This is a genomic window from Streptomyces sp. NPDC001606 (genome assembly GCF_053596835.1).
The window spans coordinates 1-56126 of record NZ_JBSFHC010000028.1 but is presented as its reverse complement, the minus strand read 5'-3'; the positions used below and the strand labels follow the sequence as shown (position 1 = coordinate 56126).

The 56126-nt window shown below is 69.2% G+C and carries 58 protein-coding genes and 5 pseudogenes (1 of these 63 running past the window's edge); 35 read left to right on the top strand and 28 right to left on the bottom strand.

The window, feature by feature from the left end; genetic code table 11:
• Together ACWCV9_RS34890 and ACWCV9_RS34885 are read left to right on the top strand one after the other, a co-directional pair.
• A protein-coding gene (locus tag ACWCV9_RS34890; RefSeq protein ID WP_450792674.1) for a hypothetical protein crosses the window boundary here: on the top strand, positions 1-438 show its 3' portion. It extends 267 nt beyond the left edge of the window; the window shows 438 of its 705 coding nt (coding positions 268-705); its start codon lies off the left edge, out of view; it ends in the stop codon at positions 436-438.
• A gap of 383 nt (positions 439-821) precedes the next feature.
• Entirely contained in the window at positions 822-1763 is a 942-nt protein-coding gene (locus tag ACWCV9_RS34885; protein ID WP_450792673.1) for a replication-relaxation family protein, read from the top strand.
• Between the two features lie 356 nt (positions 1764-2119).
• On the opposite strand, the gene ACWCV9_RS34880 is transcribed toward ACWCV9_RS34885, so the two are convergent.
• Positions 2120-3559: a hypothetical protein gene (locus ACWCV9_RS34880; protein ID WP_450792671.1), complete on the bottom strand. Its 1440-nt coding sequence runs from the start codon at positions 3557-3559 to the stop codon at positions 2120-2122.
• Positions 3556-4995, bottom strand: a complete 1440-nt coding sequence (locus tag ACWCV9_RS34875) for a hypothetical protein (RefSeq protein WP_450792669.1) — start codon at positions 4993-4995, stop codon at positions 3556-3558. Before ACWCV9_RS34875 ends, ACWCV9_RS34880 begins: the two co-directional genes overlap by 4 nt.
• Positions 4996-5512: 517 nt before the next feature.
• Here ACWCV9_RS34875 and ACWCV9_RS34870 point away from each other — a divergent pair.
• Together ACWCV9_RS34870 and ACWCV9_RS34865 are read left to right on the top strand one after the other, a co-directional pair.
• Complete coding sequence (locus ACWCV9_RS34870) at positions 5513-5965, top strand: hypothetical protein (RefSeq protein WP_385848235.1); 453 nt, start codon at positions 5513-5515, stop codon at positions 5963-5965.
• Between the two features lie 70 nt (positions 5966-6035).
• Complete coding sequence (locus ACWCV9_RS34865) at positions 6036-6869, top strand: transposase family protein (RefSeq protein WP_385848234.1); 834 nt, start codon at positions 6036-6038, stop codon at positions 6867-6869.
• Between the two features lie 120 nt (positions 6870-6989).
• Here the strand turns inward: ACWCV9_RS34865 and ACWCV9_RS34860 are convergent, their stop codons facing one another.
• Complete coding sequence (locus ACWCV9_RS34860; protein WP_450792668.1) at positions 6990-7871, bottom strand: SDR family oxidoreductase; 882 nt, start codon at positions 7869-7871, stop codon at positions 6990-6992.
• A gap of 88 nt (positions 7872-7959) precedes the next feature.
• Here ACWCV9_RS34860 and ACWCV9_RS34855 point away from each other — a divergent pair, with 88 nt between their 5' ends.
• From ACWCV9_RS34855 to ACWCV9_RS34825, 7 genes are all read left to right on the top strand, one after another.
• Entirely contained in the window at positions 7960-8538 is a 579-nt protein-coding gene (locus tag ACWCV9_RS34855) for a TetR/AcrR family transcriptional regulator (RefSeq protein ID WP_387517061.1), read from the top strand.
• A gap of 653 nt (positions 8539-9191) precedes the next feature.
• A complete protein-coding gene (locus ACWCV9_RS34850) occupies positions 9192-10124 on the top strand; it encodes a conjugal transfer protein (protein ID WP_450792666.1) in 933 nt (310 codons plus the stop codon).
• Positions 10121-10462 (top strand): hypothetical protein, encoded by a 342-nt coding sequence (locus tag ACWCV9_RS34845; protein WP_159664948.1) that lies wholly within the window; start codon positions 10121-10123, stop codon positions 10460-10462. The genes ACWCV9_RS34850 and ACWCV9_RS34845 overlap by 4 nt, the downstream gene beginning before the upstream one ends.
• Positions 10459-11040, top strand: coding sequence for a hypothetical protein (locus ACWCV9_RS34840; RefSeq protein ID WP_450792664.1), 582 nt, complete (start codon positions 10459-10461; stop codon positions 11038-11040). The genes ACWCV9_RS34845 and ACWCV9_RS34840 overlap by 4 nt, the downstream gene beginning before the upstream one ends.
• Positions 11037-13730, top strand: a complete 2694-nt coding sequence (locus tag ACWCV9_RS34835) for an ATP-binding protein (protein WP_450792662.1) — start codon at positions 11037-11039, stop codon at positions 13728-13730. Before ACWCV9_RS34840 ends, ACWCV9_RS34835 begins: the two co-directional genes overlap by 4 nt.
• Positions 13727-14077 carry a hypothetical protein gene (locus ACWCV9_RS34830; RefSeq protein WP_450792660.1) on the top strand — a complete coding sequence of 117 codons (351 nt, stop codon included), beginning with the start codon at positions 13727-13729 and terminating at the stop codon, positions 14075-14077. Before ACWCV9_RS34835 ends, ACWCV9_RS34830 begins: the two co-directional genes overlap by 4 nt.
• Positions 14078-14079: 2 nt before the next feature.
• On the top strand, positions 14080-14544 hold the full coding sequence (locus tag ACWCV9_RS34825; RefSeq protein ID WP_450792658.1) for a hypothetical protein: 465 nt from the start codon (positions 14080-14082) through the stop codon (positions 14542-14544).
• Positions 14545-15037: 493 nt separating this feature from the next.
• Here ACWCV9_RS34825 and ACWCV9_RS34820 read toward each other — a convergent pair whose 3' ends face one another.
• The 3 genes from ACWCV9_RS34820 to ACWCV9_RS34810 all read right to left on the bottom strand — a co-directional run bounded on the left by ACWCV9_RS34820 (position 15038) and on the right by ACWCV9_RS34810 (position 16735).
• Complete coding sequence (locus ACWCV9_RS34820; protein ID WP_450792656.1) at positions 15038-15628, bottom strand: hypothetical protein; 591 nt, start codon at positions 15626-15628, stop codon at positions 15038-15040.
• A 226-nt stretch (positions 15629-15854) separates the two neighbouring features.
• Positions 15855-16205: a DUF6415 family natural product biosynthesis protein gene (locus ACWCV9_RS34815; RefSeq protein ID WP_450792654.1), complete on the bottom strand. Its 351-nt coding sequence runs from the start codon at positions 16203-16205 to the stop codon at positions 15855-15857.
• Entirely contained in the window at positions 16202-16735 is a 534-nt protein-coding gene (locus ACWCV9_RS34810; RefSeq protein ID WP_450792652.1) for a hypothetical protein, read from the bottom strand. Before ACWCV9_RS34810 ends, ACWCV9_RS34815 begins: the two co-directional genes overlap by 4 nt.
• 459 nt (positions 16736-17194) lie before the next feature.
• Between ACWCV9_RS34810 and ACWCV9_RS34805 the strand changes: the two genes are divergently transcribed.
• Positions 17195-17512, top strand: a complete 318-nt coding sequence (locus ACWCV9_RS34805; protein WP_450792650.1) for an Imm51 family immunity protein — start codon at positions 17195-17197, stop codon at positions 17510-17512.
• A gap of 25 nt (positions 17513-17537) precedes the next feature.
• Here the strand turns inward: ACWCV9_RS34805 and ACWCV9_RS34800 are convergent.
• From ACWCV9_RS34800 to ACWCV9_RS34790, 3 genes and pseudogenes are all read right to left on the bottom strand, one after another.
• Positions 17538-18654: pseudogene (locus ACWCV9_RS34800) on the bottom strand (IS630 family transposase).
• A 91-nt stretch (positions 18655-18745) separates the two neighbouring features.
• A complete protein-coding gene (locus tag ACWCV9_RS34795) occupies positions 18746-19933 on the bottom strand; it encodes a helix-turn-helix domain-containing protein (RefSeq protein ID WP_450792648.1) in 1188 nt (395 codons plus the stop codon).
• Between the two features lie 93 nt (positions 19934-20026).
• A complete protein-coding gene (locus tag ACWCV9_RS34790) occupies positions 20027-20665 on the bottom strand; it encodes an HAD family hydrolase (RefSeq protein WP_385848396.1) in 639 nt (212 codons plus the stop codon).
• Between the two features lie 248 nt (positions 20666-20913).
• On the opposite strand from ACWCV9_RS34790, the gene ACWCV9_RS34785 reads away from it, so the two are divergent.
• Positions 20914-21321, top strand: a complete 408-nt coding sequence (locus tag ACWCV9_RS34785) for a DUF6233 domain-containing protein (RefSeq protein WP_450792645.1) — start codon at positions 20914-20916, stop codon at positions 21319-21321.
• 481 nt (positions 21322-21802) lie between these two features.
• On the opposite strand, the gene ACWCV9_RS34780 is transcribed toward ACWCV9_RS34785, so the two are convergent.
• The 4 genes from ACWCV9_RS34780 to ACWCV9_RS34765 all read right to left on the bottom strand — a co-directional run bounded on the left by ACWCV9_RS34780 (position 21803) and on the right by ACWCV9_RS34765 (position 23962).
• Positions 21803-22282: a hypothetical protein gene (locus ACWCV9_RS34780; RefSeq protein ID WP_450792643.1), complete on the bottom strand. Its 480-nt coding sequence runs from the start codon at positions 22280-22282 to the stop codon at positions 21803-21805.
• Positions 22283-22573: 291 nt separating this feature from the next.
• Positions 22574-23008, bottom strand: coding sequence for a hypothetical protein (locus tag ACWCV9_RS34775; protein WP_450792642.1), 435 nt, complete (start codon positions 23006-23008; stop codon positions 22574-22576).
• Between the two features lie 324 nt (positions 23009-23332).
• Positions 23333-23725, bottom strand: a complete 393-nt coding sequence (locus ACWCV9_RS34770) for a peptidase inhibitor family I36 protein (RefSeq protein ID WP_450792640.1) — start codon at positions 23723-23725, stop codon at positions 23333-23335.
• A gap of 33 nt (positions 23726-23758) precedes the next feature.
• Positions 23759-23962 carry a hypothetical protein gene (locus tag ACWCV9_RS34765; protein ID WP_450792638.1) on the bottom strand — a complete coding sequence of 68 codons (204 nt, stop codon included), beginning with the start codon at positions 23960-23962 and terminating at the stop codon, positions 23759-23761.
• Between the two features lie 124 nt (positions 23963-24086).
• Here ACWCV9_RS34765 and ACWCV9_RS34760 point away from each other — a divergent pair, with 124 nt between their 5' ends.
• From ACWCV9_RS34760 to ACWCV9_RS34750, 3 genes are all read left to right on the top strand, one after another.
• Positions 24087-24257 carry a hypothetical protein gene (locus ACWCV9_RS34760; RefSeq protein WP_450792636.1) on the top strand — a complete coding sequence of 57 codons (171 nt, stop codon included), beginning with the start codon at positions 24087-24089 and terminating at the stop codon, positions 24255-24257.
• 150 nt (positions 24258-24407) lie between these two features.
• Complete coding sequence (locus ACWCV9_RS34755; protein WP_450792635.1) at positions 24408-24677, top strand: DUF3761 domain-containing protein; 270 nt, start codon at positions 24408-24410, stop codon at positions 24675-24677.
• A gap of 564 nt (positions 24678-25241) precedes the next feature.
• A complete protein-coding gene (locus ACWCV9_RS34750) occupies positions 25242-25862 on the top strand; it encodes a hypothetical protein (protein ID WP_450792634.1) in 621 nt (206 codons plus the stop codon).
• A 366-nt stretch (positions 25863-26228) separates the two neighbouring features.
• Here ACWCV9_RS34750 and ACWCV9_RS34745 read toward each other — a convergent pair whose 3' ends face one another.
• The 3 genes from ACWCV9_RS34745 to ACWCV9_RS34735 form a co-directional block, all read right to left on the bottom strand.
• The gene (locus ACWCV9_RS34745; RefSeq protein ID WP_450792632.1) at positions 26229-26792 is read right to left on the bottom strand and encodes a DUF6417 family protein; all 564 of its coding nucleotides are present in this window, start codon (positions 26790-26792) and stop codon (positions 26229-26231) included.
• A gap of 337 nt (positions 26793-27129) precedes the next feature.
• Positions 27130-28182: a threonine/serine dehydratase gene (locus ACWCV9_RS34740; RefSeq protein WP_450792630.1), complete on the bottom strand. Its 1053-nt coding sequence runs from the start codon at positions 28180-28182 to the stop codon at positions 27130-27132.
• Between the two features lie 24 nt (positions 28183-28206).
• Positions 28207-29010 (bottom strand): L-gamma-glutamyl-L-propargylglycine hydroxylase BesE, encoded by an 804-nt coding sequence (locus tag ACWCV9_RS34735; RefSeq protein ID WP_450792629.1) that lies wholly within the window; start codon positions 29008-29010, stop codon positions 28207-28209.
• A 62-nt stretch (positions 29011-29072) separates the two neighbouring features.
• Between ACWCV9_RS34735 and ACWCV9_RS34730 the strand changes: the two genes are divergently transcribed.
• The 4 genes from ACWCV9_RS34730 (at position 29073) to ACWCV9_RS34715 (ending at position 31438) form a co-directional block, all read left to right on the top strand.
• Positions 29073-29732, top strand: coding sequence for a TetR/AcrR family transcriptional regulator C-terminal domain-containing protein (locus tag ACWCV9_RS34730; RefSeq protein WP_450792628.1), 660 nt, complete (start codon positions 29073-29075; stop codon positions 29730-29732).
• Between the two features lie 82 nt (positions 29733-29814).
• On the top strand, positions 29815-30306 hold the full coding sequence (locus ACWCV9_RS34725; RefSeq protein WP_450792626.1) for a hypothetical protein: 492 nt from the start codon (positions 29815-29817) through the stop codon (positions 30304-30306).
• 11 nt (positions 30307-30317) lie between these two features.
• The gene (locus ACWCV9_RS34720) at positions 30318-30569 is read left to right on the top strand and encodes a hypothetical protein (RefSeq protein ID WP_450792624.1); all 252 of its coding nucleotides are present in this window, start codon (positions 30318-30320) and stop codon (positions 30567-30569) included.
• A gap of 419 nt (positions 30570-30988) precedes the next feature.
• On the top strand, positions 30989-31438 hold the full coding sequence (locus ACWCV9_RS34715) for a hypothetical protein (protein ID WP_450792622.1): 450 nt from the start codon (positions 30989-30991) through the stop codon (positions 31436-31438).
• Between the two features lie 55 nt (positions 31439-31493).
• Here the strand turns inward: ACWCV9_RS34715 and ACWCV9_RS34710 are convergent, their stop codons facing one another.
• Positions 31494-32429, bottom strand: coding sequence for a transposase family protein (locus ACWCV9_RS34710; RefSeq protein ID WP_450792620.1), 936 nt, complete (start codon positions 32427-32429; stop codon positions 31494-31496).
• A gap of 198 nt (positions 32430-32627) precedes the next feature.
• On the bottom strand, positions 32628-33203 hold the full coding sequence (locus tag ACWCV9_RS34705) for a hypothetical protein (RefSeq protein ID WP_450792618.1): 576 nt from the start codon (positions 33201-33203) through the stop codon (positions 32628-32630).
• 1111 nt (positions 33204-34314) lie between these two features.
• Here ACWCV9_RS34705 and ACWCV9_RS34700 point away from each other — a divergent pair.
• The 3 genes from ACWCV9_RS34700 to ACWCV9_RS34690 all read left to right on the top strand — a co-directional run bounded on the left by ACWCV9_RS34700 (position 34315) and on the right by ACWCV9_RS34690 (position 36573).
• Positions 34315-35184: a helix-turn-helix domain-containing protein gene (locus ACWCV9_RS34700; RefSeq protein WP_450792616.1), complete on the top strand. Its 870-nt coding sequence runs from the start codon at positions 34315-34317 to the stop codon at positions 35182-35184.
• Between the two features lie 107 nt (positions 35185-35291).
• On the top strand, positions 35292-35702 hold the full coding sequence (locus tag ACWCV9_RS34695; protein ID WP_450792614.1) for a hypothetical protein: 411 nt from the start codon (positions 35292-35294) through the stop codon (positions 35700-35702).
• A 67-nt stretch (positions 35703-35769) separates the two neighbouring features.
• Complete coding sequence (locus ACWCV9_RS34690) at positions 35770-36573, top strand: SAM-dependent methyltransferase (protein ID WP_450792738.1); 804 nt, start codon at positions 35770-35772, stop codon at positions 36571-36573.
• A gap of 38 nt (positions 36574-36611) precedes the next feature.
• Here ACWCV9_RS34690 and ACWCV9_RS34685 read toward each other — a convergent pair whose 3' ends face one another.
• Together ACWCV9_RS34685 and ACWCV9_RS34680 are read right to left on the bottom strand one after the other, a co-directional pair.
• Positions 36612-37526 carry a helix-turn-helix domain-containing protein gene (locus tag ACWCV9_RS34685; protein ID WP_450792612.1) on the bottom strand — a complete coding sequence of 305 codons (915 nt, stop codon included), beginning with the start codon at positions 37524-37526 and terminating at the stop codon, positions 36612-36614.
• An 89-nt stretch (positions 37527-37615) separates the two neighbouring features.
• Positions 37616-37852, bottom strand: coding sequence for a DUF397 domain-containing protein (locus tag ACWCV9_RS34680; protein ID WP_450792610.1), 237 nt, complete (start codon positions 37850-37852; stop codon positions 37616-37618).
• Positions 37853-38044: 192 nt separating this feature from the next.
• On the opposite strand from ACWCV9_RS34680, the gene ACWCV9_RS34675 reads away from it, so the two are divergent.
• The 4 genes and pseudogenes from ACWCV9_RS34675 to ACWCV9_RS34660 all read left to right on the top strand — a co-directional run.
• Positions 38045-38593: an ATP-binding protein gene (locus ACWCV9_RS34675; RefSeq protein WP_450792608.1), complete on the top strand. Its 549-nt coding sequence runs from the start codon at positions 38045-38047 to the stop codon at positions 38591-38593.
• 281 nt (positions 38594-38874) lie between these two features.
• Positions 38875-39819: a TIGR03619 family F420-dependent LLM class oxidoreductase gene (locus tag ACWCV9_RS34670; RefSeq protein ID WP_450792606.1), complete on the top strand. Its 945-nt coding sequence runs from the start codon at positions 38875-38877 to the stop codon at positions 39817-39819.
• Positions 39820-40241: 422 nt separating this feature from the next.
• Positions 40242-41654, top strand: a complete 1413-nt coding sequence (locus tag ACWCV9_RS34665; RefSeq protein ID WP_450792604.1) for a M1 family metallopeptidase — start codon at positions 40242-40244, stop codon at positions 41652-41654.
• Positions 41655-42916: 1262 nt separating this feature from the next.
• Positions 42917-43737: pseudogene (locus ACWCV9_RS34660) on the top strand (IS5 family transposase); the annotation flags it as partial.
• A 16-nt stretch (positions 43738-43753) separates the two neighbouring features.
• Here the strand turns inward: ACWCV9_RS34660 and ACWCV9_RS34655 are convergent.
• Complete coding sequence (locus ACWCV9_RS34655) at positions 43754-44053, bottom strand: hypothetical protein (protein ID WP_450792742.1); 300 nt, start codon at positions 44051-44053, stop codon at positions 43754-43756.
• 55 nt (positions 44054-44108) lie between these two features.
• Positions 44109-44570: a 4'-phosphopantetheinyl transferase family protein gene (locus ACWCV9_RS34650; RefSeq protein WP_450792603.1), complete on the bottom strand. Its 462-nt coding sequence runs from the start codon at positions 44568-44570 to the stop codon at positions 44109-44111.
• Positions 44571-44804: 234 nt separating this feature from the next.
• Between ACWCV9_RS34650 and ACWCV9_RS34645 the strand changes: the two genes are divergently transcribed.
• The 7 genes and pseudogenes from ACWCV9_RS34645 to ACWCV9_RS34615 all read left to right on the top strand — a co-directional run.
• Entirely contained in the window at positions 44805-44984 is a 180-nt protein-coding gene (locus ACWCV9_RS34645) for an MbtH family protein (RefSeq protein WP_450792736.1), read from the top strand.
• A gap of 104 nt (positions 44985-45088) precedes the next feature.
• Positions 45089-47074: pseudogene (locus tag ACWCV9_RS34640) on the top strand (condensation domain-containing protein); the annotation flags it as partial.
• A 55-nt stretch (positions 47075-47129) separates the two neighbouring features.
• A complete protein-coding gene (locus tag ACWCV9_RS34635) occupies positions 47130-48029 on the top strand; it encodes an aminotransferase class IV (protein ID WP_450792601.1) in 900 nt (299 codons plus the stop codon).
• Positions 48030-48592: 563 nt separating this feature from the next.
• On the top strand, positions 48593-50551 hold the full coding sequence (locus ACWCV9_RS34630) for an FAD/NAD(P)-binding protein (RefSeq protein WP_450792599.1): 1959 nt from the start codon (positions 48593-48595) through the stop codon (positions 50549-50551).
• On the top strand, positions 50548-51948 hold the full coding sequence (locus ACWCV9_RS34625; RefSeq protein WP_450792597.1) for a lyase family protein: 1401 nt from the start codon (positions 50548-50550) through the stop codon (positions 51946-51948). The genes ACWCV9_RS34630 and ACWCV9_RS34625 overlap by 4 nt, the downstream gene beginning before the upstream one ends.
• A 137-nt stretch (positions 51949-52085) precedes the next feature.
• Positions 52086-52490: an IS5 family transposase gene (locus tag ACWCV9_RS34620; protein WP_450792595.1), complete on the top strand. Its 405-nt coding sequence runs from the start codon at positions 52086-52088 to the stop codon at positions 52488-52490.
• Positions 52487-52690, top strand: a pseudogene (locus ACWCV9_RS34615) (transposase); the annotation flags it as partial. The gene ACWCV9_RS34620 and the pseudogene ACWCV9_RS34615, both read left to right, overlap by 4 nt.
• Before the next feature lie 74 nt (positions 52691-52764).
• Here ACWCV9_RS34615 and ACWCV9_RS34610 read toward each other — a convergent pair.
• The 4 genes from ACWCV9_RS34610 to ACWCV9_RS34595 all read right to left on the bottom strand — a co-directional run bounded on the left by ACWCV9_RS34610 (position 52765) and on the right by ACWCV9_RS34595 (position 54413).
• Positions 52765-53073 (bottom strand): hypothetical protein, encoded by a 309-nt coding sequence (locus ACWCV9_RS34610; RefSeq protein ID WP_450792593.1) that lies wholly within the window; start codon positions 53071-53073, stop codon positions 52765-52767.
• Between the two features lie 264 nt (positions 53074-53337).
• On the bottom strand, positions 53338-53712 hold the full coding sequence (locus ACWCV9_RS34605) for a PIN domain-containing protein (RefSeq protein ID WP_450792591.1): 375 nt from the start codon (positions 53710-53712) through the stop codon (positions 53338-53340).
• A complete protein-coding gene (locus ACWCV9_RS34600) occupies positions 53709-53963 on the bottom strand; it encodes a hypothetical protein (RefSeq protein WP_450792589.1) in 255 nt (84 codons plus the stop codon). The genes ACWCV9_RS34605 and ACWCV9_RS34600 overlap by 4 nt, the downstream gene beginning before the upstream one ends.
• 180 nt (positions 53964-54143) lie before the next feature.
• On the bottom strand, positions 54144-54413 hold the full coding sequence (locus ACWCV9_RS34595; RefSeq protein ID WP_450792587.1) for a hypothetical protein: 270 nt from the start codon (positions 54411-54413) through the stop codon (positions 54144-54146).
• A 728-nt stretch (positions 54414-55141) separates the two neighbouring features.
• Here ACWCV9_RS34595 and ACWCV9_RS34590 point away from each other — a divergent pair.
• The gene (locus tag ACWCV9_RS34590; protein WP_450792585.1) at positions 55142-55456 is read left to right on the top strand and encodes a hypothetical protein; all 315 of its coding nucleotides are present in this window, start codon (positions 55142-55144) and stop codon (positions 55454-55456) included.
• A 200-nt stretch (positions 55457-55656) separates the two neighbouring features.
• On the opposite strand, the gene ACWCV9_RS34585 is transcribed toward ACWCV9_RS34590, so the two are convergent.
• Positions 55657-55971, bottom strand: a complete 315-nt coding sequence (locus tag ACWCV9_RS34585; RefSeq protein WP_450792583.1) for a hypothetical protein — start codon at positions 55969-55971, stop codon at positions 55657-55659.
• Between the two features lie 12 nt (positions 55972-55983).
• Positions 55984-56126: pseudogene (locus ACWCV9_RS34580) on the bottom strand (IS5/IS1182 family transposase); the annotation flags it as partial.

The window sequence follows — 56126 nt, the reverse complement described above, 5'->3', positions numbered from 1 at the left end:
TTCCTGGGTTACAAGAACGCCAACCAGGTCACGACCTTCGTCCGTGATCACCCCGGCTACTTCCCCGACCCGGACGTCGTCGAAGAGCTCGGCACCGCCGAAAACCCCTACCGTCGGCAGCTGTGGCGTGTACAGACCCTGCTGGACTGGATGGCCAGCCGCCCTGGCCGCGGCAGGCACGCCGGCGCGAAACGCACGGCCCCCGCGCTGCCCGACGTGCCCGTCGACGGCGACCCCGACGAGCTATTGGGCGCCACTCAGGCCGCGGCACTGCTGGGGTTCAAGAGCCTCAACTCCTTCTCCAGCAGCCTCTCCCAGGGCAACCTGCCCATCCTGGAAACCCCCGACGCTATCACAGAGAAGGGCGGACGCCGGCGGTGGACGCGTCGGCGGATCCTCGAGCAGGCCGCCCAACGGCGGCACATAAACCGGCGGTGAGCCCCCTTTGCCCCGCCCCATAGATGTGGCATCCGGTTACGGGTCGTTGGTCCCTTGCGGGCCGGATGTCGCCTGATGGCCGGTATGGCGTGGCTCGCCACCACGCCCCGCAGCAGCCCCGGCTGCTGCGGGCCGGCCATCGCCGAACTTCTCCGCCACAGCCGTTTCCCTGCACTCCCATGCCAGAGGCAGTGAGCTCTCCCCAGGCACAGCCCTTGGTCGGGCCCGTGGACGCACGTGTTGGCGCCCACCACGAGGCTGTTTCGCCTTCGTGACCATGGTCGGGGCCTCGTGGTGGGGAGCCTGGTCGGGGCCCACAGGTTTCCTGAGCAGCAACCGACGGTCTCAGAGGAGACCGCGACGGCCGCGGAAGGGAACGTCTCATGAGCAGCTCCGTAGGGAGCAATCTGGCGACGACGCCGGCCCGGAGCCACGCTGAGCCCTTGGCTTACCAAGTGCTGGCCGGGCTCGCCCAGCACCGCCTCGCCACGACCAGCCAGTTGCGTCAGATGCTGCGCCCGGACGGCACACGGCAGCTGATGTCCCGTGTCCTGAACAGGTTGCGTTCCGACGGCTTGGTCGACTGCACAGTGCTGCCGGGCGCGAGCCGCACGCGTGCCAACGTCTGGTACCTCACGCAGGAAGGCGCGCGGCTGACCCGCGACCTGCCCGCATTGCGGGGCCGGCCGCCCTACCCCATCTCCTCCACCACGGCAGCGTCGCTGAAGACCCCGCACACGCTCGCCGTCGTACGCACCCACCTTGCCTTCGCCGCAGACGCCCGTCGGCTGGGACACGAGCACGGCCCCTGGGACTGGACACCCGAGGTGTCCCACTCCATCGGCGAGGGCGAGCGGATTGTGGCTGACGCGGTGATGTACTACACCGTCGTCGAGAGCGAACACCGTCGAAAGCTGCGCGCATTCGTCGAAGTCGATCGCAGCACCATGAGCAGTGAGCGTCTGGCCGTGAAGCTGATCGAGTATGCCCGCCTCTTCCAGTACGAGGCTCAGCCCGTCGGCCGGCGTAAACAGGCCACCACGGGCCCTGTCTGGCTGCGCTGGTATCCGGCCTTTCCCCGTGTGCTTTTCGTACTCACTGGTGCTTCCCGCGCCAGGCTGGATAGTCGGATGAGCGATCTACAGGCGATGGTGGCTCAGCACCCGCTCGTAGCGGCCCTCGCCCGGAAAGTCGGGCTGGGAGCCGCCGTGCTGGAAGACCTGGAGCAGCACGGTCCAACCCACAGTGTCTGGAGGCCGTTGGCCGGCGGCAAGCCTCGCTCGTGGACGGATCTAGGAGTCGCCAGCGTGAGCCATAGCAGTTGATCAGCCTCCCCTTGGCCGCTTGTCAGCGTGCCGCTTCCAGGTTCCTGTCAGGGAAGGCGCCTGCGGCCGCCGCTGTGTGGGACGACTTCGACGGTGCCTCCGTCGATGGGTGATGAACCCCGATGGGTCGCCTACCGGAGGAGCATTTGCTCCAGTGGCAGGCCCCCATCCGCTTGGGCACCGTGTCGCCCAGCGGCATCAAAACCACTCACGCCCAGCTTCGGGGAATGAACGTCAACAAGGACACCTGCCCGGGTAACAGGCCAAACGCCCCCTGGCTCACTACGTGCTCACCACCACGGCAGTGAGCACGTAGGCACCCGGGCTGCTCTGCGGCAGGGGTCCGGGCTCGGACCTCAGGACCATCGTGCGTTCGCCGAAGGGTGGCGGGCCCATCCACCGCCCCCTTCGGTCACGAGGCTGGTGAGGACCATGTCGACCTCGGTCAGGACCGCGGCACGCTCAGCAGGCCCGTAGACGATGAACTCGTTGGCTGCGACGTCGTAGACGCGCACCTGGTTGTGTGGACCGGTACACACGAGGGCGCGCGCAATCTCTGGCAGGCCGAGGCTGAGGGCATCGCAGTGCCCGGAGCGGACGAGCTGCACCAGGTCGGTGGTGACGCGCTCCCAGTCGCCGACGGTCGGCCAGTCGGCGCCACCGTTCAGTTCGTGGGTGAGGGTGGCCAGCGGGATGATCTCGCCCGGCCGGCGTCCTTGGGTAAGCAGGTCGTGGATCCGGGCGCCGTCGGGCTGGAGCACCTGCGGGTGGAGCAGTGAGCCGGCGGCGACGACGGTGGTGTTGATCTCCTGGGTTCCGGGGCCGGGGTAGTACGGCTCGTGCGCGAACAGCAGATAGACGTTCGTGGTGCGAACAGCCGGGGTGGGTTCGGTCTGGGGCATCAGGAGGGCTCCCTTCAGCGGGCCTGTACTGGACTTGAGCTCATGTGTCAGCGGACGGACGCCTAGCGGGTGCGGGCCCAGTGGCCGCACGGGTCCGCAGTGCTGGCCCGCGTCGGCCGTGCCGTGCTCGGCGGCGGCGCGTTTCATGACCTGGGTGACCTGACCGGCGAGTTGGAGCATCAGCCGCTCGCGGCCGCTGAGCCAGGCTGAGGCCGAGTGGGTGCCACGGGTCTGGAGCAGGTCCGCGGCGTCCCACAGCAGGTTGTGGCCGATCTCGGCGGAGCGGCGCAGTTCGTAGCGGTCGCTGCCCGCAGAGGCCTGGACGAGGTAGGTCTGCAGGGCTGCGAAGCGCTCCAGGTAGCGGACGGCATCGTCGCCTTCGACGCTGCGAACGTGTTCGCGGGCCCGGGCGTCGAGTCGGCCTGGCAGGTGCTCCGCGAGGAGGGGGGCGAGCAGCATCGCCGGGAGGACGACGTCTACGGGGATGCCCTGGGCGATGGCGGACAGGCCGACGGCCAGGCTGATGAGGGCGATGGCGGCGCCGGAGAGCCGCAAGGACCCGGGAACGGATGCCAGGGCGATGCGCTGGGCGGGACGCCTGGTCAGCCAGAGCAGGGCCAGGCGCTGTGCGCGGGTCGCGGCAGGGGTGAGCACCCCGATCTGATGGGGGGTCTCGGGCGCGCTGCCGTCGCCGGGAATGGTCCAGGCGAACCAGCCCCAGCCGGTGCGCTCGTAGACGAGGACGAGTTCGCAGGCGTCCGAGCAGGTGTGGTCGCGGATGTGGCCGGTGCGCAGGGCGCGGGAGTGTTCCTTCTTCCAGCGCCCTGGATCTTGGGGGAAGGGACGCTCGTGGTGCGCGCCGATGGTGGGTGGGGTGCGGGGGGTGTCGGTCACGGGCTGCTTCCTTCCGGATGTGTCAAGGCGGAGGCGCACGTGGTGCAGCGGCCGTCGCCGTCGGGGTGGGCACGCCGGGGAGTGGGGCCCGGGCAGGTGCGGCACAGCGGCCAGCCGAGGCAGGCCGGGCACAGGTCTTCGCCGGGAGCGGTACCGGGCACGCCGCAGCCGGCGCATTCGACAAGGGCCCGGTAGGTGAGGGCCTCACTCACCGTGCGCGCGGCGGCAGACTCGGCGGACCGCCGCGGCGGTGGGTCGTCCCAGTCGGGTGCATCGTGGTGATCAGCCACGATCGCGGGCGGCGGGTAGGCCTGAGCGGCACGCAGTCGGGCAGCGATGATCGCGCCGACCGTGGTCCGTACCGGGTGGGGCAAGGGCCGGTCGGCGATGACGTGCAGCAGCTGCTCACGGCTCCAGCCGGCTTCCAGCATCACGGTCACGACGCGGCCTTGATCGGTGAGGGCCTTGCCGGTCAGCAGCAGCTCTGGGCGTTGTGCCCCGAGGTCGAGCAGCAGCCGGATGCCCGGGTGCATCTCATCCGCAGCAGGCGGCATGGGCAGAAGCTTCGGTGCCCCCGTCTGGTCCTTCCGTCCAGATTCCGGCACGGCGCCGCTGCGACCGCACGGACGGAGGGGACTGGTCTTCTGCTTCTTGGTCTTCTTTCTGTTGGTGTTCTTAGTGCCGGGATCAGCCAACGTAGGCTCATCCAATCCTGGAAAACCCGACTCTGGCTGCGACCTGGGGTTTTGCAGGGCGGGCAGATCGGTGATGAAGTACAGCGCCTGGCCGAGCGTTCCGTCGGTGTTCCTCTCGCGGGTGCGGTAGAGGAATCCGTGCCGCTCCAGCTGCTTGAGGCCTGTGGTGACCGCGTCGACCCCTTCGCGGCCGCGGCGTACCAGTTCGGCGACGGTGACCTGCCAGCCGTCCCGGTGGGTGCTGACGTACCCGAAGATCCCCTTCGCCTTGTAGGACAACCGGCTGTCGCGGAACAGGCCGTTGGCGATCTGGGTGAACTGATCGCCCGCCATCACCCCGCGCCGGATGCCAGCTGCGAAGCCGGCATCGTGTTCGTCTGCGATGGCGAGGGTGGAGGTGGCTTCCAGCAGGGCGACGTCGAGGGTGGCGGCGGGGCGGTCGGTGATCGCGTAGACGACCTCGCCGAGTGTCCCGTTCGCACGACGCAGGCGTTCACGGATGAGGTAGCCGTACCGCTCGAGTTCTTTGAGGCCGGCGCGGACCGCCTCTCGCCCATCCGGGCCTACGGAGACCAGGTCTGCGACGGTGACCTGCCAGCCGTCCCGGTGGGTGCTGACGTACCCGAAGATCCCCTTCGCCTTGTAGGACAACCGGCTGTCGCGGAACAGGCCGTTGGCGATCTGGGTGAACTGATCGCCCGCCATGACGCCTCGGCGGACCCCTGCCCCGAGTCGGCTCACTGGCGTGCTCCGGAACCGGGCCGCACGGGGTGGCCAGGGCAGCGCGCCAGGCCCGTGAGGATGGGGCGGCCCTCGGGCCTGGGGGCGCGGGCGTACGCGTCATCCATGCAGACAGCTCACCCGCCGGCCCCGACCAGGCTGACGGCCATGAGCCCCGACCATCGATCACGATCCGGCAACAGAAAGCATCTAGCTGCCGTGGTCAGGCTCATGGTCGGGCCGACCAGCTCCCTCCACTGCGCTCACTCACTGACTGCGCAGGGGCTTCGCCTGGACCGCTGATGCCCCGGCCGCCGTCGCGGGCCGGGGCATCAGCGCGCATTGCTCGGGTCAGAAGCGAGTCGTGCACTCGACTGAGCCTCCGCCAACTTGAAGCCGCAGGTCAAAGGGCTGGTGTGACCGATTCTCAGGGCGCTCACGCTGGTCGTGGGCGACTGCCAGAGGAGTAGATCGTCCGTCAGGGGGCGACTTGCCGATTCCTGCTCTCTGGGCCAGGGTGCCTTCTACGATCCGGTGTATGGGCCCCGAGTTGCTGGAACGGATCACCGCGCGGCGTGCGGAGCTGGACGAACTCGAAGAACGGCTGGCCAAGGAGTTGGCGGAGGTGCGGGCTGAGCGGGACGAACTCGCTGTCGCCGAACGGGTCCTTGAACGGGTGAGTGAACAGCTTGCCGACGAACGTGCCTCGGCCGCGCCGGTGCCTGGGCAGGTGGGTGGTCGCGCGGTGATGCTGATTCCGCACCACGCGCCGGACGTCGAGGAGACCGTGCTCCCGCCGGAGTACCAGCGCATTCTCGCCATCGTGCGGCAGGCGGCCGGACCGGTCATGGCCCGGCAGGTCGGCGAGACGCTGGGGGTGGACATCAGCGTGCGGTCCAAGCTGGAACCGCTGCGAGGGAAACTGGTCAGGCTGACCGACCGCGGCTGGCTACGGAAAACGCCCGACGGCCGGTTCACCACCCGCCTGTAACCAGGCACGCCACCACTTGGCGGTGCGGTGAGGGCGTAACCGGGGTGCCTCCGGCGGTCGTTGGGACTGTGTGACGAGAACCCATGAGCGCGCCGAGGACACCTGCCCGCTTGTCTACCAGTGCCGTCTGCCGCTGTCTACGAGCACCGTCAACCACCTCGCCGATCTGCTGCGACGCCACTTGAAGGCGATACGGTCCAGGTGGCGGGCCCTACCGCCCGGAAGGATCGCAGTGATCGTCCTGGCCGTACTGCGTCACGACCAGCGCCTGGCCGACCTGGCCGGCGGCAACAACGTGTCCGAGTCCACCGTCCGTCGCTGGCGCGACGAGGTGATCGAGCTGCTCGCCGCGCAGGCGCCCCGCCTGGACCGTGCCCTGAAGAAAATCGCCAAACGGGGCGGGGATGTGGTCCTGATCGACGGCACCCTCATCCGCACCCAGCGCCGCACTGGGAGAGCCGACCGGCGGAACTACTCCGGCAAGCACCGCAGTCATGGCCTGCACTTCCTCGCCCTGACCGACGAGAGAGGCCGCCTGATCTGGATATCCGCAGCCCGGCCCGGCTCCACCCACGACAACACCGCCGCCCGCCATGACCACATCCTGGCCCACCTGCGTGCCGCCGGCCTCGGGGCGTTGGCCGACCTCGGCTTCCGCGGCCTGGACAACGACATCCGCGACCCCGTGATCGTCACCGGCTTCGCCGCCACCCGCACCCACAAGCTCACCCCCGGCCAGAAGGCCGCCAACCGCGTCCTCACCATCGGACGCGCCCCCGTCGAACACGGCTTCGCCCACCTCAAGAACTGGCGGATCCTCACCAAACTCCGCACCGACCCCGCCCGCGCCACCCACCTCCTGCGCGCCCTGCTCGTCCTGACGAACCTCGAAGTCAACCGCTGAGAGATCTACACAGCAGACAGTCACCCACGACGAATTCGGGTCTCCCGGCACCGGGCATACCGGCCCTTTGCCAGTGCCCCATTGAGCCGACCCAGGACGGTCCCTTGGAACCGGCGTGCGTCAGGGCTGAATGTTCTCCAGGTCCTCAAGGAGGCTGGGGTGGGTCGGCTGCCACCCGAGGGCCTCGCGGGTGTGGGCGCTGGACGCCGGCTGGTCCATGGCGAAGATCGAACCGAACGGGCCGAAGTTCTCCTGCGGAACTTCCTCAACCGGCAGGTCCAGTCGTCGGCCGATGACCGTCGCGATGTCCAGCACCGCGTCGCCCTCGTCGGCGACGGCGTGCCAGGCCGTCCCGGCCGGTGCGGACTCGAGGGCCAGACGGAACAGGACCGCTGCGTCGAGCGCGTGCACGGCCGGCCAGCGCTGGGTGCCGTCCCCCGGGTAGCCGGCCACCCCGGTGCGGCGCGCTTGATCGGTCAACAGGCCGGCGAATCCGCCCTTGCCCTCGTTGTGGACCGTGCGCGGCATGCGGACGGCCGTGCTGCGCACACCGCGCGAGGCGAGGTCCAGCAGCGCGTTGACCGAACGGCCCCGACCGCCCACCGGTCCGTCGGTCGGCAGCGGATCGGCCTCGACAGAGGCACGTCCCGGCACCCAGGGCGTGCCGGAGACCGTGACGATCGGGCGGTCGCTTCCGATCAGTTCCTGCCCCAGCACGGTGAGAGCGGCGCTCTCCTCGGCGATGGCCTGCGCGAGAGCGTCCGGACTGCCGTAGTCGCGCCCGAATGCCAGACTGATCACGCCGTCGCACTGCGCTGCGCCGGACCGCAGGAGGTCGAGGTCCGCCAGTTCCCCTCGCAGCGCCTTGGCACCGGCTGTCTCGAGAGCCTGCGCGGAGCCGTCCGAGCGAGCCAGTGCGAGAACGGTGTGGCCGTTGCCGAGTAGTTCGGCGACGACGGCGGAGCCGATGGTGCCGGTACCGCCCGTGACGAAGACATGCATGAGCTCTCCCTGAAAGTGATGGGACTCTTGTCCCATCACTGACCCTACACGGTGATGGGACAGGTGTCCCATCACCTATCCTGGTCTCATGGCTAGATGGCAACCGGGAGCGGCCCAGCGACTCGTCGTCGCGGCCGTCGACCTGTTCACCGAGCAGGGGTACGACGCCACCACGGTGACGCAGATCGCCGAGCGCGCCGGCGTCACCAAGAGCACCTTCTTCCGGCACTTCTCCGACAAGCGCGAGCTGCTGGTCGCCGGCCAGGAAACGCTCAGCAGGCTGCTCGCCGACGGCATCACCGAGGCCCCTGCGAGTGCCGGCCCGCTCCAGGCGGTAGCAGCCGGTCTCGAGCGCGCATCGAGCGCCATGGGACCAGCGAACCGCGAACTCGGCCCCCGCCTCAAAGCAGCCGTGGCAGCCAGCACCGAACTACAAGAGCGCGATGCCCTCAAGAGCGTCGGTCTCGCGGCAGCCATGACAGCCGCGCTCATCGCCCGCGGCGTCCCCGAAGCGACTGCGCAACTCGCGGGCGAGCTGGGCGTCCTCGCGTTCAAGCGAGGCTACGCCCAGTGGTCCGAAAGCGATCGTGATGACACAGAAGGGCTCGCGCCGCATGCACTGGCAGCCCTGGAAGAGCTGCGTGCGGCAACCGCATCGCTGGGTTGATCGACGCCGCTCGGCTGTCTTCGGCCGGAACCTGTCGGCGCCATGGGCACTTCGCCCGTCGACCGCCTCCGAGACTCCATGCTCTTCCTGACAGACCTCGAAGCCAATCGCTGACAGATGATCTACCGCGCAGACAGTCACCCACGGCCAGCGTGAGCACTCCGAGAGCCGGTCATGCCAGCCCTTTGACCTGTGATTTCAAGTTGGCGGAGGATCACTGCGCAGCGGCCCACGGGCCGTGCGCATCCGGCCCTGCGCAACCGGCCGAGGATCCTGCGCAGTCGCATGCGTGGTCAGGCTGCGCAATCGATCCCGTGGTTCCTGTGCTTCCGCTGCGCAGATCCCGGATGGGGCACTGCGCAGGCGCCTGACAGGGTCCTGGGAGCTGCCGTCTGCGCATCACCGGGGGGGGAGGGCGAGCTTCACGTGGGCATCCACGGTCGCCTGGTCCGACGACCGTGCGGGTCGCGATGTCCCGTCGTCCGCTTACGGCCAGCCATGGTTGGGCCTGTGGTCGGACCGACCATGACCCCGACCACGGACTTCGTATCCCCATCGTGACTTTGGTCGGGGTCTGGTGGTCGGTGGTCGGGTCGGGGCCGGCGGGTTTTCTCAAGGTCTGCAACATCCGGTTCTGACCTGGGAGTTTGACCATGTCCCCTGGCAAGCAGGCCTCGGACAGCGAGGCAGCTACTCCGATGGCGGCAGGCGCCCAACTGGAGTCGATGCGGCGCCGGGTACGCCTGTCGCGGGTAGCAGTGCTGACCGCCATCGCCGCCGGCCCCATCGCCCTGTACGTCGCCGTCGCCTCCACCCCGACCACGGTCCAGGCGGCTACGCCGAACAAGACCGCGGCGGTGCGCACCGCCGCGGCCACCGCCGATCCGAGCGGCTATGCGCAGCTGTTCCTCAACGCCTGGTTGCACAGCAGCGCCGGCGACGAGACGAGTGCGCAGGCGCGGCTTGCGCAGTCGATGGCGCCGGGCGTCGACCTGCCCAACCTCGCCTCCGATGCGCACCCGGCGCCGCAGTCCGTGACGGCGGTGCGCACTGCGCAGCGCGGTGGCGATGCGTGGTCGGTGACGGTGGCTGCGCAGTACGCCGACGGCTCGGTGCGGTACTACGCGGTGCCGGTGGTCGCCGACGGCGCGGGTGTCTCGTTCACGGTGACCGGTGCGCCCGGCGTGGTGGCGGGTCCGGCCCGCGCCTCGGTGCCGAAGTCGCGTTACGGCGTGGCGGTCCCTGAGGGGGGTCTGTCCTCCGCCGTCGGGGAGTTCCTCGCCGCCTACCTGACGGGTGCCGGGGAGGTCGACCGCTACCTCGCGCCTGGCGTGACGTTGGCGCGGGTCTCCCCTGCCCCGTACACGGCGGTCACCGTCCAGCAGGTATCGGCCACCGAGGAGGCCGCGGCCGCCGAGAAGGTTCCGGCCGACGGCATGGCGGTGCACGTCCTGGCCTCGGTGGAAGCCCGGGACGCCGGCGGTCGCTGGCCGCTGTCCTACGAGCTCACGCTCAAGGCCCGTTCTGGCCGGTGGGAAGTCGCGGCGCTTCAGTCCGGGACTGCCCACGAGGGGGGTGCGCGGTGAACACGGTGCACAGCTTCATGCTCGCCGGGCAGCTGGACGACCTCGGCACCTCGTGGATCAACATGTTCAAGGACTGGGCCACCAAGGGGCTGCAGGCGGGTCTGATCTGCCTGGTCGTCGTCATCATGGTTCAGAAGTTCAGCCTCAAGGCCGGGATCGGCGCCTTGCTGCTGATGATCATCGCGCTCGGGCTGTACAACTCCCGGGACAGTCTCGCGAACATGTTCGTGGATGAGGTGAAGAACCCGGCCAAGGGCGCCCCCGCCGTCCCTGGCATCGTCCAGTCCGAACTCCCCGCCTCCCGTGACCACTCCCCGGGCGTCGGAGGCCGGCTGTGAGCGCGGCAGACGCGGCGCGGATGGGCCGCTTCTACACCGCAGCCCGCCGCCACCCCTGGGTGCTGGGCAAGGTCGCCGACTGGAAGATCCCCCTCGGCCCCTACACGCCCGCGCAGATCGCTCTCGCCGTCGGCGGCGGCTTCCTGCTGATCAAGACCATCAGCTGGTGGTCGTGGATGTTCCCGCTGCCCATCGTGGCGTGGGTGCTGGCCATCTGGGCGGTGCGCCGGCCGAAGATCCGTGGCCGTGCGCCGCTGCAGGCCGCGTTGGGCTGGGTCCTGCTTCTCTGGCAGCCCCGGGGAGGGCGGATCGGTGGCCGGGCCGCCCGCGATCGCGCTGCCCACCCGCTGCTCGGCGGCTTCACCATCGAGGACGCCCACACGCCCGGCCTCGCTGCGCAGGCCGCTCCCTCGCGCGCGGTTCAGCGACGTCCAGCCCGGGCGCCGCAACCGAATCCGGCCCCAGCCCGCTCGTCCGTGCCCGGCCGCCCGCAGCCGGTCGCTGCTGCCGTGGCCGAGGATCCGGTGTCGGGTGTGCAGCAGCTCCTCGCGCTCGCCCGGCACGGGGGTGCGCGATGAGGGTTCCGATCCGTCACATCGCCGGGCACCTGGTGTGGTCGACGCACGGCAGCGTGTGGGCCGTATACCGCCTGCACCCCGGCCCCGACGCGCAGGGACAGCGTGAGGAGACCGTTCAGGGCACGTACGTGCCGACGGCAGTCCGCGACGAACAGCTCGCCAAGATCACACATCTGGTGCGGTCGCTGTCCGGGGCACCGCGGCTGTTCGGTCTGTGCGCACAGATCGACCCGGGCGAGATCGCCCTCAAGATGATCGAGGGCCTCGAGCCGGCCGAGCACGCACCCGGTGCGGGCCGGCACCCGTGGGTGGAGAACGTCGAGGCCACCCTGGAACTTTTGGACGACCAGGAGATGCACCGCCGCACCCTGTGGCTGGCCGTGCCTCTGCAGCCCGAGGCAGGCGGCATGCAGGTGTCGGCCACACTCGGTGCGGCGTGGGCCGAGATTGCGCCGATGCTGGGCATGCGCCCGGCACCGGTGGCACGGCGCGAGGTGAGCGCCTACCGCGAGCAGGCCTCCAGGGTGGAGGCCGCGCTCGCGGGCGGGATCGCCTTCCGCCCGGCCCGCCCGGCGGAAATCGTGTGGATGATCCAGCACGCTCTCCACCGCGGCCTGGCGGAGCCGCTGCTGACCGAGGCCGAGACCAGCGAGCTGTATGGCGGGCAGGTCCAGGAGGGTGTGCTGCGCTCCCCCAGCTACGCCGACCTGGGCCAGGTCCGTCTCCAGGAAGGCGGCATCGATCCCGACCTCGACGATGTCGACGAGCTCAAGGGCGCGGGCAGCATCACGCGGTCGGGCCGCACGGCCTGGTGGCGAGCGAATACCGGCTCGCCGCTCGGCCGGCGCTGGCTGCAGATCGAGTCCGACGCAGGAGTGGGCTACCAGGCGCAGCTGGCGCTGGCCGAGTGCCCGCCTGCCGTCAGCCAGGACGCCGCTGATCTGTTCGCCCAGCTGGAAACGCTCGACTTTCCCGTCGACTACACCGTCGACCTCACCCTCGTGCCCGCGGAGAAGGCCCGCGACCAGGTGCGCCGCAAGAAGACGGAGTTGATCGACCAGGCCGACCAGTACGACGCCCGTCCGACCGGCATGCCCGCCTCGCTCACTGAGGCCGCCCGGGACCTGGGTGAGTTGGATGCCCGCCTGTCCCGCACATCCGTGGAGGTCGAGGTGCAGTCGGTGACTGTGCTGACGGTGTGGGGACCGACGGCCGCCGTCTGCGACGCGAGAGCGCGGGCGCTGGCCGCGCTGCTGGCGGGTGCCGACTACCGCGCCGTACGCCCGGCCGGCCTGCAGGAGGCCCTGTTCACCCTGGGCCTGCCTGGCACGGTAAGGCCCGGCATCGTACGCGAGTTCACCCAGCACCAGATCAGCGAGGACTGGGCCCTGTCCGGTGCCTTCACCGCGGCCGAAGTCGGCGACCCGAACGGAATGTTCCTCGGCATCGACCTGGACTGCGGCACTACCCGGCCCGTGATGATCAACGTGGCTGATGCACCCAAGGTCGACGCATCGGCATCCATGGGAATCGTGGGGGATCTGGGCGCGGGCAAGAGCGTGCTGCAGAAGCTGATCGCGGAAGCGGTGTGGGCGCGCGGCGGCTGCGCGATCTGCATCGACCGCACCCCCGTACGCGAATGGGCCACCTTCGCCCGCACCGCCGCGAAAGGCCGTGTCCAGATCATCGACGCCGCCCAGGCCGAGGTGTCCATCGACCCACTTCGGATGTTCGCCGGACCCGAGGGACGGCACTACGCCCTGTCCTACCTCACCCTGCAACTCGGCATCGGCCCGATGAGCACGAGCGGCGAAGTCCTCCACCACGCTGTCGAGCAGGCCGCCCTCAACAACGCCCCCTCCATGCACCGCGTCCTACAGGTCCTCGAGAAGATGGCCATCCGTGAAACGGGCAAGCGGCAGGACACGGCCGCCACCCTCGCCGGCCTCATCCGCGTCGTCGCCACCAACACCCTGGCCCGGATGGTCTTCGACCCCAGCCTGCCACCGGTGCAGCTGAACGCTTCCAGCACGTCCGACATGATCGTGATCACCACGACCGGTCTGAAACTGCCACCGAAGGCAGCGTTCGACAAACCCGAAGTCCTGCACCAGCAGCCACTGGAAGCACTCATCGGCCGCGCGGTGCTCTACCTGATCGCCGCGATCGCCCGGCAGACCGCGTTCGAGGATCCCGAGCGGTTCACCGCAGTGGTACTGGACGAGCTGTACTGGCTCACCAGCTCGGCCGAGGGCACGGCCCTGGTCCACGAGATCCTTCACGACGGCCGCAAGCACGGCGCCGGCCTGCTGGGCGCATCCCACGACGCCCTGGAACTCGGCCCGGACCGCGGGCTGATGGCCTACCGGGCCCTTTCCCGCACTGCCGACCGTGAGCGAGCCCGCCGCGGTCTGGAGTTCATCGGGCTCGACCCGAACAACGAAGAGCTGGTGCGGCTGGTGACCACCGGCCTGTCTCCGGTCGGGCACAAGGGCCGGGAGGGGGAGTTCCTGCTGACCTGCCCGCGGCAGAACACCGGCCGTGTCAAAGCCGTCATCCCCCGCGTCCCGCGCATCGCCTCGTCCATCACCACCACACCGGGAGGACGCACGAGCCCGGACTCGCAGACCACGTCTGCGCCCATCGCAGGCCAGGCCGCTGATGCCCGTCCGAAGGAATACAGCCGATGACCCTTTCCTCTTGGGACCGCTCCCGGCGCATCGCCGCAGCTTCAAGCATCCTCACCGTGATCACCGTGGCCGCCGGCGTCCTGGTGCTGGCCTTGCAGGTCGGCGTACCCGAAGAGTGGTGGCCGCACACCGGGCAAGCCTTCACCGCCGACTCCCATCCCGGCCACCACGACCGATGCGCGCCCATCACGGGCCGCGCCAAGGCGTACTGCGAGCGCGGCTATACCGCTTCCGTGGCAGGACCTCACCATGCAGGCGCGACCTGGCGGCTGGTGCCGACCGGAGCCGGCGTGGCTGCACTCGTGGTCTGGCGGCGCCGGTGCGTGGCCGGGCGGAGGCGGGGCTGACGATGTTTCGTCCAGACCGCGGCACCCTGCGCTCAGCCGGATTCGTGGTGCTGCTCACCGGGGTGTTCCTGTGGGTCAACACCCAGGTGGTGTACGCGGCGAGCAGCAACAGCCAGACCGGCGACCTCCTCGCCCCGCTGAACATCACCTCCTCCGAAGGGGCACCGATCAACTCATACGAGCTGGACGCGGAAGGCGGCTCCATCATCGCCTTCAAGTCCCAGGCTCTGGCGTTCGCTCTGTCGGGACTGTTCACGCTGATCCGACTGCTGGTCGGGCTGGCCGGGTGGTCCGTCGAGATGGCCTTGCGGTTCCCACTGCTGAAGATTCTGACCCGCCCGGCCCAGCAGGTCGCCGACGTCTACAACCGCATAGTCGTCGACACCCTCGGGCTGAAGGGCCTACTACTAACCTGGGCATTCGTGCTGCGCAGTTTCTTCTGGTTGCCCTTGACGATCAGGATGTAGTGGGCGCCCCGGACGAGAAGGTACTCGGCGTGCTCGCGCTGGGTGGGCATCGCGTCGCTGGTGACTCCTCGGAGTTCGTAGGGTCGGTGGGCGGCCCCGGGCTGCGCGAGAGGTGCCCGTCTTCGGGGACCAGGAGGAAGGCCTCCTGGGACGGATCCGTCTCGCGAGTGGGGCTGTGAGTACGCCGGGCCCTACATCAACCGTGCGATATGGGGTGGGAGAAACAAGTCGCGAGTGCGGTGCTGTGCCCACTCCTCGGCCGCCTCGGGACGACGGGCGTACATGGGACATACGTTGCAGTGGCGGCTGTGCGGCTCGGGCACGTCATCGGGATGCACAGCAACGATGTGCTTGGCGATGAGCACCTGTTCACTGAAGCAGCCAGCCGGTGCGTGCATCGTTGTCGCCAGGCTGAGCAGTAGCTGCATGCATTTCGCGCACCCGAACATGAAGGGTGGAGGGACAGGCAGCTGCTGGCCGTCCTCGGCGTCCACTACTCGCTGCCCTCGCCGGGCAACTGGTCGGCGGGGTCGCGGCTCGATGGTACGAGTCGGAGCAGCACCTGGCCCGGGTGTCGAGCAGGGCCACACGTGGGGCTGTGGATGTAGCTGTTGTGCGACGAAGAGTCGCCCATCCAGTGCAGGGGCATGACGCGGGGGCTGGAGACGTCCACCGACATGTGACAGCGGATGCAGACGACGTCCCGGCTGCTCGTCGCCGCTTCAAGCGCCTGCCCGTGTGCCTCGCCGAGGGGGACGGCGGTCTCGCACCGCGGACCGGCCAGGCACGCCGGGCACGCCTCGACGTGCTGGAACCACGCGACGTAGGTGGTGACCTTCGCGGCCCTCGCCTTGAGGCAGCGGTCACAGGTGCGCGGCGGCCAGTCGGTCATGCCCTTCAGGAAGCGCAGTTCAACCGGGGCCGTGGCCAGACACCACATGCACTGCTCGCCCTTGCGCTGGGGCAGGCTCATCTCGCCGGGCGCGGGCATCTCGTGGATCAGAATGAGCTGGCTGACCCTGTCCGGCAGCTCATCGTCCCGATCACTCTGCGGCTCGGTGGACTGCGACGGGTGCGAATCCATTTGTTCCTCTTTCGTGAACCCCGCCCCGCCGGCGCCTTGCGGGACACCGGCAGGACGGGCCCGCCTCACCGGCTCCTTCGGAGACCGGCGAGACGGGGTCTGCGGGGTGCGGCCCTGACCCGGAGCGGCCGCCATGGGGGTGCGTCAGTTCACAGTCCGCGCCAGCACCAGAGCGAGGACGGGAGCGGTCACCACGGCCACGTACAGCACAGGCCGAAGACGCCTTTCACGCCTGCGCGCCCAGGTTCTCCACATGGATGCACAAGGAGCTGACAGAGCGGGCAAGACGTTGAGCATGCGCGATCCCAGCGGGCAGCGTGGCCTTCGGCTCCACGTCGAGGCGGCGCCTGGCCTCACCGATGCAGGCGAGCGCCGCCGCACGCAGTGCCGTCTCCTCGCAGCCCCCGGCGGCCGTCTCCACCTCAGGGATGAGGACCATGATGTGCCCACGCAACTGGAGAGTGAGCGTCTCCAGTTCCTCGGGCAGGGGCGGCTCGGCGATGTCAGCGAGCAGGCGGTCGACTGCGACGCGCATCGTCTCCAGGTCGAGGGGCAGCGTCCGCTCCGCGGCCGTCATGCCTCGTCCTCGCTGCCCAGGACGCCGCCCACCATCACGAGGGCGAGCACATCGGCCGACCGGCACAAGGCACCGACGAAGGCGACCGGCACGGCCCAGTAGGAGGAGAGCGTGTGCTCGTCGAGCGCGGTGAAGTCGATGGGCGGCACGCCGAGGTAGGTGCCGGTGCCCAGGCACTCGACGACCGGAGACACCCAGCCGGCAGTAGTACCCGGCGGCACGAGCGCGTAGTAGCGGCGCCCGCGCGGGTCATGCACCACCGGACCGCCCGCCAGGTAGTCGGTGAGCCGCGCGCGCACAACGGAGGGCTCCTCACTGCCGGCCGCGGCATGCACGATGGCGTCAGGTAGACGCACCGCGTCGAAGCGCACGCCCAGGGGGATCAGCGCGAGCTTCGCCACGCTGCTCCACTCCTGACGCACCACACTCGGCGTGGGGTGGGCGGAGGCCAGCCACTTCACGACGGCGTAGCCAGGTGGCACTGCGGTGGGGGATGTGCGGGCCCCTCCTGGGGCCGTAGTCTTGGTCATGTCGACGCTCCCTCGCTGGTTTGAGCGTTGGCCACTCCCGGGGCCGTGTCAGCGGTCGCCGGGTCTTGCGTGGCGCTTGCTGTGGGCAGGGCCTTCCGCACCGCCTCGCGTCGGCAGCCGCAACTGCGGACCTGCCAGACGCGCGCGGCACCGCGGACGACTACTTCGCCCGACGCGTGCAGGGGCCTGTTCACGGCTCCGCAGTCGAAGCACGCCTCGCCGTGAAGACGGACGATGCTCACTCGACGGTCGACAACCGTGGGAGTGAGCGAGCGTGCCTCCTGCATCTCCGTGCCCATCTGTGTGCCTGCGCGTGCACAAATGGTGAGGGTCCGGAAACGTCAGAAGTACCCCAGCCAGGGGTACCTAGTGCTGTGACCGGAAAGGTTCGCCGGGTTAGGTGCGGACGAGCAGTTTGACTGGGCTGGGCAGTCTGAATGCCCGGGGGGAGATCGCGGCGTGACTATCACCCTGCATGGCTTTGATGGTGAGCACTCGCTGACCCTCGATGCCGGCGACCTGGCCGCTGATGCGGCAGTGGTTGCCGCCGGACAGGAGCCGAACGGGTACTTCTGGGAGAGCTTTGTGCAGTTCGCCTGGCCGGATCTTGCTGAGCGCCTCGACTTCGACAGCGAGGGCGGCATGTTCTGTGCGTTCGGGAGCTTGAGTGACCTCACGCAGCTCAAGACTGCCGTTGAGCTTGTGATCTCGAGCCCCAGCGCGGTTCGCGAGCTTGTTGCCCGTGCGGAGACGGCAGGCGTTGAGTTCGACGACTGATGCTGTGCCCAGCAGGTCTACCCGTTCAGGCCGCAAGCTGGAGAGATCTGCCGCCCCAGCGGATGTGTTTCTCGCTACGGATACGTGCGCGTTCGCGTCGTTGGGCGGCGAGGACGTCCGGGTGGCGGGCGTTCTCGTTGCGCCAGCGCAGGTAGGCATACAGGGCGCGGGTCTGGACGGTGTGGGGGGGTTCGAGTTGGCGAGAGTGAACTGCCGCAGGGGCCCGAAGTGGGCCTCGATCGGATTGGCCCAGGACGCATAGGTCGGGGTGAAACAGAGCTCGACCTTGTTCCGGTCGGCCCAGCGGCGGATCCGCCGGTTCAGATGCGCGGACAGGTTGTCGAGGATCACGTAGATCGGGGCGCCGTCCGGGCGGGCCGCGCGGATCGACCGCAGTGCCGCCCAGGTGTGGTCGATGCCCTTGCGGCGAGGACAACTCCCGAAAGCCGGTCGTCGCCGACCGAGTAGCAGCAGTGGAAGTAGGTGATGCCGTGGGTGCGTCGGTAGGTCGCCGGCAGCCGGTCCGGATCCGACCGGGGAGCCCAGCACGCTCCTGCGATCGGACGGACACCGAGCGGGCCGAACTCGTCCAGGGCGAAGGTCCGGTCCGGCCGCTCGGTGAGCGCGGACTCGATCTGGTCGAGCTTGGCGCCGAAGTCCGGGTCCGGGGACTCCTTCCAGGTCTTGGTGCGTTGGAAGGAGATTCCGCGGCGGAGCAGTAAGCAGCGCAAGGGCTCCCGGCCGATCCTCACCGGACGGGCGATGTTGCGCCGCAGATGCTCGGCGAGCTTGCGGATTGACCAGCGGGTGAAGGGCTTGCCCAGCACGGTGGGCCGGGTGGTGGCCGCCTCGATGACGAAGTCCTCGTCCTCAATGCTCAGCAGGCGGGGACGGCCTCCCGCCCACCGAGGGTCCAGACAGGCCAGCCCCACCTCGTTGAACCGGTGGATCACCTCCCGAACGGTGTCCTCGTCGGCCTGGACCAGCTGCGCGATCACTGGGACCGGGCTGCCGCCCGACGAGGCCAGCAGCATCATCGCCCGCCGGAACCGCACCGAACTGGTGCTTCCCCGCCGGACGATCCGCTGCAGCTTCTGCCCCTCCTGCTCTGTAAGCCAGCGAACCCTAACCGGTGATGCCATACCCGCCCCCTTGCCGAATGCCGTCACTGGCACTCAGCACAACGAGCAACCCGGCAAAGGTTCGCGGTCACAGCACTAGGGAAGGGACAGATCACGTGGCGGAACACCACTCCGCGAACGCGGTCAGCGTTTCGGAGTCCGCTCGCCGCAGGCGCCGCAAGGTGGATGCGTCCTCTCGTACCCACCGGTGGTCTCGCGTGTGCTGAGGTGCGATCTTCCTGGCGACTTTCAGTGACTCGAACGCCCCATCCGGCATACCGGCCCAGAGCTGGGCCCGCGCCAGCTCGATGTAGAAGCCGGACCGGCGTTCGGCCGGCAGGCTAGCGGGGGGCTTCCACTCGTGCGTAACGGCCAGAGCATCACTGATGTGATCGCCACCAAGGCTGACCGCAACCGACACCTGGTGGATCCTCACGGAGTCGGGTCCGAACGCGGTGCCGTAATACACACCCTCCTTGACAAGCTTGGCGAGGCGCTCAGCCTCACCGAGGTGCTCGACCGCGGCGTCCGAGTCCTGGGCGCGGCCAGCGATGACGGCGGCCCTCATGTGCAGCGCTCCGCGGACAGCTCGCTCTGCGGCCATCGACGGCGCCGGCGCGGCGTCGACGGCCTGCTGTAGAGCTCGCAGGCCGGCGGCGTGCGCGCGCGCAGCGAAGAAGGTCTCGGTACGGACGTAGGCGACCGACGCGGACAGCAACGGATCGCCGCCCTCCGGCGCAGCCCATCGCATGAGTTCCACAAGGCGGGCCGACAGGTCGTGCGCCCCCAACTTGTAGGCGGCTGCGTCGGCGGAGCGGTAGGCGCTGACCAGGAGTCGGGCCAGTGCAGCCCGGTCAGCCCCGTTCGCCCCCTGGTAGGCGCGGGCCAGCTCTGCGAGAAGACCGGGAAGGTCACGGACGATGCGCGTGTACTGGGCGCCGAGCCTCCAGCGTTCTGCCATGTCCACCGCAGACCGCAGGTCGGCCATTGGGCGCACCGGACCGTCCTCAGGACAGTCATAGGCAGCGATTGCTGCCGACAGCGCCGGGAGGCCCTCTCTCGCCTGCGAATGAGCGGGGCCGCGGTCGTGTCGCAGGCGGGACGGATCAACGCCGAGCGCGTCGGCGATGGCCTGGAGTGTTTCGTCGGTGACACCGCGTTCCCCGCGCTCAAGCTTGCGGATCGTACCCAGGGACACGCAGGCAGCGGTAGCCAGCGCAGCCTGAGTCATCTTTGGGCGGTCGACGCTTCGGTAGTAGGCGATCCGCCGGCCTACTCCCCCGTCGGTGTTGGCGGGCATAGTGTCTCCGTTCGGGCATCCACACAAAACGGTACTCGCGTCGAACACCGCGCGTACTCGATGCATCAACTCGGACGGGTTACACAGCTGTTGTCACCCCACGATGCTGATCAAGTCCATGAGCCCACTGACGCGCCAGTCCGCGGCAGCAACCGTTTCAGGCGCGTCTGCCCAGAGGTTCCCCCACGGGCCGCGCCGCAGGTGCGCCGTCCGCAGCCCGGCCGCCTTCGCCGGGTGCACGTCGTTGGCCGGGTGGTCGCCTACGTACACAGTGCGGTCGGCTGGCGCCTCGGCGACCTCGAGGACCTTCTGAAAAAACTCCGGCTGAGGCTTGGCCACGCCCCACTCGCCTGACGTGACGATCAGGTCTGCGGGCAAGGCCAGCGCGCGAAGCAGGTCCCCGGCGCGGGCGGTCTGATTTCCTGCAACGACCACTCGGATGCCAGCCTCACGGAGGGCTCCCAGCGCCGGACGGACGTCGTCGTACAGGTCGGTCTCATCCAGGCGCTCGCCGCAGCCGGCCGCCTCCCGCGCACGATATTCAGCCGCGACGTCGATGTCGGGGCGTAGAAGCCTGAGAGCCTCCGCATTGTCCTGGCCTCGGGCCACGACGGCACCGACAAGCGCGGACAGGGTGTGGCGAGGGACCTGGAGCCAGTCAGCCCAGGCAGCCCAGTAGCGGTCATCCCGGGTGAGCGTCTCGCCGACATCGAACACGATGGTCTCAATCACCCGGCGAGCTTATGGCCTCCCACGGATGCATTTGAAATCGAACATGTGATTGAATTTGGCCATGAGTCCGATTCCCGACGACTTCGCACCAACGCAAGAGGCATGCCACGACACCTACCGGGAGCTGGCCGTACGGCCGCGCACCGCCCTCCGCCGACGGCTCACCCATCGGTCGTCGGAAGCGCTGTTCCACCCGTACGTGCAGGGCCAGCGGTCGGCGGGCTGGGCAGCCCTTCATGGTGCCCGGCATGTCCGAACTTCCTCCTGACCCGTCGCGGCTCCGGGCGATCCTGGTTCACCTCGAGCGGCAGATCGCGGAGACCGACGCGGTCGGCATCTACCTGCGGCTCCAGCGGGACGCCGTTCGAAGAGCCCTTGCCCGGGCCGAGCGTCCGCCTCAGCAGTCCCGGCTGCGGCGCAAGCCAGAGGGGGGTGGCCCACTGCCGGACTCGGCCCTGCCCGCCTACGTCGTAGAGCAGAAGCGGACTCCGCACGGACCTGAGCCGGCCGTCGTCCACCTGGCTGACTGTTCGATGATCCAGGGCGCGGCCCACCGGATCCGGGCCGACGAGGCGCGGGCCGCGCTCACCGACCCGGCCATCACTGCGTGTGATTTCTGCCGGCCGGACACCGAACTGGGCATGGACCTGGCATGAGCATCCGGTGCCGAACTGCCCGCGCGGTGGGCCGGCCGTACATTCGGACGCATGACCGCGGTGCCCAGACGCATCGCCCCTCAACGGACCGGGCTGCCGCCACTCTGCTGCTCGGCTGCTCCCCGAATCAGGTCGGCTACTGCGCGCGCTGCCTGGGGCTGACCTGCCGCTACGGGCCCAACGCCCCCCGCTGTGCCGGGCCTGCCGCGCAGCCGACGCCGCCAAGGGCTCTCGGGCTGATCGTTGCCGGTCAGCCCAAGGCTGGCACCTGTCCGAACGCGGCGACGTCCTTCCTCGCGGAGACGTACGAACCGGGCGGGATGCCTCCAGACCCCACGGTCATGAGGTGATAACCCGTACGCCTTCCCACTCATGTCCGGGCCCTGACAGAGTCAGCCGCTCGGCCACAAGGTGCGCCGCCGGGACACCACGGAATCGGTGATCGGCGCGGTCAGCGGGACCGTGCGCCGCGGGACAATACTCAGGCGGGCACGCCGGAGCGGGCCGCGAGGCCTCGCAGCTCCGGCGTGGTGCGGCCCGAGACGAGGAGACCGCTCAGCATGGCCTTCACAGCGGGGCGCGCGTGGGTCTCTTCGGGAGCCAGGCGTTCGGCTTCCAGAAGCGCGCCGATGCACTCGTCCCGGCGTTCCCAGCGTGCGTAGGCGGTCGCCCGGTCCATGAAGTAGAGGGCCTGGCGCTCGACGGTGGGCAGGAGCTTCGGGTCGAGGGCGTCGGCCGCGGCGATGGCGGCTGACGGATCTCCGGCCTTGTACTCGGCGCTGATGAGATGCAGTTGGACTGTGGCGGGATTGAAGCCGCCCGCGGTGTCCCGCAGGTGTGTGGCGCCGAGGGTCTTGGATGGCGGCGGCTTCGGCGGTGAGCTGCCGCATGCCCTGCTGGTCGCCCTGGTGGGCGACGGTGTAGGCGGCGCACTGGATGAGCAGCCCTCGCTGCGCAGCACCGGCGGCTCCGGCCTCGCCGAGGGCGGGGTCGTCTGCGGCGTTGAGGGTGAGGGCGAGGGCCTGGTCGCGCCATCCGGCCTGGCGGGCGAGGACAGCCTGCTGGCGGGCGGTCCGGAACTTCCACACGTCCCGTTCAGGACCCTGCGGACGTCCAGCCGCTTCCGGCCCCGCAACGACTCGGGCAGCAACGGCCGGACGAACTCCCACTCGGCATCCGACAGTTCATGACGACGTATCACGACACCATGATCCACCAGGCAAGATCACTTGAAGACACCACCTAGTTGGCCTTACGGCGCATTCGACGGAGGTGCGGAGCGCTGCTGGGATCCCCAGATGCAGCCCTGCATCATCGCCGTGGTGACCTTGCCCTTGAAGCCTGCTGCTGGCGTCAGACGGTCCTGGCACCAGAGATAGACGTCGTCCGCCATGCCGGATCCCGGGTTCTCCCCTTGCTTGGCGAGAGCGGCGGCGAAGTCGTAGCCGCGCTTGTATTGGGCGTCCGCAATCGAGCCGGGCTCGTATGGATTCCCGTAGATGATGGGACGCGACGGGTCGGAGGCGCCACCTCGAGGCATGAATATGGCGATCAGCAGCACAGCAGGCAGGCCAACCAAGACCGAGGCGAACAGCCAGCCCATCTTCTGGGACGTCTTCTTGCCGACCGCATAGGACAGCATCGCCAGCGGGATGGCCAGAAAGAACGCCAGGAACGGGATGATCACTGCACCACCTGCCACAGGTCAGGCCCCCCTTTCGCGGCTCAGCGGCGCCATGGTATGCCCCGTGATCGGACACGAAGGCGCGGGGTGCGTGGTGCTCGGCGACGCGTGGCTGCCGAACACCACCGGCCGGGTGTTGCGCTCACTGGCCAACGAAAGCGCTCAGTCACACGTACGGGCAACTGCAAGCCCATGCAGTCGACAGCGGTTCGGCCCGGAGCCCCCATCCACGGTTGCGGGCCGGACCACTCGTGTACGACGGCCCAGCAATGCTTCTGGGCGGGACCGGGCGCCTCGGGGACGCCCGGCCTCAGGACCCGCTGACTCTTAGTCGATCTTCACGAGGTGGACCTGGTCGTTGAAGGATCCATACCGCCCCGCCGCAATGCCCTCGGTTGGGAGGATGGTGCACAGGACGGACCGATAGAAGGTGGCCGTGTAGTTGGTGGCGTTGTAGAAGCCGTAGCCCCAGGCGTCATCAGCGGCGGAGTAGCACCGGTTGGTGTAAGGGGGCGCGATCTGCCAGCGCTTGCCGGTGAAGTCCTTGTTCTCGTAGATGCAGACGTGGCCGATGTCGCAGACCGGCGCGACGCGGAAGGACTTGGCACGGTCGCTGATCTTGGGCGCGCTGTTCTTATAGCGCATGAGGGCGTAGGGCTGGCCCTGGCAGGAGTCGTTGTCGAAGGCTTCGAGCTGGCTGACTTCGCTTCGGTTGTTCACGATGGCCGCTGGCCGGGACGATGTGCCGTCCGGTCACCCGACGTTGGCCTTGTAGCACTGGTGTGGACTGAGGACGACCTCCTTCTTGATGCCCTGGTAGTCAGGCTCGGAATAGAAGCAGTACTTCCCCTCAGAGCAGCCGTGCACGTCGGCATCGGCGGCCTGGGCGGGAACGGCGTACAGGGCTGCGGCAGACAGGCTGAGCGCGGTAGCGAAGCCCGCAATGTTCTTGATCACAGCTCCGATAATCGAGACACCGGACTGATCTGAGGCCAAGTCGCCGGACTGTCACACAAAAGGATCATCACCTTCCGGCCACCCTCCCGAATAGCGCGCCCGCGGAATACTGCCTCTTCACCAGTTGGACAGCGACGCCCAGGCCGATGAGTACCGGGTGCGGGTACGCGCCCCCGAGCACGTACGGCCGGTCGACGGTGTCTCCCACGACGTGGTGCCCACCGAGCGACTGCCGCCGTCGCCGGTGCGCAAGGCGCTGGCACCGCGCAGGCCCGCCGGGGGGGGCCGAAACTAGGCCCCCGCGGGCCCGGCGGCGCCCTCGCCCTCTGAGTGTCACGTCGTACCCCCCTCGCGGTGCGCGACCGTTTAATCCCAAACACGCCCATACGCGTTGAAGACTGGATAGAGTCCCCCCGTATTCGCTCGACTTCAAGGGGGGTCCCTTTTGCGCGCTCGTCTTGCCGCCAAAGCCATGGCCATCGCCGTCGCAGGCGTCTTCTTCAGCGCACCCGCCGCGTCCGCGGCGACGCTGCCATCCACCAACACCGCCCACCACTGCGTCCACCACACCACCGGGGTATGCGGCTGGACACACAGCAAGAAGCCCAGCAACAAGTACGAGACCGCGAAGTGCAAGGACGCCTCGCTCTCGTACTCACGCCACTCCCAGGGCACCTGCTCCCACCACCACGGCGTCCGCTACTGGTTCAAGTAACCTCCCACCGCCACCGCGGGGCCTCCTCCTGCTAATGCAGGAGGAGGCCCCGCCGGCGTGCAGCCCCGCCGCGGGACGCCAGACGGCCCACCCCTGCCCGGCAACGAGACCCGAATGGCCGTGGTGGGCCCGCCCACGACCCTCCGCCCGCTCCTGGCATTCGCGCCCGGTGAAGCCCACGCGCGAGCCCGCCGTGTCTGCGGCTGCAAGATCGCGGCCGCCCAGTGAGCGAACCAGACCCTGGATGTGGAGGCCGCGGAGCTTCCCCGGTTCCTGGTCGTGGCCAGCCGTCCCGGTCTCGTTCACCGACATCGGGTGCGAGGCGCCGAAGGGCCCCGCGCTCTTGGCATGCCGCCCATCTCCGTTATCTCGCGGTCCGCCGCCAATGGCCCCACCCACCAAGGGGTGTACAGCGTCACGTGATGGCTGGTCACTTCCGCGGCCAGAGGGGTAGGTTCTGGTCCGGCCGCTCATCACCGGCCGTAAATCACAGGCCAAACCACACGAAGAGGTGGAAGTGACCGCGCCGCCGGTGTGCTCCGCGGTCTGCAGAACGGGGAGTCCATGACCAGTCAACACCGCGCGTTCACTGCTGCGGGCATGCTTGCCGCCAGTGCCGCACTCGCCCTCGGCGCGAGCCCGGCCGGCGCCACGAGCTCGTCCCTTCCCTACGGGCCCGGCCCCCAGGACCACTACACCGTGCAGAAGCAGCCGGCACCAGGCACCTGCCACTACCGGCACGACCACGCCCAGCCGCTGCCCGACAGCCACTGCACCCCCGGTGCACTCAACCCGAAGGTCACCCTCCAGACCCTCAAGGCCACCATCTGCAACCCGCACGGGTACACCTCGAAAATCCGTCCCCCGGCCTCGGTGACGGGCCGTGAGAAGCTCGCGAACGCCGCCTCGTACGGCTACAAGACCGACAAAGCGAGCCTGCACGACGCCGAGTACGACCACCTCGTCTCACTGCAACTGGGCGGCGACCCCAACGACCCGCGCAACCTCTGGGTAGAACCGCCGAGCCCCGGACACAGCCCGGGCGCCGGCCCGAACAACGACAAGGACAAAGTCGAAACCCGCCTGCACACAGCCATCTGCAACGGACGAGTCACCCTCACAGCAGCCCAGCAAGCCATCGCCTCAGACTGGGTGACCGCCGAACAACGACTCGGCCTGAAGTAACAGCCACACCGTCGGCGGCCGCCGCCACCTCGCGCTGCCCGGTGTGGGTGGTGGCGGTCATGTCGGGCGACCGCCAACACCGTGCGGCTATCCCTGGCACGCCCGCCAGGGCAGCCAATCAGGTGTCTGTGGTGTTGTTGGGCGCGCGTGGGGCGGGCGACGGTGTGAGCGTCCGCAGTCAGGGCCCCCGCCCGCAACGCGGTGGCGACACCGGCGACCAGGTGCTCGTGCGGGATGTGCCGGGCCATCCTTCGGGTCCCTCCCCCTGCCACCGCGACGTGCGTCAGGAACGGCGGGCGAGAGAGGTTGCCGGATCCTGGGGTGGTCCGGGTCAGGCCAGGGCAGTCGCAACTGCCCGTCGCCCAGTCAGGGTGAAAAGACGACGCCGTACTGCCTGGCGAACCGGTTGGCCTCCGCCGTGGAACCGCACATCGAGCGCAGGTAGAAGGCATAGGCCACCGACTCGACCTGCTCCTCGTCCAGGCACAGCGCCCACCGGTTGCGGGCCCGGTCAAAGCACGCGGTCCGCACCCGCTCCGCCAACCCAGCCGCCGGCAGCACCCGCAGCCGCGCCCCGCTGCTCAGATAGACGCGCAAGGCGTCCATCTCCGCCGGCCGCAGCTCGACCAAACGCTCCCCCTCAGCCGGGCACTGCCGCACCGGGACGGGACTGGCATCGGTGTACGTCACTACGTCATGGCCGTACGAGGTGAGCCGCGCCGCCCACAAAACGGGCCGACCGGCATGGGCGGACAGCTCCGCCCGCACCAACACGTCCGCCATCTCCGCCAGCCCCTGACCGGCCGCCGCCTCCACCGCCTGCTGCTGGTGGGGACGCAGCTGACCGGACAGCACCCACCCCCACTCCGCTTCCCCCTCTCCGTCGCGCAGAACCCGCAGCGCCTCCAGCCAGGCCTTCCTCCCCCGCACGCCCACACCACCCTTCGACGCAGCCCGACACCGGTGGAAGAACGTTAGGAGCCGCGCTTGGGCGAGCACGCCCGAACAGCCGAAAGATCACCGGCACGTGCGAAAAGATCACCGAGGGCCGCACCTGGTGCGGCCCGGGGGGCGGCCGGGCACTCCAGGGCATCCAGAGCGCGGGCCGGGCCAGCGGCCGGTCCAGGCGGCCAGAACGCCGGAACAGCCGCTGAGCACACCCGCGAGCCGCCTGCCCCCGGCATCCGGGAACGAGTCGCAGCCAACAAGCCCGGACGGGCCCCTGTCCGTCAGCGCCGCCGGAGTTCCTGCTCCTCTGGGCCGCTCATCAGTGTGCGGTGGGCGGATTCACCAGGTCGGAGGGGTCCGTGTTCGCTCCGCACAGCACCACGCAGACCTTCTCGCCGTTGCCGGGCCGGTAGCTCCGGCTCACAGCGCCGGGCCGGGCCGGCAGGTCCCGGTCGGGGACGTGCTGGTCCGGTGACGTGAGCGCGGCCAGAGCGGTGGCGGCACCGTGCTCGACGGCTACCTTGCGGTGGTCCCACAGTGCCTGTCGAGCGCGGATGATCTCGGCGTCCGGCACGAGGACCGAGTGCACTCGGTCCTGCCGGGCGGCGTGCAGGGCCATCTCGCAGGTGCGGCGCGCGCCGAGGGAGTCCGCGGCGATCGAGTCCACGGTGACGTCGATGAGGGCGCCGGACTGGAGGGCGGCGTTGAGGGCGCGGCAGTTCTCCGGTTCGACTGCGACGGTGCGGATGCCGTGGTGCTGGGCGGCGGTGGTGACGCCGGTGAACAGGCCGCCGCCGCCGACCGCGACCACCACGGTGTCCAGGTCGGGGATGTGCTGGCGGATCTCCTCCAGCAGGGTGCCGGCCCCGGCGGCGATGAGCGGGTGGTCGTAGGCGTGGCTGGCCAGGGCGCCGGTCGTTTGTGCGAACTCGTTGCAGGCTGCAAGGGCTTCGGCGTACTCGGATCCGGTCAGGCGGACGTCGGCGCCGTAGCCGCGGAGCTTGGCCACCTTCACCGCCGGTGCGGTCTCAGGGAGGAAGACCGTGGCGCGTACGCCCTGCTGCTGGGCGGCCCAGGCGCAGGCCAGCCCGGCGTTGCCGCCGGAGGCGATGGTCACCCCTGCGTCGGGCAGGGTGTTCGCGTCGCGGTGGGCCTGGATGAAGTTCTGCGCGCCGCGGGCCTTGAACGAGCCGGTGTGCTGCATGAACTCCATGGCCAGCCACACCTCACAGGGCTGCTCGGGTCGGTCGTCGAGGGGGTCGCGGTGGCCGGTGCGGATCGCGCCGGGATCGAGGGGGGCGAGGGTGACCGGGCGGATGCGTCCGGCGATCCGGTCGGTGGCGGCCTTGATGTCGCCGTAGGTGAGGTGCACTTCGTTGCTCCTGCGATGAGTTGGTCACGACCAGGCGGTGAGCTGGCCGGTGGTGGTCAGGCCGAGGAAGAACGCGAAGGCGATCCGGCGCCCGGTCAGGTTCGGTTTGACCGCGTGGAAGTTCGCGGGGTTGAACAGCAGGGCGTCGCCGGTGTGCGGCGTCACCTCGACGCGCTGGCAGTGGGCGACCGCCTCGGGCCGGTAGCCGTATGCCTGGCGGTGCTGCTCGTCGGCGGGTTCCCAGCGGTGGCGCCACACCATGGTCGCCCCGCCGGTGGCCGGCGCCGACACCCAGACGTTGAAGGCGAGCTGGGCGAGGACCTCCTGGTCGAACAGGCCTGTGGGGAACTCGCGGCTCAGGTCGTCATAGTGGACCAGGGCGCCCTCGTTGATCTCGCGTAAGGTGCCGCCGAAGACGGCCCGGCCGCCGATCGTGGCCGGGGCGACGGCCGCGCCCCAGGCGGAGCCGAGGCGGGCCAGCGAGACGGCGATCGGGTCCGGACGCATCCTGGCCCGCTGCCAGGCCGCCCGGGAGGCCTCCGCGTCGTGCCAGTACCGTTCGGCGTCCAGGCCGCCCCCCTGGTCGCGGTAGTCGTTGAGGGCCGGGCCGAAGCGCACGATCCGGGTGGGCACCCGGGCCGGGTCGTAGTCGGCGGTGGGCAGCCGGTCCAGCGCGCCCATTGCCGCCTGGCTGGCGTCCGGGTCGAGGAAGCCGGGGACGCGGACGGCCGCGAGGGTTCCGGACACCAGGTTGGCCAGGTGCCGGTCGGTGAAGGCGGTGCTGTCGACCGCGGTGAACAGCGGGTCGAGTGCCGTGGTGCGGGGCATGTCGCCTCCGTAAGGATGCATGAGCCTACCGTGACGGTACGGTGTACCGTACGCTGACTCGCATGCCGAGGCAATCCACTTCCCTGGACCGCGCAACCCCCGAACGGATCGCTGAGCAAGCCCTGCTGATAGTCGATCAGGAAGGGCCCGCCGCACTCAGCTTCCGCACACTGGCCGCCGCGCTGGACATCTCCGTCGCCTCCCTCCAGCGCCGCTGCACCGACCTGGCCGGCCTGCTGGACCTGGTGACCGACCACCTCGCCGCCAGCCTGCCACAGATCGAACCGGGCACCGACTGGGCGAGCGCCACCGAACAGCGGTTCACCGCGCTGTACCAGCTGCTGACAGACCATCCGGGCCTCGTCGCCCTGCGCGGCGACCGCCCCTGGCTCGGCCCGCAGCTGCTGAAACGCCTGGTGGAACCGCAACTCGCCGACTCCCTCGCCGCCGGCATGACACCCCAGCAGGCGATCATCACCTACCGGCGGCTGTATCTGCTCACCCTCGGCAGCGCGAGCTTCGTCAACCACCGCGACCCCAAGGCTGCCCAGACCGCCACCCGGCTCGCGCTGGCCGCGCTCGACCCAGAGGAGTTCCCGGTACTCACCGGACAGCTCGGCGCCGTCCTGCCCGCCGTCGTCGACCACGAGGTCTACTACGGCGCCCTCCGCCAACTCATCCACGCCGCCGCGGAACCCGGACAGGCGTCCGAGGGGATGTAGGCGGGCCAGCTCACCGAGGGTCGCCCGACACGGGCGCGGGATGCCATTCAGACACGGCTCACCCGCCCGCGGTGCCCCAACGTTGTACGCCGAGGTCGTCTTCTCCGACAGCCTCTGCCGGCTGCTGCCGTTCATGGAGCGCTTGAGCCAGGCCCGGCAGGCCGACCTCGGGCTGGACGGCAGCGGCGGCCTGGGCGGCCTCCTCCTCGTCCGCCGCTTCTTCGGACCGGAGATCCTTCCGATGTGGCGGTGGAAGCCCGGCTCGAACGTCGCCGGTGGCGACCGCGTCGGCGAGGTCCGCCTCGGTCAGCAGTACCTCACCGTCGCCCTGCGCACCGACGACGACGGCGAGGGCGACCTTGGGTTCGACGTGCTGGTCTCCTGCCCGTTCGACCCCGAATGCAGCGGCCGCGCCTGGGCGCCGACCTACAGCGTCATCTGCCTGCCCCGCGCGCTCAGCGGCGAGCTGGACCACCGAGACGACATCGTGTGCGACGTCCACGGCGGCTTCGACGACATCGCCCAGGAGACCGACGACCACGCTCTGCATGAAGCCGACCGGAGCGTGCGATGAAGGCCAGCCGTATGGACATCATCCTCGTCCGGGTCGCCGCGTACACGGTCGCGTTCACCGTCATCGGCTCGGTTGCCACCGTCGTCGGCGTGCTGGCCTCCCGGCCCGTCACCGGAGATGCGGCCCCGATCGCCTGGGCCCTGGCCGGTATCGCAATGGCCATCCTCCTCGGAGTCGGTATCGACCACCTGACCACCCGGATCCTGCATCGCGTCCCCATAAACGCCGCATCCACACAACCCCGCGACGAAGGGACGTCATGAGCCGCCCCGACACCCCGCACCCGCATCCCCTGACCCCGGCCGATCTCCTGGAGGGAGATGAGCGGGCGTACGGCTGACCAGACTGCCACCTGCCCATCCAGGGCGGGCGCGCAGGGCTGGCCGCACACCGCAGCACCGTCCACCACGGCCGTGACGACCCCCGGCGCCGCATCACCATCCAGCTCGACCTCTGAGCCGCCCCGCCTCACAGCGTGACGGACGCTCCGTGCCGCCCGGCGCTTCCGCACCACGGAGACCCGGGCGGTCGCGGTGGCCCCTCAAGCACTGGCACGGAGAGGAGATGGGCGTCATGGCGCGCACCGAGTTCTACGAGGTCGACGTCCCGATACACGACACCACCAACCCGGCCCGCAAGGGTTTTGTGACTGAGCGTTTCACTTGGCCAGTGAGCGGTTGACTTGGCCAGCCGAGTGTTCGCCATCTGCATCGATGCCTCGACGGTGACGCACGTCTTCCAGCAGCGGTCCGCGCAGCGCACCGAGCAAAACTCGCGTCAGGAACGGCTGCGCCAGGAGCGGTTGGACACTTACGGCACCTACTCCGGCCTGTTGGTCAACTTCCGCCGGGCCATTCTGCACCACTGGTTCTGCGTGCACGAGGGCAATGACGCCGACGACGAAGTCGCCCTGCGCAGACTCTCGTTCGAGCTGCGCTCCAGCACCGAGCACGCCCTGTACCCCCTCCAACTGATCACTGACGATCCCGAGCTGGCCACCGTCGCGGCCGACGCCTTCACGGCGATCGGCAAGATCGATCGCGCAGCGAACCGCGCCGACGTGGTCGTCTGTCGGGATGCGACCCAGGAGCTGATCAACACCTTCGTCTCGACGGCACGCCGGCACGTCTAACGAGCTCGTGCACGGTAGGCGGGGAGGCGTCGAGGATGGCGGGGGGGCTCGGTGTTCACATCTGCCGCGCCGAAGTCAGGTCCGCGGTTTGCTGGTGGGACAGCAGGCCGGCGACGGCCTGGACGGTGTCGCTCATGTGCTCGCGGCGGCCGAGGTGGCGGGTCAGAGCTCGCCAGTTCTTCAGGTGAGCGATGCCGTGCTCGACGCGGATGCGTCGTGAGGAATGTGCCTTCCGCTGCCGCTCGTACATCTCCCCGTACCAGTCCGGAGCGTTCTTCTTGAACTTGCGGTGCGGCGGTGTCACCACCTGACCGCTGGTCTGTGCGCCCAGGCCCTGGTAGCCGGCATCGGCGAGAATTTCCACGGCGGGCCCGTCGGCCAGGAGCTTGACCAGCCCTGACTGGCGAGCGTGGGTAATGTCCGCGCAGCTTCCGGGCTTGGTCGGGCTGCAGAACAGCACCCGGCCGTCCCCGTCCGTGAGCACCGTGGTCTTGACGGCGTTCTGCTTGCTCTTGCCGGAGATGAACTTGTCGCGGTCCTTGCGCCTGGCGGCCGGCCGCCGGACCTGGATCTCGGTGCCGTCCACGATCCCGGTCCTACCGTCGGAGCCGAGGTGGTCGACGACCTCGGCCAGCGTCCGCAACCGCACGCCGGGACTGACGGTGCAGCCTCGCTCGGCGAGCAGGGGCCGCACCTCACCGACGGCGCGGGTGATGGTGGAGCGGTCCACGCCAAACCAGCAGGCGAGCACGTCGTGTGTGGCCCCGTGACGGGGGTGCACGAGGGTGGCCAGGAGCCGGTCGACGAAGACCAGCCGGTGCTTCGCGCCGGCGCCTACGGCCCGCTTCCGCTGCCTGGACGCAAGCCTGGCCTGATGCCGTTCATGCCACAACGGGCCCAGCTCGGCCACGAGTTCAGCGATCACGCCGGCCGACAGGCCAGTGATCCTCCGGTCGCTGATGATCGCTGCACGAGACGCGTTCCCCACCACACGACCATGATCGACGATCAGGAGCTCGACGCCTCCCCGCCTACCGTGCACGAGCTCGATAGTGCCGGGACAAACTCGCCCTGACCTTGGAGATCGTCAAGCACACCGATGGCATCGCGGGGTTCGTGGTGCTGCCCAGGCGCTGGGTGGCCGGGCGCACGTTCGCGTGGCTGATGAACTCCCGCGTCTGGCCCGGAACTACGAAGCCCTGCTCGCCACCGGCGAGGCGATGAGCCGGTGGCCGACGGTCACGCAGATGAGCCGGCGTCCGGGACGGCCAGTGTGCGCCGGCGGGCACTCACCGCCCCCGACGCCTCCAGGAGGAGCCCCCCGCGCTCCGCAGGCGCCGGGCATTCGACCGCAGTCCCTCGACTTTCGCGGCGTCGCATCAAGGCCCAGATCCACCGCGATCTCCTTGGCCCGAAACGGTCCGTCGCCCGTAGATCGCTGCTGGTCCAGCACACCCAGAATGCACTGATAGTCCGGCGCCACAACCGTCACAGGCAGCCCTTGCCACCAAGGCGGCACCGTCGACCCTTGCGCCGGCGCGAGCGACAGCACCGCTTTCTCCTCGGCCTCCGACCCGGCGCTGGTCTCGGCAGCCGAGGCTGCCAGGGCCTCGACCAGCTCTTCCCGCGCGATCACCCGCCGGTCCAGTTCGATCTCGGCGGCCTCCAACACCTCAGCCCACCCGGTGACTTCCTCCCGTAGCCCTTCCACCCGCACACCGACCGCTGTCTCCCGCTCCTCCAGCATTCCCAGCACTGACGCCATCGCGCGCCCCTCGCTCACTGTCCAGAAACAAGACGCCGCATGCTTCTCTCATTCCGAGCTACACCATGCCTGACCAGCAAAATCAACGGATCAGTTCTGTTGAGATACGGCGTCTCAGGCCAGAGCCACCCTGTATCAAGGGTTGATGAGCGTCATGTCCTGGGCCATGGCTCCAACATTGGTGCGGCATGGTGGGATGGTTTCGCCAGCGGTAGTGAGCGTAGGGCGACGGCGTACGCCGGAGCGTCCTGCGTGGATTTTCAGGTGACGGCGTACATGTATCACGCCTCTTTTCGAAACTCCAGCGACCAGTCTCTTACGCATTCGATCGTAAAGAGTTGCGAAGTGACCTTCCGGGATACGGGGAGGGTGTCGTCGTCCCGGTTTTCGCACGATGGTGCGGTCGTTTCCCGCTTTACGTCTCACTCTGTTGGCCGAGCGCGGTAAGGGCGCGCTAGGGTCGCGTCGGAGAGGTCCCGGGCCAAGGCTGGCTACCGACAGGCCGGGACCCCTCCGCATTTTGAACCGTCGTCAATTCCACAGAGGGAAACCGATGACCGATCGCAATGTTGTGTCCGGCACCGTGGTGTCTGGAGCACGCGTGGAAGGTAGCAGCGGCAGCGGATATTACGCACGCCTGCGTGCCTTCGCTGTCACGCTCAGCTTGGGCCCCATTGTCGTACTGGCCCTGGCCTGCGTTCTTCAGGGTTCCGGCTGGCCAGCCGCAGGGTGTGTGGCGTTCGCGGCGGTCGCAGCTGCCGCAGCCGGCAGGTCCCGGCTCGAATACTTCTGGGCGCGCCTGGACTGAACCAGTGCCGTGGGCCCCGAGCATGGCCCCGGCACCCACCGCACGCCGGAAGCCAAAGTGAGCGGGCCGGCCAGGAAGGGAAAAGTGGTGGCAGATAGTTCGACGCAGCCGGACAGGTGCGCGATGTGCTCCGGTCCGTTGGTACAGAAGGTGGGCGCCGGGCGGCGGCGCCGGTACTGCGGCATCGCCTGCCGCCGACGTGCGCAGAGGCAGCGGCGGGCTAGCCAGACGAAATTCGTTGAGCAACAGGGCCCGTTGGGCAGTGCAGTTGCTGCGGAGGTCCATCGCCTGGCGGGTCAGCTGGTGGACAGCGAGATGCGTCAGGAGGAGCTGGGAACGCTGCTGGAGCGCGCTGAGGCGATCCGCCGGGAGCTGGATATCTACACCGCTGCTGCGGTTCAGGACGCCCGGCACCGGGGTGAGAAATGGGAGGCTGTGGCCCGCGCCGCGCATGTAGCGCCGGAGACGGCCCGGGCACGGTGGGGGCCGGAGCGGGTCGCCCGGATGATGGTGCTGCACGCCAACGACAAGCAGGCTGCTCCCACTCGGTGGCGCGCGGCGCGGTCCGTGCCCGCCGGGGAGGGATGGGAGAACGCGGGCGGTGACCGGCGGGAGGCGGCCGGCCCGGTGGGCATGCTCGCTTCGGCACTGACCCAGTTGCAGATCGCGAGCGGCAAGACGATCCGCGAGGTGGCGGATCTGGCCATGCTGTCGCCGTCGTTCATCTCGCGGGTCCTGTCCGGGGACCGGCTTCCGACTTGGGACCTGGTGTGTGCGCTGAGCAAGATTTTCGGCTCCGACCCGGCGGAGCTGCGGGTGCTGTTCGAAGCGGCCCACGGGATGACGGTGCCGCAGCGGCAGCCTGCCCCTGCTGCCATTGAGCAGTTGCATGCGGCGGTGCGGGGGCTGTATCGGGCGGCGAAGTCGCCGAGCCCTGAACGGATTGAAATGCTGAGCGGCAGGGCGGTGAGCGCCAAGGAGGCTCGGCTCGTACTGTCGGGCCGCGACGTGCCCGACTGGGGGGTGCTGTCTGCTCTGGTGTGCACGCTGGGGGGGCGGCCCTCGGAAGTGAAACCGCTGTGGGAGGCGGTGCACTACGCGTTCTTGATGGTCGACGACCCCGGTCTGCCCGACGGCATCGCGCACGTCGCATTGCCGGAGGCGGAGCAGTGACTGCGTCCCGGAGCGCACCCCTTAGCAGCGGGGCGCCCTGTGTCCCCGCCGACGTAAGGAGAACTGCGGATCTGCAGCGCGGCGGCCTGCGGGTGGAGCGGTCTGCGGTGGCTGCTTTCGCGGCTTTCCGTGAACGCCTTTACGAGCCCTACTTGCAGTATTCGGCGTTGCGGATCGGCCAGTACGGAGCGGCGGAGAGAGCTGTGGCCGCGGCCTTCACCGAGCTCGCGGTGTCATGGACCAAGGTCTTGGGCAGCTCCGGGCCGGCCGCTGTCGCCTGGGACATCCTCCATGATCATATCGATCAGGCACTCGGCGGGCATCTTCACCCTTGCCCGTTCGGCCGGCCTGTGCGCTCTCTTCATCTGGAGGTCCAGGTGCTGCACCGCCGGCTGCTGCTCAGTTCGGAACGGATCGCGGAGGTGCTGGGCATACCGGTGGAGGATGTGTGCGGGCTGCTGCTTCCGTCGGGGCCCCGAGGGGGTGACAAACAGCCATTTCACAGCACACCGATGTGACCCACCTCATACACTGTGCTGTCACGGCGTCAGGTGACGTCTCGTGACGAGGCCGGAGGGGGCACGGGTGAATTTGCCGTATGGAGTGGACGTATCGGTTCCGAGTGTGGCCCGCATGTACGACAGCCTCCTTGGCGGCAAGGACAACTACCCCGCAGACCGTGCCGCCTGCGAGGAGCTGCTCACACAGGTGCCCAGCATGCGGGAACTGGCGCTGAACAACCGGCAGTTCCTGCGCCGGGTGGTGCACACCTTGGCGGCAGACTTCGGGATCCGCCAGTTCATCGACCACGGCTCAGGGCTGCCCACACAGGACAACGTCCACGAGGTCGCGCAGCGCGTCGCCCCGGCGTCCCGGGTGGTGTACGTCGACAACGACCCCATCGTCCGTGCCATGGGCAGTGCCTTGCTGGAGACCAACGAACGCACCGCAGTACTCCAGGCCGACATGCGCGACACCGACGCCATCTTCGCCAGCGAGCCCGTACGCCGCCTCATTAACTGGGACGAGCCGGTGGCCGCATTGTTCGTCTCTGTACTGCACTGCATCCCGGACGACAGCGGGCCCGGCGACCTGATCGCACGCGTAGCCGACAGACTGCCGCCCGGCAGCATGATGGTCGTGTGCCAACTCGTCAGCGACAACCAGGCAGTCCGTGACTTCGTCACAGAGTTCATGGACGCACAGACCCAGGGCCACTGGGGCCGCGTACGCGAGAAGGCCGACGTCCAGGCCTTCTGCACGCCGCTGGATCTCGTCGACCCGGGGCTGACAGAGGTGTCAGCCTGGCGGCCGCAGAACGACGACGTCCCCCAGCAACTGACGTGGGAATGGGAGGAATACGGAGGCGTGGGCTTCGTCAGGCACTGAGCCGCCGCCGCTTCCCGAAGAGAGGCGGTTGCGGCCAATTACCGCCAGGTGTCGAGGGCCTCCTGCAGCAGTGACGGAGTCTGGTCTGCGGGAGTTGCAACGCCGCACAGATGGTTCAGCACAGCCTGGTACCGCTCGGACTCCGCAGGCTTCTCACGGTAGACAGCGCCCTCGTACTGCTCCAGGTACACCATGTCCGGCAGGTAGTCAGGAGCGAAGAACCGAAGGTGCACGATCGGGTGCCCGATCGCGCCGGCGGCTCCCACGGACAAAGGGGCGATGTGCAGGCGCAGACGGTAGCGCAGTTCCTCCAGCAGCGTGAGCAAGTGGGTGATCTGCCGATACATGACGCCGGGGGTTCCGACCTGGCGGCGGAAGACCTCGGAGTCCATCACAGCGATCAGGCTCGGCGGGTCGGTTTCGCGGCGCAGCATCTCGATGCGAGCACGTCGCATGCGGACCCGTTCCTCGATCTCCTTGGCCGGCATGGTGGGATGGGTGGCCCGGATGACGATCTCGGCGTACTCCTCGGTCTGCAGCCAGCCCGGCACCAACTGCGGCTCGTAGGAGATGATCCGCTGTGCCGCCGGCTCCATCGCGAGCAGCGGGCGCAAGCTGCTCGGTGCGGCATGGGCGAAAGGCTGCCACGCTTCGGGATTGGCCGCCTCGTTCACCAGGACCGCGATCCGCTGGCGCTCCGCCGGGTCGCGCACACCATACTCATCCAGCAGGCGCACGACCTCTGCGGGCTTCAGCGATGCGAGTCCCGTCTCCATGCGGCTGATCGTGGATTCGGAGGCACCGATGCATCGAGCCGCCTGGCGGGTCCCCACACACGCGTGGTCGCGGCAGCGCCTGAGGTGGCCCGCAAGCGCTTTGCGGTGCGCGGCCGAGCCCCACTCCGGGCGGTGCGGGAAACCGAGAATGGAAGGCGCCTTCTGTTCGGCTGCCATACCGGGTGCTCCTATCGACTGTTCAGAGAGCCCGAGTATGGCAGCCGACTATCAAGCATGTCAGGAAGTGGCCATAAATCTACGCTCTGTCACGCGAGAGCGAAGTCGAACTCCCCGTCCCTGACTCCCGCGAAGAAGGCTGCAACCTCCTCCCCCGTATACACAAGGGCCGGCCCGTCCGGGAATCGGGAGTTCCGCACGGCCACACCGCCATCAGGCAGGCGAGCGACTTCCACACAGTTCCCGTTGCCCCCGCTGTGGCGGCTCTTGCGCCACGCGACCCCCTCAATCATGCCTGCACTGACGCCGTTTTCTACCCGCTGCATTCCTATTCGCGCCTCTCCGAGTCCCGCCCGGCCAGCACCGCCCCGAAGGAAGCCATGACCGACCAGGTGTGCGAATTCCTTAGTCCTGCAATTGCAGAACCACACTTGCAGGAACGATGAACAGGCCGGAATAGTGACGGTCAAGACGGCACGCCAGGCTCGAGAGGGCAAACAAACTCCGAGGGACGGACGATGACGCCACCTCACAACCGCGACAATCAGCCACTCTTCCCAGCCGAGACTGCCAACAGCCCGGAGCGGCAGCTCTTCCGCGGCGCGCCGGCCGCGTGGACCCCCAACCTTGCCGTGCGCACAGGCCTGGGAAGCACCCCATTTGCCGCGAGACAGATCCCGCCCACGACCAAGTGCTGCTACGTAGCACGACAGTTCACCCGCCAGACACTGCGCCGCTGGGGCCTGAACAGCATCTGCGACGACACCGTGCAGGTCGCTTCCGAACTCGTCGCGAACGCAGTCCGCCACGGTCAGACACGCGCCATCGCATCAGGCACCCCGCAGACTGCCGTATGGCTTGCCCTCACCCTGCGCCCGCGCACCCTGCTGTGTGTGGTCCGCGACCCAAGCCAGCGCCGGCCGCGCCTCACCTGCCCGCCACCCCTGGCTGAACAGCACCGCGGACTTCCCATCGTCAACGCCCTGAGCACGACCTGGGGCTGGACCGACGACCAACAAACCGACGGGAAGTCCGTATGGGCCCGTCTATCACTCCCGGAAGACTGAAAACCACTCTGCCCACACCCGGTCACTGCCTGCTCCAACTCTGACCTGCGGGACGACCGCACCCTCGGCAGAAGACAGATCCAGGGCGACCTAGTGCTCTGACCGAGAAGGTTCACCGGCTTGCGGAGGTCCCGGCGTTGGTCAGCGAGCGCCGTACGGAGTGACAGGCGATCCGCTTGATCCCGGCCGGGATGAAATAGGGGCGGTGCGGGAGTTGAGTGTCGCGACAGGGCGGCCAGTAATCGTCGCGTCGCCCTCGGACTGCCGTCGAAAGGCAACCCATGCCCCTGCTGGGCCTCGGTGTTTCTCTTCAACAGCGCTGGCCGCTCGACGACGGAGCCAGCGTGCTCCGCGCCGCACGCCACGCTGAAGACCTAGGCTTCGACCACGTTGCGGTCGGCAACCGTCTACTGGACAGCGGTTTCGGCCTCGACACGGACCCGCTGGTTCTGCTGTCGGCCGTCGCCGGGGCGACGACGCGCCTGCAACTGCTGACGTCCGTACTCGTCGCGCCGTACTACCCGGCGCTGGTGCTCGCCAACCAGGCAGCCACGCTGGATGTCGTATCCGGAGGACGCTTGATCCTGGGCGTGGGCACCGGCTGGAATCCTGACGAATTCGCCGCCGTCGGGGTACCCGCCCGTGAACGGGGTGCACGTACCGACGACCACCTCGCCGCTGCCAAGGCCCTGTGGGCCCGGCGCCCCGCAGACTTCGACGGGCCGTTCACGACACTGCACCAGGCGCACTTGGGAGTGCCTCCGGTCACCACCGGCGGTCCGCCCATGTGGGTTGGCGGACACAGCGACGCTGCCCTGCGCCGTGCGCTGCGGTTCGGCGACGGCTGGTACGGCACAGGCGCCGACGCCGTGGAGATCACCGACGTCCGGCGCCGCTTGCGTGACCTCGCCGAGGCACAAGACGCCGATCGTCTGACGCTCGCGTCGGCCGCGTTCCTTACTCCGCCGGGTCTGCCCGCGGCGGTTCCGCCACCGGGACGACCACTGGCGGCACTACGCCCACTGCAGAGAGCGTTGCCGACGACCTCGGTCGGCTCGCCGAGGCAGGGCTTGCCGCTTGCACCCTGTGGCTGCCTGTCGCGGCTGAACATGTCGAGAAGGCCATGGAGTGGGTCGCAGCCGAGGTGGCACCGCGGCTCACCTGATGCCGTGGCTGGAAAGACCCCCAGTTTGATCAAGCTGCCGCTTCGGGGACGTCCGCCCTAGCCGGTTCGCGGATGGCGTACGGCTCCGCCGAGAGCCTGCCAACCCGCGGGTTCATGGCGAAGGAGGCCATGGCGTCGATACAAGCGGCCGATCCGGGCCTGAGCGTACGGAAGGCCGGGGCCTGCTCCACTCCCGTCTCGTCACCGCCAAAGGACCTGCAGCCAGGGCCGAGCTCGCCGGGAGTGAGAAGCCGTTGCTCGAGCTGGCGGGCGGTCAGCTGGAGCATGCCCGAGCCCGCAGCCGGAACGGACGACCAGTTCCTCCTCGTCACCGACACCGCCAACCAGCAGCACCGCCCCGGAGCGCCGCGCCCCTGCCCTTCCCGGCCGGGCGCGGCGCTCTGCCAACCGCGCGGGCATGTGTCGGCCGTGGGGAACCCTGTGACAAGATCCGCTGGCATGTCATCTGTCATGTCGTCTGCCATGCCTTCGTCGTCCACGCGCCCCTCAAGAACCCGTCGCCGTCTGCTGGTCGCCCTGCTCGCCCTGCTCGCGACAGCAGGCTCCACCGTGGCCGAGGCCGGCACGCCGTCCGGCCCGGCGCCCGGCGCCGCGGTGAGAGCGGCCGAACCCGCGACGCCCGACCGCCCCAGCTACGACGTGAAGCTGCGCGCCGACGCCGACGGCTCCCACTGGACGGGCCGGCAGACGGTGTCCTTCCGCAACGCCTCCAGCCGGCCCCTGCGTGAGGTGTACATACGCCTGTGGGGCAATGGCGAGGACGGCTGCGGGACATCCGGAAGACCGTCCCCCGTCCGCGTCTCCCACGTGCGCGGCGGCACTCCGGGCCGCCCCGGCGTGAAGTGCACGGCGCTGCGCATCGCTCTGCCGAGGCCGCTCGCACGCGGTGAGCGGACGGCCGTCTCCTTCGACGTGGCCCTCACCGTGCCCGCACGCAACAACCGCTTCGGCCGCGAAGGCGCGTTCCGCTTCCTGGGCAACGCGCTGCCGGTCCTCGCCGTGCACGACGCAAGGGGGTGGCACCTCGATCCGTATGTGTCGTACGGCGAGAGCTTCTACACCCTGGCGAGCGACTTCCGGGTGCGCCTCGACCACCCGACCGCCCTCAAGGTCCCGGCGACCGGCAGCACATGGACCCGCCCCGGCGGTACCGGGCATTCGGTCACGTACAGCGTCGCCAAGCGGGTGCGGGACTTCGCATGGGCGGCGGGCCCGTTCCGCACCGCGACCCAGACCTCGCCCGACGGCGTGCGCGTGAAGTCGTACTGGTCGCCGAACACGCCCGCCGCCGGTGTCCGCCTCAACCGCAAGGACGCCGTCGCCGCCATCGACCGGTTCGGCAGGGAGTTCGGCCGCTATCCGTACGGCGAGATAGACCTCGTGATGACCCCCGGGTTCGCCGGCGGCATGGAATACCCCGGCCTGGTCATCCTCGGCACCAAGGAGGAGGGCGGCGCCACGGTCCATGAGATCGCACACCAGTGGTGGTACGGCGTCGTGGGCAACGACGAGTACAACTCACCCTGGCTGGACGAGAGTTTCGCTCAGTACGCCAACGCGCGCTACTACCGCTGGGACGGGTTCGAGTGCTCGCCGGACGACTCTTGGCCGAGCGCCACCGCCGCGCTCACCAACTCGATGGCCTACTGGTCCACACACCGTAGCGAGTACTTCCAGGTCGTGTACGGGATCGGCCCCTGCGTCCTGGCCGACCTGGAGCACGTCCTCGGGGCCGGCACCATGGCGCGCCTCATCAAGAAGTACGCCCACGACCACTGGTACGGCGTCTCCACCACCGCCGACTTCAAGAAGGCCGCACAGTCGATGACGCACAGGGACCTCGCCCCCTTCTGGCGCAAGCACCGCATCCGCTGAAGTCGCACTCCACTCGCGGGTGACGGCCGTACCCCGTCGGCGCCACGACGACGGAGACCGACGGGATACGCGGGCAGGACGGCGTCATTCCAGCGGTGCATCCCGGTTGATGGGGCTTCAGGAACTGAGGCACGGCTGGAGGGTGGCCGGCGGGGGCTGACGCGCAGGCAGGCACAACTTCCGGTGATCACGAAGCGTCGGCAACGCCACGTTCGGCAACAGCTACACGAACGTGGGGAGCCGCGCAGGCGCGCGGTGCGACGGCAGTGTCCGCCGGAACAGTCGGGGAAAAACTGGCGCAGCTCCCGCTGGACCTGCCACGTAACAACTGCAGAAACTGCGGCATCGTCTGCGATGACGCCTGACCGAGCCAGACCACGTGCGGGAACAGCTGGCCGCACCGAAAGGGACAGCCGACACCCTGCACCCCTTCAACCTGGCCCTCGCCCTAGCCTGCGAGAGCGCGGTGGAGGACCTGCACCGTCTCGCGGCGACCGCTGAAGGCGATGAGCGCGCGGCGCTCCGCGAGGTGGTGGCGCCTGTGGTGCGGGCCCTGGCGTGCGTGTGCGCCGGGGCGCCCGGGCAGGCGGCGGCGTTACTGGAACCGCTCGCCAACGTTCTGGAGGGGCTGGGAGGAGTGCGGTGGGAACGGGACCGCAGATGTGGAACATGGGATACAGCAGGGGGTGTGCCGGCCAATGGCCCCTGCTCTCCCCCGCCCCCTGACCCAAGCCGCCCTCACTCCCCCGGCACCTCGCATCCGTGCCCGACGGTACGCGCCGGCGGGTGCCGTCCGACCCTGCGTGTGTGCGGGGACTCATCGGCTGGCCTGGGTGACGCCGCTCGCCAGCTGCCCCAGGAGGTCGGGAGCCACCCCCGCGGGCGCGGGGACGACTGCCTGCCGCTCCGCGAGGTGCGACAGCCGCTCGAGCTACCCCCGCGGGCGCAGGGACGACACGACCACACCCGCCACCACGCGGCCCCCCGCGTTCTCGCCTTCGCCAAGCTCGACGAGGCCGCGCCCACGCCCGGCTCAACGACGCCCGCGCCGCCGTCGCCGCGCTCGCCGCTTCCGAACGGCTCCTGAAACGCGCTGACACCGCCCTCGGCGGCGAACCCTCGTGGATCAGCTCCTACACGCCGGCCCGCACGGCCGCCGACGCCATCGAGATCCACCGGGACCTGAACCTGCCCGATGCCGCGCTGCGCTGGAACCGGCGCACCGCCCCGATGCCCGCCCATCAGCGGATCGTTGGTCCGATATGCCGCTAACTGACGTGCAGTGGGCGCGTGTCGAGCCTTTGCTTCCCGACCGGACGCCGAAGCCAGGTGGCCGATGGCGGGACCACCATGAGGTGATCGACGCGATCGCCTTCAAGTTCCAGACCGGAACGCAGTGGGTCCACCTGCCGGAAAAGTACGGCAACTGGCGGGGCGTCTATAACCGGTTGCGAATGTGGGCCGCCGACGACACCTCGGAGCGCGTGTTCATCGCGCTAATGGCTCAAGCCGACGCCGAGGAGGACCTGGCCTGGGCTGTGTCGGTGGACTCCACGATCGTGCGAGCTCATCAGCACGCGGCCGGGGCCCTGGCTGGCGAACCGGCCGACCATGCCATCGTCCGGTCCCGCGGCGGGTTAACCACAAAGATCCACATCGCATCCGACGGGCGCTGTCGACCCCTCGCGTTCACTCTCACCCCAGCCAGGCCGGCGACGCCCCCGCCTTCACTGAAATCATGGCCCGTCTGCGCGTTCCCCGCCGCCGAGGACGGCCCCGCACCAGGCCCGACATGGTCTTGGCCGACAAGGCGTACTCCTCCCGCGCGATCCAAGACCATCTGCGCAAACGTGGCATCCGCGCGGTGATCCCTGTTCCGGCAGACCAACAACGTCACCGACTGCGTCGAGGAAGTCAGGGCGGCAGGCCACCGGTCTTCGACCGCCAGACCTACAAGCAGCGCAACACCGTCGAGCGGTGCATCAACCGCCTCAAACAGTGGCGTGGCATCGCGACCCGCTATGAGAAGACCGCGACCATCTACCTTGCCGGACTCCACATTGCCGGCATCCTTCTCTGGTCCGCCCGCTCACCATCGTCTACTCGACTTGAACCGCCAGCCGTTCAGCAACGACGAGCAGATGGCCGCTCATGCCATGAATGGACGGATCGCTGGCAGTCCTATAGGCGACGTTGAGCAGTCGCTGGTAGGCGTCGGGGTCTCGTTGTGCAAGAGCAGCGACTTCCGGCTGCGCCCAAGCCAGGATGCCCTGGGAAGCGAGCAGGCGCAGCACACGGAACCCATGGTCCTCGAAGAGCGCCGCGACGTCGTCAGGGCGGGTGAGGTATCCACCGGTGAAGCGTCCGGGCCGCGGGTCGTCGTAACGGCCTTCGTTCACTCCTTGGTGGCGACGGCCACGAGGCGCGCGGGCGCATCGCCCTCCAGCAAGGCGCTCACGTATTCGATGGCCTCCGCGGGCGAGAGCACAGGCAGCCTTTGGCGCAGTGTCCGCACAGCATGCATGCGTCCGCGACGCGCGCCAGTTGCTCGACATCGACACCGGTCCGCATGCCGTGCGCGACGGCGACGGCCACCCTCCCGCCGGCGTGCGCGACGGAGACATCCAGTTCGGGAGAGTCGAGCGGCCGCGGCCGGCCGTGGTGGCCGAAACAGTCCGGGCACCGGCGTTCGACACGGACGTCGCCGGGTGCGGTGCCCGCGTGCCGTCCCAGCGCGACGCGCAGCACGGCGGCGGTGACGAATTCGGCAGCTAGCACATCGCTTCGATACTGTGTAAGGCGATTTTTTTCTTCGGATGAAAGAATTCGGAAGAATCCGCTCAGATCTCCCAATACCGACGCCCACCAGACGACGACATGCCCGCCGGTAAGAGGGTAGGTGGGTGACGAAATCACCGTTCGACCATAGGAATCCGGCCATCGAAACGCCATGTGGCGCGGATCACTTGTGGCGCGATAATCTCACTGTAAGATTAGGATCACAGGCGATGTGGGCTGGCCAGCCGCACCGACAGACCTTTGGGACCTTTTTACCTCACGCCTTGACTGACCATCAATGACGCATTACGCCCTCCGACTCCGGCGAGGATGTGACGGGGAGATAGTGCCTTGAGTGTATCTGTGTCCGACATGCCGCAATACGCGGTTGTCGTGAATGAGGAAGAACAGTTTTCCATCTGGAGGTCGGGACGGGAAGTCCCGTCCGGCTGGCGGCAGACCGGCTTCTTCGGGAGCAAGCAGGAGTGTCTGGCACCTATCGCCGAAGTGTGGGTCGACATGCGTCCGGCCTCCCTTCGCGAGGACGTCTGATGATCGCGGTCGGAGACTTGCGGACGCCCCGGCGGGCGTCGCGCGCGGTATTTCGTCGCATGATCTAGGGGGAAGTAGTGTTAGGCGGTCCCGCTGTTTCAGGGATGACTATCGAAGAACGCCGTGAGCTGGAGCAACTCCTGCTCGCAGCCGCGCGAAAGCGGTCGGCGACATCAGTTCGGCCTGTACCCGAGGCGAAGGGGCCGGTGCCCGTCTCCCTCGCCCAACGCTGGCTGTGGTTCTTCTACAAGCTCCGCCCGCACAGCTCGCTCTACCACAGCTCGGCCTGTTTCGAGCTGCTGGGCCCCTGCGACGTCGAGGCCTTGGCCAAAGCGGTCAACGGACTGCTGGTCCGCCATGGCATCTTGCGGACACGCCTGGTGGAGGGTGCGGACGGGGTGCCGCTGCAACACGTGGACACCCCCGGCGCCGACAGCCGCCTCTCCCTTGTGCCGCGCCCTGATGGGCTGACCGACCAGGCCTGGGAGTCCGAGGCCCGCCGACAGCTGACCGCATTCGTCAATCGGCCCTTCGCGCTCGAAGGGGAATGGCCGGTCCGGTTATCCTGGTGGGCACTGGGCGAGCGGCGCAGCGTCATCGCCGTCAGCCTCCACCACATCGCCTCGGACGGGCAGTCGATCGACGTTCTTCTGCGAGACCTCCAGCGTATGTACGCGCGCGCGACAGAAACGCTGGATACACCAATCTTTCCGCTTCCCGTGCAATACGCACATTTCTCTCGCTGGCAAGAGGAGCGGCTGGGGAGCGAGGACTGGAAAAGTCAGATCGCCTATTGGAAGGACCGGATCTCAGGGCTTCCTGATGCGCTGGATATTCCCACGGACAGACCTCGCAGTGCGCGTCAGTCCTTTCGCGGTAACGCGGTGGAGATCACCCTGCCCGAGGACATTAGCCAACGCGTCCGGCGTTTCAGCGCACAGCAGAAGAGCACGGTCTTCACCACGCTGATGGCCGCTTTCCACGTCCTCCTGCACCGGTATAGCGGCGAGGATTCCCTGGCGGTCGGCACACCGGTGTCCGGACGTCGCCGCCCCGAGTACCAGGATCTCGTCGACTTCTTCGTCAACACGCTCGCGATCCGCGCCGATTTCGGCCCGGAGACGACCTATGTCGAACTAGTCCGGCAGGTCAGGGACGAACTGCTCGAAGGGCTCGACCGGCAGGACGTGCCCTTCGACCTCGTGGTGAATCACCTCGGCCTCGGGCGTCAGCTCTCGCACAATCCCGTCTTCCAGCACACGTTCCAGTACAACGCCGGGGGCCCCGCGGAACTCTCGCTGCAGGGCCTGGAATGCCGGCGGGTGTGGCCCGAGCCCCAGGCCAGCGACTTCGACCTATCGATGTACATCAACGAAACGGCCGACGGCTTGACCGGCTGGCTGTCGTACAGCACCGACCTCTTCACCGAGCACACCGCCCAGCGGGTGGTGAGGCACTTCGTCACCCTCGTGGACGAGCTGCTCAGGCACCCGGGACTCCCCGTACGCAACGCGCGGTTCCTCGCCGCGGACGAGCTCCGGGAGCTTCTCGGCGAACTGGCCGGCGGGCCGCGGACCGAGGTGCCACGCCGGTCCCTGCACGACTGCGTCGCCGAACAGGCACGCCGCCGTCCCCACGCACCCGCCGTCATGTACGGGGACGAGACACTCGGCTACGCCGATCTGTGGGAACGCGCCGGCCGCCTGGCTGCGGAACTACGCAGCCGCGGAGTGGGACCCGGTGACGTGGTGGCCCTGTTGCTGCCACCCTCGCCCGCCGTGAGCGTGGCCGTGGTCGGGGTCCTGCGGGCCGGCGCCGCATACCTCGGCGTCGATCCCCGCTTCACTGGCGGCTGGGTGGACCACGCCCTGGCCGACTCCGGGGCCCGCATCGTGGTTACCACACAGGAACTGCGCTCGCGTGGCGGCGGCCTGCCGACGCTGCTCCTGGACCCGCGCCGAGGCGTTTCCCTGAGCGAGCCCGCCGGGGCGCCCGATCCGGTCCACGCGGTGGAGGCGACCCCCCGGCGGCACGACCTGGCCTACGTCGTCTACACCGGCGGTTCCACCGGACGCCCCAAGGGCGTCATGATCGAGCACGGATGCCTGGGAGTCCTTCATCCAGCACGGCATCGCGCCCCTGGCGATGACAGCCGACGACCGGGTGCTCCAGTTCAGCTCACCCAGCTTCGATGCCTCCGTCGAGGAACTCGTGGCGGCCTTCTCGACAGGTGCCACGCTGATCGTCCAGGACGAGAGGTTCGACCTGTCGCCCGTCCGCTTCACCGAGTGGTGCCGGCAGCGCCGCGTCACGGTGCTCGACCTGCCCACCGCGTACTGGCACGAACTCGTCGACGCCGGGACGAGCGCCGCCCTCGCCGCCTGCCCGGACCTGCGTCTGGTCTGCATCGGCGGCGAGGCCGCGGCCCCCGACCGGGCGCGTCGCTGGCAGACCGAGGCGGGCTCACGGGTCCGCCTGTTCAACGGGTACGGCCCCTCCGAGTGCACCATCACCGCCACCTGGACGGACCTGACGGAGACGCAGCTCGGCGACACCGTGCCGGTCGGCCGCCCGGTGGCCCGTGGCGTGGGCGCCACACCGCCGCCTCCGCTGCGCGTGCAGCCGGTGCGGTACGAACGGGACCTCCCCCGCGTCAAGCACGTCGGCCTCTTCGGCACGCTCCACGCCCGGCGCCGGGCCCAGCTCGCCGGAGCCGACGACGCGCTCTTCCACGATGCCGTCGGGCTCGTCTCCGAGGGCCCGACCTGGAACGTGGGCTTCATCCTCGACGGCCAGCTCGTCTGGCCCGACGCGGAAGTCCTGCCCGGCGTCACCATGGCCCTCCTGCGCCAGAGCGGCCACGACCACGTCACCGCCCCAGTCACCGTGGAGCAGGCCCTCACGGCGGAGGCTGCCTTCGCCGCCAACACCGCCGTGGGCGCCCGCGCCATCGCGGGCATCGCGGGCACCGGTCTGGCCACCGACCATCCGCTGCTCAAGGAACTCCAGCGGAGTTACCTGTCCACGGAAGGCGACGTTCTGTGAAGCGCGGTTTCGACCCGGCGCGTCACGGCCGTTGCTCCGGTCCTGCGTCGCTCCACAGTCCGTCCAGGCGGTCTCTCACCCACATCGTCGCCGCATCATCCGGGTTGCTCGCGCCATGCGCGATCTGCGCGGTCAGAGTCGGAACTTGCCACCGGAACGAAGACGGAGCGACAACGGGCACCTCGACAACTGCATGGGCTCTCGGAACATCCCGAGCATGCCCGCCGATCACGCCAGCGCACTGGGAAACTTCAGGATCCCCGACAGAGTCAAGCTGAGAATTGGAAGGCGGCATGACTGTACACGTGCCAGTGCTTCAGGTGTGCGTGCACTCGAGTCGCTGTGCCGTTGCCGCGGTGATCTCCTCGGCCGTGAAGGCGCGCATCAGCCCTGACAGCACCACGCCCGGTCGGCGCCTGAGTGTCGCCGCCGCGCGGGGCTGAAGCCGCCGCAGGACAGGGGCGCCGAGACACGTACGACCTCAGAGCCTGTGTCACATCCCGGGCGAACTCCGACACTTTCCGACTACTCAGATTCATTCCGACTTCGTGGAGAGAGGGACTATGACCAACCGACGGCTCGACGTCTGCCTGATCGGTGCCGGGCCCCGGGGACTTTCGGTCCTGGAACGGCTATGTGCGAACGCGGTGTCGGCCCCCGGCGACCTGGCGATCACCGTACATGTGATCGACCCGTTTCCGCCGGGGGCGGGCCAGGTGTGGCGCACCGACCAGTCCGCGCACCTGTTAATGAACACGGTGGCCTCGCAGGTCACGATGTTCACCGACGAGAGCGTGACGATCGACGGGCCCTTGGTGCCGGGGCCCAGCCTGTACGAGTGGGCGCGCTTCCTCACCCTGATCGGGCCGCTGGACGATCGTCCCTACGACGAGGCGGTGCTCGCCGAGGCCAGAGCGCTCGGCCCGGACTCCTATCCGTCGCGTTCCTTCTACGGCCGCTATCTGGAGTGGGTCTTCCAGCGGGTCGTCAGGACCGCGCCGGGCGCGCTGACCGTCGTCGAGCACCGGGCCCGGGCGGTGGCGCTCGACGACGAGCCCGACGGTACGCAGTGCGTCCTGCTCGACGACGACACGCTGCTCGCCGGTCTGCACGCCGTGGTCCTCGCGCAGGGCCACCTTCCGGTGCGGCCGTCGGCGCGCCAGCGGGAACGGGCACGGTTCGCGCGGGCCCACGGCCTGGGCTACGTCCTGCCCGCCAACCCCGCGGACGTGGACCTGTCGGCGGTGCGGCCCGGGGAGACGGTGGGACTGCTCGGACTCGGCCTCAACTTCTTCGACTACATGGCACTGCTGACGCTCGGCCGCGGCGGGCGGTTCGAGGAGCACGAGGGGCGGCTGCGCTATCTGGCGTCCGGGCGCGAGCCGCGGCTGGTCGCGGGCTCGCGGCGCGGACTGCCGTTCCACTCGCGGGGCGAGAACCAGAAGGGGGCGCACGGCCGGCACGAGCCCGCCGTGCTGACCGCCGAGGTGATCCGCGACCTTCGGCAGCGCGCCCGACGGCACGGCGGGATCGACTTCCGCGCCGCCGTGTGGCCGCTCGTGGCCAAGGAAGTGGAGACCGTGTACTACACGGCGCTGCTGACGGCCGAGGGCCGGCCGTCGGACGCCCGGCAACTGCGCGCCCGCTACCTCGCGGCCCCGCCCGGGAGCGCTCAGGAGAGGCTCCTGCCGGGCGAGTTCGGCATCGGCGCGGACCGGCGCTGGGACTGGGACCGCATCGCCCGGCCGTACGCGGGCCGGGACTTCGCCTCGCCCGAGGACTTCCAGGGCTGGCTCCTGGACTACCTGCGCGCGGACCTGCGCGCCGCGCGGGAGGGCAACGTGGCGGGCCCGCTGAAGTCGGCACTCGACGTCTTGCGCGACCTGCGCAACGAGGTGCGTCTCGTGGTCGATCACGGCGGCCTCACCGGCGACTCCTACCGGCGCGATCTCGACGCCTGGTACACCCCGCTCAACGCGTTCTTGTCGATCGGGCCGCCCGCGCGGCGGATCGAGGAGGCCATCGCCCTCATCGAGGCCGGGGTGTTGCGGGTGCTCGGTCCCGGCGTCCGGGCCGATGCAGACGGGGCGCAGGGCGTGTTCATCCTCGAATCGGGAGCGGTGCCCGGCTCGCTGACCCGGGTCACCACGCTGATCGAGGCGCGACTCCCGCAGACGGATGTGCGGGTGACCGCGGATCCGTTGCTGCGGCACCTGTTGAGCAGCGGACGCTGCCGCAGCTACGAGATCCCGGGCCCCGGCGAGGAGTCGTACGAGACCGGAGGCCTCGCCGTCACCCAGACGCCCTGCCGGCTGATCGACTCCGCAGGAGACGTGCACCCGGGCCTCTTCGCCTTCGGCGTGCCCACCGAGTCCGTGCACTGGGCGACGGCGGCCGGTATCCGCCCGGGGGTCGACTCGGTGACCCTCCAGGACTCGGACGCCATCGCCCGGGCCGTGCTCGCCCTCGCCGACCCAAGTACGCGGCACCACACCCCGATGATCGGAGAACTGACGCGATGAACGTCATCGATGCCGGGCTGCTCAGCCCGGTACGGTCCGGCACCCCCGCCGAGGCCGCGACGTCCGACGAGGCCTGGCTGCAGGCGATGCTCGACGCCGAGGCGGCGCTGGTGCGCGCCCAGGCCGCCCTCGGCAACGTACCGGAACAGGCCGCGCGGGCCATCACGCACTGGGCCCGCGCCGACCACTTCGACCTGCCCGAACTGGCCCGGCGCAGCAGGGGCGCGGCCAACCCAGTGGTGGCCCTGGTCCAGCAGTTCACCGAGCTGCTCACCGCCAAGGCGCCCGAGGCCGCCGACTACGTACATCGAGGCTCCACCAGCCAGGACATCTTCGACACCGCGCTGATGCTGGTGTCGGCCCGCACCCTGGACCTCGTACTGGCCGACCTGGACGGCATCGTCCACTCCCTGCACAGGCTTGCCGCCGAGCACACCGGCACTCTCATGCCGGGCCGTACGCTGGCGATGCACGCGGTACCGACGACGTTCGGGCTCAAAGCGGCCGGCTGGCTGGTCTCGGTGCGCACCGCCGCGGCCCGCCTGCACCGGCTGCGCTCCCAAGATCTCGTCGTCCAGCTCGGCGGCGCCGCTGGCACCTTGGCCGGATACGTCGCCTACGAGCAGCTCCACCGCCAGGAGCGGGGGGAGCCGCCGACGGAGGGCTATGCGCGACAGCTGACCGAGCGGTTCGCCGCGGAGACGGGACTCGTGGCCCCCGAACTGCCCTGGCACAGCCACCGTATGCCCGTCGCCGCCCTGGCCGGCGAACTCGCCCTGGTGGCGGGCGTGCTCGGGAAGATGGCGGTGGATGTGCTCTCCCTGGCCCGGACCGAGGTCGCCGAGGTCGCCGAGCCGGGCGCGGAGGGCCGTGGAGTGTCCTCGGCCATGCCGCAGAAGCGGAATCCGGCCCTGGCCACCCTGATCCGCTCCGCCGCTCTGCAAGTACCCGCTCAGGCCAGCATTCTGACCCAGTGCCTGCTCAGTGAGGACGAGCGCTCGGCCGGAGCCTGGCACGCCGAATGGCAGCCGCTGCGCGAGTGCCTGCGGCTCACGGGCGGCGCCGCCCACACCGCCCGCGAACTGGTGGCAGGCCTCGAGGTGTTCCCCGAGCGCATGCGGTCCAACGTCGACCTGACTGGAGGGCTCATCGTCTCCGAGCGCCTGGCCGCGGCGCTGGCACCGGCCCTCGGCAAGGCAGCCGCCAAGGCCGCCGTCGGCCGGGCCGCCGCGGAGGCGGCCGACAGCGGCGGATCGCTCGTGTCGGCCCTCGCTGCGCAAGACGCGACGCACGGGCCGCTGGACCTCGCGCGCCTCGCGGACCTGCTCGACCCCGCCGCTTACACAGGCGCGGCCGACGAGCTGGTGCGCGGCGCCCTGCGCGAGGCGGACGCATGAGCCGCGGTGAGAGCCGCCGTACAGTGAACTCTTCTCGGTAACGTCTCGTGACGTTTTGTGATCTTCGTTCAGGCGGTGCGGCCGTGTTCGAGCTAGGGTCCGTCTTCAAAGATCCTCAGATGGTGGATCATGGTTGAGTGGTACGCCGTCACGAACTCACCGATCAAGAGTGGGAGTTACTCGCTCCGCTGATACCGCGGGCTGCCACAGGGCGGCCGCGGGTGGAAGACCGGCAGGTCATCAACGGGATGGTCTACAAGATCCGGACCGGTATCTCCTGGCGTGACCTGCCGGAACGCTACGGGCCGTGGAAGACGGTGTACACCCCCTTCCGCCGCTACGCCCTGGACGGCGTGTTCACCCGTGCCCTGCAGCAGATCCAGGCTCGGGCCGACGCGGCCGGTGACATCGACTGGCTGGTGCAGATCGACTCCACCATCGTGCGCGCCCACCAGCACGCCGCCGCCACCGGCCGAAAAGGGGGCTTCACCGGCCGGACGAACCGGACGATCACGCCCTCGGCCGAGCCCGCGGAGGACTGACCACCAAAATCCACCATGCCTGCGACGGCAAAGGCCGCCCTCTCGCCGTGCTGGTCACCCCGGGCCAGCGGCACGACAGCGTCTGCGCGCGCCCTCTTTTGGAACGGATCCGGGTCCCACGCACCGGCCTGGGCCGACCGCGCTGCCGGCCCGACCATGTCATCGCGGACAAGGCCTACAGCTCCCGCGGCTTCCGCGCCTACCTGCGAAAACGCGGCATCGCGCACACCATCCCGGAGAAGACCGACCAACGGCGGCACCGGCACAATCGCGGTCACAGCAGCACGGCATCGCCGGCGAGCGTGCCACCAGCCAGGCCCAGCGCGCCTTCGTCCTGGCCTTCACCGACCCCGACACCGCCGACGACGAGCTCCACCTGGCCGAACAGCTGCTGACGGGACTCGACCTGCGGGCCACCACCTTCACCAGGAAGATCGCCGTCCTCGTCCGGGACGCCGGGGCCATCGGCAGCCTCGAGCCCGTGCGCCTGCTGCGCGCCGACATCACCGACGCCGGCCTGACAGCCGCACAGGCCGCGCTGGAACTGGCTGTCTGCTTCCATCACGCCGTCCAGGACGACCACGACAAGACCAGCGCGGCCATCTCCCGGCTACGCGACCTCACTCGCGGCGGCGAAGCCTACTACGTCGACATCGCCCAGTTCTGGCCGACCTGCCACTCGATCAGGCTTCCGACGCCCAGTGGCTCGACAGCGAACAGCACACCCGCAGCCGCTGGCGTGGCCTGGTCCTCGCCCGGCAGGGGTACCTGCACGCCAGGCACTGAAAGCAGGCAGGGAGGGGCTGTTTACCGCGGGAAACAGCCCCTCCCTGCCTGCTGGGCGTGGTCAGGTGGGATTGAGCGGAGTGATGCCGGTGCCTGCATACAGCTCGGGCTCCAGCGACAGGACCGTCAGCGGCTCTCCCGCCTTGACCGCGTGCCAGGCGATGGCCGCCGCGTGAGCCACCGGCCAGTCCATACTTCTCCAGCCCATCGCGTCCACCGCGTGCACGGCGGTGAACGGAACGTTCTCAGCGAACCGCAGCGACGCCGCGTGCTTGCCGGCGCCGACGTCCTGCCGCTCAGCAGCGACGATGGAGAGCGACGGGATGAGGACGCGGCCGGTGCCACGCGAGGCTTCGACGTAAAGGCCGGTGAAGAAGGGGTCCGCACGGTACAAAGCGATCAGAGCGGTGTGGTCCAGGACGGCCGTGAGGTTCATGCGGCGGCGCCGCCCTGATGGGCGCGGATCTTCGCCCAGGCCTCCTGGCCGACCTGCTGCACCTGCTCGCTGTACTCGATACCCAGCTCACGGGCCGCCTCGACAGCACGCTGCTCACGCTCGGATTCCGTGAGCTCGCGGGAAGCAAGCTCTTCCAGCAGCTCAGTGATGGTGGTGCCGCGCTCTTCAGCAAGAATGCGCAGGCGGTCGCGCACTTCCTCGCTGGTCTTGATACTCGTCGGCTTACTCATACCCGCGATTCTACCGACGGTAGAATCGCGGGGGAATCGGTCGCGTCCATCCAAGCCGTGATCACCGTCGCCTACTGCGGCCACATGTACCCACAACGCGGCACCAGTCCGCCCAGAGGACCTCGCGCGCCGCCAAAGGAAGCTCTCTGCGCGAGCCGAAGGCCAGCGCCTGCGCTCTGCTCAGTCTGCGGCCCGACGGTCGTCGTCCAGGTGACCTATGGCGTAGCCGCGCTCATCCGGGTGACGGGCCAGGCGGGCCATCACCCATGCCGTCCGGGCGTCCATCCCCTCGCCGAAGTCGGCGGCCAGGCGGCGCGCCTGCCAGGTCGTACGCGGGGCGAGGACCCACCGCGCGAGCGGGAAGCGGACGCGGCCGGTGCCGGCTGCCGTCCGGCTCCCCCAGCCGGGGAGGTCCTCGGGGGCGGCGCCGGGGAGGTTCGGGTCGGTCACGATCGCGAGTGTGGCGACGGCCCGGGCACCACGGCGGCCGCCGGGCCAGAGATCACCGGAACGGGCGGCGCTGCCTGGCTTGGGTTGACGGACTGTTCCCTGACAGAGCGGGCCCCCACCGGCCGCTCCGCCACTGGCGCCGCCACCGGTGCCGACGAGCGCGCCCTCCCCCGATCCGTCGACGCCCCCGCCCCCACCTGGCCCGGTTGTGCCGGATGCGGAACCACCACCTGAGCCCGCGCCCCGGCGCTTCCGCTACCGCCGCGGCCCTCGGCACCACCACAACCGGCTGCCCCTCCCCGCCGCCGGACGCGTCGGAGCTGGTGGCCGTTCGGCCGCCGGCGCTGACCCGTACGCGGCCGATGGACAGTCGCGTGAACCCGAAACGTCTGGGCGTCGGCAGCCCGTCCCCGCGCTGACGTCAGGTGCGGATTTGATGGGGCAGTGCGCCCGCCCGGGATTGTTTGTCGCGCCCCGACAAGCCTTCATGGCCGGTTCCTCGTTCCGGTCGCTCTCCGCGCGCCTGGGCGGGCTACTCGGGCGGCACGCGGCCAGTTCTCGTAGAACGGTCGCTCTCCACGTCGGGCCCTCTGGCACCGCGGGTGCGGGGGGTCCTGCCGGTCGCTCCCCACAGGCTTGTCTCGGGCCACCCACCAGTCGCGTCGGTCAGCTGTCACCCCGGTCGCTCCGCACACGCTGGCTCGGATCCGCCCGGTCCCAACCACAACATGAACGTCGGTCGCTCCCCACACGCGTGGCCCGGACGCACCGTCACACCCCGAGGGCTGGCGCGGCCCCAGCGCCTCGCGCACCGCCGACGGCGCCGGCGCCGGCGCCGGCGCCGGCAGCCGCTCGGTGGGCTGGCCCCGGTCGACGACCCGTCGGTGTCGGTGGGCCTGCTGAGCGCCGCCGTGACCGCACTCGGCATGATCGGGCTGTTCTTCATCCCGGCCGCCTGCTCCCGCCAGCTGCCGGACGTCATCCGCCGGCGCGCAGCCGAGCGGCGTGCCGATGCAGGCCGGGCTGCGTTGGACGACGCCTGATTGCCCGGACCGGCGTACGCGGGGGATGCTGCGCGTTCGACCGCGAAGGGGAGAGCGTGTCCGAGTACCACGAAGAGACCGCCAGCGAAGTGTTTTTTCGATCTTGCGGTCGGTGTGGCAGTGGTTGATCTGCACGGACTGGCGGCTATTGGGAAGCGGAAAGGGCTATCTTTCCTTCACCTCGGTACCTCCGCTGCTAGTCAAGGAATAGCCGAGGTATTGCGACTTCTGGTCACGGAGAATCCGATACCGCTGGTGATCTGCTGCGTGTGCTGGCCTTCTGAATCGTGGTAACCCACCTCGAATGACTTCCAAGTGCAGTCTTGAGTCCGAGAGGTTACCTGGATTCGAATGTCGCCAGATGTGGCGCCGTTGCCGAGATCAATGTGCTTGAACCGAAAATACGGCTTGCAGGCATACTGCTCACCCTGGCCGATAATGAGTGGCGTGTCCGTCGATTGCGTCACATCGAAGAGCATGGCGTTGTTCTCTTCGCTGCCTTCAAACTCCTGCACTAGGGTCCGTCTTCAAACGGATCTTGCCCACAGCAGGAACGACGCGAGGGTGACCGCCGCTTCGTAGGAAGCGGCGGTCTTCTCGTATCTGGTCGCGATGCCACGGAAGCCTTTGAGCCGGTTGAAGCAGCGTTCAATGACGTTGCGTCGACGGT

Coding starts and splice junctions, on each gene's coding strand:
- ACWCV9_RS34885 (WP_450792673.1), top strand. CDS start 822: ATGAGCAGCTCCGTAGGGAGCAATCTGGCGACGACGCCGGCCCGGAGC.
- ACWCV9_RS34870 (WP_385848235.1), top strand. CDS start 5,513: ATGGGCCCCGAGTTGCTGGAACGGATCACCGCGCGGCGTGCGGAGCTG.
- ACWCV9_RS34860 (WP_450792668.1), bottom strand. CDS start 7,871: ATGCATGTCTTCGTCACGGGCGGTACCGGCACCATCGGCTCCGCCGTC.
- ACWCV9_RS34855 (WP_387517061.1), top strand. CDS start 7,960: ATGGCTAGATGGCAACCGGGAGCGGCCCAGCGACTCGTCGTCGCGGCC.
- ACWCV9_RS34850 (WP_450792666.1), top strand. CDS start 9,192: ATGTCCCCTGGCAAGCAGGCCTCGGACAGCGAGGCAGCTACTCCGATG.
- ACWCV9_RS34835 (WP_450792662.1), top strand. CDS start 11,037: ATGAGGGTTCCGATCCGTCACATCGCCGGGCACCTGGTGTGGTCGACG.
- ACWCV9_RS34830 (WP_450792660.1), top strand. CDS start 13,727: ATGACCCTTTCCTCTTGGGACCGCTCCCGGCGCATCGCCGCAGCTTCA.
- ACWCV9_RS34825 (WP_450792658.1), top strand. CDS start 14,080: ATGTTTCGTCCAGACCGCGGCACCCTGCGCTCAGCCGGATTCGTGGTG.
- ACWCV9_RS34820 (WP_450792656.1), bottom strand. CDS start 15,628: ATGGATTCGCACCCGTCGCAGTCCACCGAGCCGCAGAGTGATCGGGAC.
- ACWCV9_RS34815 (WP_450792654.1), bottom strand. CDS start 16,205: ATGACGGCCGCGGAGCGGACGCTGCCCCTCGACCTGGAGACGATGCGC.
- ACWCV9_RS34810 (WP_450792652.1), bottom strand. CDS start 16,735: ATGACCAAGACTACGGCCCCAGGAGGGGCCCGCACATCCCCCACCGCA.
- ACWCV9_RS34795 (WP_450792648.1), bottom strand. CDS start 19,933: ATGCCCGCCAACACCGACGGGGGAGTAGGCCGGCGGATCGCCTACTAC.
- ACWCV9_RS34785 (WP_450792645.1), top strand. CDS start 20,914: ATGTCCGAACTTCCTCCTGACCCGTCGCGGCTCCGGGCGATCCTGGTT.
- ACWCV9_RS34750 (WP_450792634.1), top strand. CDS start 25,242: ATGACCAGTCAACACCGCGCGTTCACTGCTGCGGGCATGCTTGCCGCC.
- ACWCV9_RS34735 (WP_450792629.1), bottom strand. CDS start 29,010: ATGCCCCGCACCACGGCACTCGACCCGCTGTTCACCGCGGTCGACAGC.
- ACWCV9_RS34730 (WP_450792628.1), top strand. CDS start 29,073: ATGCCGAGGCAATCCACTTCCCTGGACCGCGCAACCCCCGAACGGATC.
- ACWCV9_RS34720 (WP_450792624.1), top strand. CDS start 30,318: ATGGACATCATCCTCGTCCGGGTCGCCGCGTACACGGTCGCGTTCACC.
- ACWCV9_RS34705 (WP_450792618.1), bottom strand. CDS start 33,203: ATGGCGTCAGTGCTGGGAATGCTGGAGGAGCGGGAGACAGCGGTCGGT.
- ACWCV9_RS34685 (WP_450792612.1), bottom strand. CDS start 37,526: ATGGCAGCCGAACAGAAGGCGCCTTCCATTCTCGGTTTCCCGCACCGC.
- ACWCV9_RS34680 (WP_450792610.1), bottom strand. CDS start 37,852: ATGCAGCGGGTAGAAAACGGCGTCAGTGCAGGCATGATTGAGGGGGTC.
- ACWCV9_RS34675 (WP_450792608.1), top strand. CDS start 38,045: ATGACGCCACCTCACAACCGCGACAATCAGCCACTCTTCCCAGCCGAG.
- ACWCV9_RS34670 (WP_450792606.1), top strand. CDS start 38,875: ATGCCCCTGCTGGGCCTCGGTGTTTCTCTTCAACAGCGCTGGCCGCTC.
- ACWCV9_RS34665 (WP_450792604.1), top strand. CDS start 40,242: ATGCCTTCGTCGTCCACGCGCCCCTCAAGAACCCGTCGCCGTCTGCTG.
- ACWCV9_RS34645 (WP_450792736.1), top strand. CDS start 44,805: ATGCCGCAATACGCGGTTGTCGTGAATGAGGAAGAACAGTTTTCCATC.
- ACWCV9_RS34635 (WP_450792601.1), top strand. CDS start 47,130: ATGACAGCCGACGACCGGGTGCTCCAGTTCAGCTCACCCAGCTTCGAT.
- ACWCV9_RS34630 (WP_450792599.1), top strand. CDS start 48,593: ATGACCAACCGACGGCTCGACGTCTGCCTGATCGGTGCCGGGCCCCGG.
- ACWCV9_RS34625 (WP_450792597.1), top strand. CDS start 50,548: ATGAACGTCATCGATGCCGGGCTGCTCAGCCCGGTACGGTCCGGCACC.
- ACWCV9_RS34605 (WP_450792591.1), bottom strand. CDS start 53,712: ATGAACCTCACGGCCGTCCTGGACCACACCGCTCTGATCGCTTTGTAC.
- ACWCV9_RS34600 (WP_450792589.1), bottom strand. CDS start 53,963: ATGAGTAAGCCGACGAGTATCAAGACCAGCGAGGAAGTGCGCGACCGC.
- ACWCV9_RS34590 (WP_450792585.1), top strand. CDS start 55,142: ATGAACGTCGGTCGCTCCCCACACGCGTGGCCCGGACGCACCGTCACA.